General features: G+C 67.3%; 56 protein-coding genes (2 of these 56 cut by a window edge). 26 read left to right on the top strand and 30 right to left on the bottom strand.

What is annotated here, in order from left to right; all coding sequences use genetic code 11:
• A protein-coding gene (gene paaZ / locus R5O87_RS18290; protein WP_410556014.1) for a phenylacetic acid degradation bifunctional protein PaaZ crosses the window boundary here: on the bottom strand, window positions 1-1,777 show its 5' portion. The gene continues 335 nt to the left of window position 1, outside the view; the window shows 1,777 of its 2,112 coding nt (coding positions 1-1,777); its start codon is at window positions 1,775-1,777; its stop codon lies beyond the left edge, outside the window.
• 137 nt (window positions 1,778-1,914) lie between these two features.
• On the opposite strand from paaZ, the gene R5O87_RS18285 reads away from it, so the two are divergent.
• From R5O87_RS18285 to R5O87_RS18270, 4 genes are all read left to right on the top strand, one after another.
• Window positions 1,915-2,340 (top strand): PaaI family thioesterase, encoded by a 426-nt coding sequence (locus R5O87_RS18285; protein ID WP_331572251.1) that lies wholly within the window; start codon window positions 1,915-1,917, stop codon window positions 2,338-2,340.
• A gap of 68 nt (window positions 2,341-2,408) precedes the next feature.
• Complete coding sequence (locus R5O87_RS18280) at window positions 2,409-3,158, top strand: ABC transporter permease (RefSeq protein WP_410556016.1); 750 nt, start codon at window positions 2,409-2,411, stop codon at window positions 3,156-3,158.
• 197 nt (window positions 3,159-3,355) lie between these two features.
• Window positions 3,356-4,684 (top strand): choice-of-anchor Q domain-containing protein, encoded by a 1,329-nt coding sequence (locus R5O87_RS18275; RefSeq protein WP_410556017.1) that lies wholly within the window; start codon window positions 3,356-3,358, stop codon window positions 4,682-4,684.
• 83 nt (window positions 4,685-4,767) lie between these two features.
• Window positions 4,768-5,064 (top strand): antibiotic biosynthesis monooxygenase family protein, encoded by a 297-nt coding sequence (locus R5O87_RS18270; protein WP_410556018.1) that lies wholly within the window; start codon window positions 4,768-4,770, stop codon window positions 5,062-5,064.
• Between the two features lie 19 nt (window positions 5,065-5,083).
• Here the strand turns inward: R5O87_RS18270 and R5O87_RS18265 are convergent, their stop codons facing one another.
• Genes R5O87_RS18265 through R5O87_RS18255 form a run of 3 tightly spaced genes read right to left on the bottom strand, consistent with a single transcriptional unit; the run spans window position 5,084 to window position 7,871 of the window.
• Window positions 5,084-5,743, bottom strand: coding sequence for a hypothetical protein (locus R5O87_RS18265; RefSeq protein WP_462836332.1), 660 nt, complete (start codon window positions 5,741-5,743; stop codon window positions 5,084-5,086).
• Window positions 5,716-7,167, bottom strand: coding sequence for a S1 family peptidase (locus tag R5O87_RS18260; protein WP_462836331.1), 1,452 nt, complete (start codon window positions 7,165-7,167; stop codon window positions 5,716-5,718). The genes R5O87_RS18265 and R5O87_RS18260 overlap by 28 nt, the downstream gene beginning before the upstream one ends.
• Window positions 7,164-7,871, bottom strand: a complete 708-nt coding sequence (locus tag R5O87_RS18255) for a tyrosine-protein phosphatase (RefSeq protein WP_410556020.1) — start codon at window positions 7,869-7,871, stop codon at window positions 7,164-7,166. Before R5O87_RS18255 ends, R5O87_RS18260 begins: the two co-directional genes overlap by 4 nt.
• Before the next feature lie 168 nt (window positions 7,872-8,039).
• On the opposite strand from R5O87_RS18255, the gene R5O87_RS18250 reads away from it, so the two are divergent.
• The 3 genes from R5O87_RS18250 to R5O87_RS18240 all read left to right on the top strand — a co-directional run bounded on the left by R5O87_RS18250 (window position 8,040) and on the right by R5O87_RS18240 (window position 9,713).
• Complete coding sequence (locus R5O87_RS18250; protein WP_410556021.1) at window positions 8,040-8,891, top strand: SGNH/GDSL hydrolase family protein; 852 nt, start codon at window positions 8,040-8,042, stop codon at window positions 8,889-8,891.
• A 125-nt stretch (window positions 8,892-9,016) separates the two neighbouring features.
• Complete coding sequence (locus tag R5O87_RS18245) at window positions 9,017-9,448, top strand: SRPBCC family protein (RefSeq protein ID WP_410556022.1); 432 nt, start codon at window positions 9,017-9,019, stop codon at window positions 9,446-9,448.
• Window positions 9,449-9,482: 34 nt separating this feature from the next.
• Window positions 9,483-9,713, top strand: coding sequence for a DUF6480 family protein (locus R5O87_RS18240; RefSeq protein WP_410556023.1), 231 nt, complete (start codon window positions 9,483-9,485; stop codon window positions 9,711-9,713).
• 65 nt (window positions 9,714-9,778) lie between these two features.
• Here R5O87_RS18240 and R5O87_RS18235 read toward each other — a convergent pair whose 3' ends face one another.
• The 5 genes from R5O87_RS18235 to R5O87_RS18215 form a co-directional block, all read right to left on the bottom strand.
• Window positions 9,779-10,633: a 3-hydroxyacyl-CoA dehydrogenase family protein gene (locus tag R5O87_RS18235; protein WP_410556024.1), complete on the bottom strand. Its 855-nt coding sequence runs from the start codon at window positions 10,631-10,633 to the stop codon at window positions 9,779-9,781.
• A complete protein-coding gene (locus R5O87_RS18230) occupies window positions 10,630-11,418 on the bottom strand; it encodes an enoyl-CoA hydratase/isomerase family protein (protein ID WP_410556069.1) in 789 nt (262 codons plus the stop codon). The genes R5O87_RS18235 and R5O87_RS18230 overlap by 4 nt, the downstream gene beginning before the upstream one ends.
• Window positions 11,419-11,507: 89 nt before the next feature.
• A complete protein-coding gene (locus R5O87_RS18225) occupies window positions 11,508-12,719 on the bottom strand; it encodes a thiolase family protein (protein ID WP_410556025.1) in 1,212 nt (403 codons plus the stop codon).
• Between the two features lie 223 nt (window positions 12,720-12,942).
• Window positions 12,943-13,632: a pentapeptide repeat-containing protein gene (locus tag R5O87_RS18220; RefSeq protein ID WP_410556026.1), complete on the bottom strand. Its 690-nt coding sequence runs from the start codon at window positions 13,630-13,632 to the stop codon at window positions 12,943-12,945.
• On the bottom strand, window positions 13,632-14,090 hold the full coding sequence (locus R5O87_RS18215) for an SRPBCC family protein (RefSeq protein WP_410556027.1): 459 nt from the start codon (window positions 14,088-14,090) through the stop codon (window positions 13,632-13,634). Before R5O87_RS18215 ends, R5O87_RS18220 begins: the two co-directional genes overlap by 1 nt.
• A gap of 119 nt (window positions 14,091-14,209) precedes the next feature.
• Here R5O87_RS18215 and R5O87_RS18210 point away from each other — a divergent pair, with 119 nt between their 5' ends.
• Both R5O87_RS18210 and R5O87_RS18205 read left to right on the top strand, forming a co-directional pair.
• Window positions 14,210-14,386, top strand: coding sequence for a CsbD family protein (locus tag R5O87_RS18210; protein ID WP_003797692.1), 177 nt, complete (start codon window positions 14,210-14,212; stop codon window positions 14,384-14,386).
• Window positions 14,387-14,545: 159 nt separating this feature from the next.
• Window positions 14,546-15,271 (top strand): dienelactone hydrolase family protein, encoded by a 726-nt coding sequence (locus R5O87_RS18205; RefSeq protein ID WP_410556028.1) that lies wholly within the window; start codon window positions 14,546-14,548, stop codon window positions 15,269-15,271.
• 148 nt (window positions 15,272-15,419) lie between these two features.
• Here the strand turns inward: R5O87_RS18205 and R5O87_RS18200 are convergent, their stop codons facing one another.
• On the bottom strand, window positions 15,420-16,883 hold the full coding sequence (locus R5O87_RS18200) for an amino acid permease (RefSeq protein WP_410556030.1): 1,464 nt from the start codon (window positions 16,881-16,883) through the stop codon (window positions 15,420-15,422).
• Window positions 16,884-17,408: 525 nt separating this feature from the next.
• On the opposite strand from R5O87_RS18200, the gene R5O87_RS18195 reads away from it, so the two are divergent.
• A complete protein-coding gene (locus tag R5O87_RS18195; protein WP_410556032.1) occupies window positions 17,409-17,756 on the top strand; it encodes a hypothetical protein in 348 nt (115 codons plus the stop codon).
• On the top strand, window positions 17,753-19,717 hold the full coding sequence (locus R5O87_RS18190; protein ID WP_410556033.1) for a hypothetical protein: 1,965 nt from the start codon (window positions 17,753-17,755) through the stop codon (window positions 19,715-19,717). Before R5O87_RS18195 ends, R5O87_RS18190 begins: the two co-directional genes overlap by 4 nt.
• A 120-nt stretch (window positions 19,718-19,837) precedes the next feature.
• Here R5O87_RS18190 and R5O87_RS18185 read toward each other — a convergent pair whose 3' ends face one another.
• Window positions 19,838-21,637 carry an ABC-F family ATP-binding cassette domain-containing protein gene (locus R5O87_RS18185; RefSeq protein WP_410556034.1) on the bottom strand — a complete coding sequence of 600 codons (1,800 nt, stop codon included), beginning with the start codon at window positions 21,635-21,637 and terminating at the stop codon, window positions 19,838-19,840.
• Between the two features lie 245 nt (window positions 21,638-21,882).
• Here R5O87_RS18185 and R5O87_RS18180 point away from each other — a divergent pair, with 245 nt between their 5' ends.
• From R5O87_RS18180 to R5O87_RS18160, 5 genes are all read left to right on the top strand, one after another.
• Window positions 21,883-22,644, top strand: a complete 762-nt coding sequence (locus R5O87_RS18180) for a CPBP family intramembrane glutamic endopeptidase (RefSeq protein ID WP_410556035.1) — start codon at window positions 21,883-21,885, stop codon at window positions 22,642-22,644.
• Window positions 22,645-22,713: 69 nt separating this feature from the next.
• On the top strand, window positions 22,714-23,154 hold the full coding sequence (locus tag R5O87_RS18175) for a VOC family protein (protein WP_410556036.1): 441 nt from the start codon (window positions 22,714-22,716) through the stop codon (window positions 23,152-23,154).
• 21 nt (window positions 23,155-23,175) lie between these two features.
• Window positions 23,176-24,129: a 1,4-dihydroxy-2-naphthoyl-CoA synthase gene (locus R5O87_RS18170; RefSeq protein WP_410556037.1), complete on the top strand. Its 954-nt coding sequence runs from the start codon at window positions 23,176-23,178 to the stop codon at window positions 24,127-24,129.
• A 76-nt stretch (window positions 24,130-24,205) separates the two neighbouring features.
• On the top strand, window positions 24,206-25,366 hold the full coding sequence (locus R5O87_RS18165; RefSeq protein ID WP_410556038.1) for an AMP-binding protein: 1,161 nt from the start codon (window positions 24,206-24,208) through the stop codon (window positions 25,364-25,366).
• A gap of 90 nt (window positions 25,367-25,456) precedes the next feature.
• Window positions 25,457-26,338 carry a 1,4-dihydroxy-2-naphthoate polyprenyltransferase gene (locus R5O87_RS18160; RefSeq protein WP_410556039.1) on the top strand — a complete coding sequence of 294 codons (882 nt, stop codon included), beginning with the start codon at window positions 25,457-25,459 and terminating at the stop codon, window positions 26,336-26,338.
• Between the two features lie 3 nt (window positions 26,339-26,341).
• Here R5O87_RS18160 and R5O87_RS18155 read toward each other — a convergent pair whose 3' ends face one another.
• Entirely contained in the window at window positions 26,342-26,665 is a 324-nt protein-coding gene (locus R5O87_RS18155; RefSeq protein WP_410556040.1) for a DUF4229 domain-containing protein, read from the bottom strand.
• 230 nt (window positions 26,666-26,895) lie between these two features.
• On the opposite strand from R5O87_RS18155, the gene R5O87_RS18150 reads away from it, so the two are divergent.
• Together R5O87_RS18150 and R5O87_RS18145 are read left to right on the top strand one after the other, a co-directional pair.
• Window positions 26,896-27,390 (top strand): PLD nuclease N-terminal domain-containing protein, encoded by a 495-nt coding sequence (locus R5O87_RS18150; protein WP_410556041.1) that lies wholly within the window; start codon window positions 26,896-26,898, stop codon window positions 27,388-27,390.
• A 465-nt stretch (window positions 27,391-27,855) separates the two neighbouring features.
• Window positions 27,856-28,389 (top strand): hypothetical protein, encoded by a 534-nt coding sequence (locus R5O87_RS18145; protein WP_410556042.1) that lies wholly within the window; start codon window positions 27,856-27,858, stop codon window positions 28,387-28,389.
• A gap of 54 nt (window positions 28,390-28,443) precedes the next feature.
• Here R5O87_RS18145 and ccsB read toward each other — a convergent pair whose 3' ends face one another.
• Genes ccsB through R5O87_RS18120 form a run of 5 tightly spaced genes read right to left on the bottom strand, consistent with a single transcriptional unit; the run spans window position 28,444 to window position 33,370 of the window.
• Window positions 28,444-29,550, bottom strand: coding sequence for a c-type cytochrome biogenesis protein CcsB (gene ccsB, locus R5O87_RS18140; RefSeq protein ID WP_410556043.1), 1,107 nt, complete (start codon window positions 29,548-29,550; stop codon window positions 28,444-28,446).
• On the bottom strand, window positions 29,550-31,328 hold the full coding sequence (gene resB / locus R5O87_RS18135) for a cytochrome c biogenesis protein ResB (RefSeq protein WP_410556044.1): 1,779 nt from the start codon (window positions 31,326-31,328) through the stop codon (window positions 29,550-29,552). The genes ccsB and resB overlap by 1 nt, the downstream gene beginning before the upstream one ends.
• Entirely contained in the window at window positions 31,328-32,083 is a 756-nt protein-coding gene (locus R5O87_RS18130) for a cytochrome c biogenesis CcdA family protein (protein WP_410556045.1), read from the bottom strand. Before R5O87_RS18130 ends, resB begins: the two co-directional genes overlap by 1 nt.
• A gap of 6 nt (window positions 32,084-32,089) precedes the next feature.
• Window positions 32,090-32,701 carry a TlpA family protein disulfide reductase gene (locus R5O87_RS18125; protein WP_410556046.1) on the bottom strand — a complete coding sequence of 204 codons (612 nt, stop codon included), beginning with the start codon at window positions 32,699-32,701 and terminating at the stop codon, window positions 32,090-32,092.
• A gap of 3 nt (window positions 32,702-32,704) precedes the next feature.
• On the bottom strand, window positions 32,705-33,370 hold the full coding sequence (locus tag R5O87_RS18120) for a histidine phosphatase family protein (RefSeq protein ID WP_410556047.1): 666 nt from the start codon (window positions 33,368-33,370) through the stop codon (window positions 32,705-32,707).
• A 198-nt stretch (window positions 33,371-33,568) separates the two neighbouring features.
• Here R5O87_RS18120 and R5O87_RS18115 point away from each other — a divergent pair, with 198 nt between their 5' ends.
• The 3 genes from R5O87_RS18115 (at window position 33,569) to R5O87_RS18105 (ending at window position 35,971) form a co-directional block, all read left to right on the top strand.
• Window positions 33,569-34,117: a YceI family protein gene (locus R5O87_RS18115; protein ID WP_410556049.1), complete on the top strand. Its 549-nt coding sequence runs from the start codon at window positions 33,569-33,571 to the stop codon at window positions 34,115-34,117.
• Window positions 34,118-34,246: 129 nt separating this feature from the next.
• Window positions 34,247-34,879, top strand: a complete 633-nt coding sequence (locus tag R5O87_RS18110) for a hypothetical protein (RefSeq protein WP_410556050.1) — start codon at window positions 34,247-34,249, stop codon at window positions 34,877-34,879.
• Between the two features lie 204 nt (window positions 34,880-35,083).
• Complete coding sequence (locus R5O87_RS18105; RefSeq protein WP_410556051.1) at window positions 35,084-35,971, top strand: hypothetical protein; 888 nt, start codon at window positions 35,084-35,086, stop codon at window positions 35,969-35,971.
• 48 nt (window positions 35,972-36,019) lie between these two features.
• Here the strand turns inward: R5O87_RS18105 and R5O87_RS18100 are convergent, their stop codons facing one another.
• Both R5O87_RS18100 and R5O87_RS18095 read right to left on the bottom strand, forming a co-directional pair.
• Window positions 36,020-36,715, bottom strand: a complete 696-nt coding sequence (locus R5O87_RS18100; protein ID WP_410556052.1) for a redox-sensing transcriptional repressor Rex — start codon at window positions 36,713-36,715, stop codon at window positions 36,020-36,022.
• A gap of 86 nt (window positions 36,716-36,801) precedes the next feature.
• On the bottom strand, window positions 36,802-37,059 hold the full coding sequence (locus tag R5O87_RS18095; RefSeq protein WP_410556053.1) for a glutaredoxin family protein: 258 nt from the start codon (window positions 37,057-37,059) through the stop codon (window positions 36,802-36,804).
• Between the two features lie 82 nt (window positions 37,060-37,141).
• Here R5O87_RS18095 and R5O87_RS18090 point away from each other — a divergent pair, with 82 nt between their 5' ends.
• The gene (locus R5O87_RS18090; RefSeq protein ID WP_410556054.1) at window positions 37,142-37,960 is read left to right on the top strand and encodes an HAD family hydrolase; all 819 of its coding nucleotides are present in this window, start codon (window positions 37,142-37,144) and stop codon (window positions 37,958-37,960) included.
• A 192-nt stretch (window positions 37,961-38,152) separates the two neighbouring features.
• Here the strand turns inward: R5O87_RS18090 and R5O87_RS18085 are convergent, their stop codons facing one another.
• From R5O87_RS18085 to R5O87_RS18050, 8 genes are all read right to left on the bottom strand, one after another.
• Window positions 38,153-38,251, bottom strand: coding sequence for a 30S ribosomal protein bS22 (locus R5O87_RS18085; RefSeq protein WP_003792170.1), 99 nt, complete (start codon window positions 38,249-38,251; stop codon window positions 38,153-38,155).
• A gap of 222 nt (window positions 38,252-38,473) precedes the next feature.
• Window positions 38,474-38,686, bottom strand: coding sequence for a helix-turn-helix domain-containing protein (locus R5O87_RS18080; protein ID WP_003797758.1), 213 nt, complete (start codon window positions 38,684-38,686; stop codon window positions 38,474-38,476).
• A 96-nt stretch (window positions 38,687-38,782) separates the two neighbouring features.
• Window positions 38,783-39,919, bottom strand: coding sequence for a 3-deoxy-7-phosphoheptulonate synthase (locus R5O87_RS18075; RefSeq protein WP_410556055.1), 1,137 nt, complete (start codon window positions 39,917-39,919; stop codon window positions 38,783-38,785).
• A gap of 357 nt (window positions 39,920-40,276) precedes the next feature.
• A complete protein-coding gene (locus R5O87_RS18070) occupies window positions 40,277-41,581 on the bottom strand; it encodes an MFS transporter (RefSeq protein ID WP_410556056.1) in 1,305 nt (434 codons plus the stop codon).
• Window positions 41,582-41,670: 89 nt separating this feature from the next.
• A complete protein-coding gene (locus tag R5O87_RS18065) occupies window positions 41,671-43,179 on the bottom strand; it encodes a rhamnulokinase (RefSeq protein WP_410556057.1) in 1,509 nt (502 codons plus the stop codon).
• The gene (locus R5O87_RS18060) at window positions 43,176-45,227 is read right to left on the bottom strand and encodes a bifunctional aldolase/short-chain dehydrogenase (protein ID WP_410556058.1); all 2,052 of its coding nucleotides are present in this window, start codon (window positions 45,225-45,227) and stop codon (window positions 43,176-43,178) included. Before R5O87_RS18060 ends, R5O87_RS18065 begins: the two co-directional genes overlap by 4 nt.
• Before the next feature lie 3 nt (window positions 45,228-45,230).
• Complete coding sequence (gene rhaI / locus R5O87_RS18055) at window positions 45,231-46,397, bottom strand: L-rhamnose isomerase (protein ID WP_410556059.1); 1,167 nt, start codon at window positions 46,395-46,397, stop codon at window positions 45,231-45,233.
• Between the two features lie 62 nt (window positions 46,398-46,459).
• Entirely contained in the window at window positions 46,460-46,825 is a 366-nt protein-coding gene (locus R5O87_RS18050; protein WP_410556060.1) for an L-rhamnose mutarotase, read from the bottom strand.
• 193 nt (window positions 46,826-47,018) lie between these two features.
• Here R5O87_RS18050 and R5O87_RS18045 point away from each other — a divergent pair, with 193 nt between their 5' ends.
• From R5O87_RS18045 to R5O87_RS18035, 3 genes are all read left to right on the top strand, one after another.
• Entirely contained in the window at window positions 47,019-48,044 is a 1,026-nt protein-coding gene (locus R5O87_RS18045) for a LacI family DNA-binding transcriptional regulator (protein WP_410556061.1), read from the top strand.
• Between the two features lie 188 nt (window positions 48,045-48,232).
• Entirely contained in the window at window positions 48,233-50,320 is a 2,088-nt protein-coding gene (locus tag R5O87_RS18040) for a DUF6807 family protein (RefSeq protein ID WP_462836330.1), read from the top strand.
• Between the two features lie 51 nt (window positions 50,321-50,371).
• The gene (locus R5O87_RS18035) at window positions 50,372-52,387 is read left to right on the top strand and encodes a beta-galactosidase (RefSeq protein WP_410557272.1); all 2,016 of its coding nucleotides are present in this window, start codon (window positions 50,372-50,374) and stop codon (window positions 52,385-52,387) included.
• A 169-nt stretch (window positions 52,388-52,556) separates the two neighbouring features.
• On the opposite strand, the gene R5O87_RS18030 is transcribed toward R5O87_RS18035, so the two are convergent.
• From R5O87_RS18030 to R5O87_RS18020, 3 genes are all read right to left on the bottom strand, one after another.
• Complete coding sequence (locus R5O87_RS18030) at window positions 52,557-53,912, bottom strand: ABC transporter substrate-binding protein (RefSeq protein WP_410557270.1); 1,356 nt, start codon at window positions 53,910-53,912, stop codon at window positions 52,557-52,559.
• Between the two features lie 142 nt (window positions 53,913-54,054).
• Window positions 54,055-55,002: a carbohydrate ABC transporter permease gene (locus tag R5O87_RS18025; RefSeq protein ID WP_410557269.1), complete on the bottom strand. Its 948-nt coding sequence runs from the start codon at window positions 55,000-55,002 to the stop codon at window positions 54,055-54,057.
• Complete coding sequence (locus R5O87_RS18020; RefSeq protein ID WP_410557268.1) at window positions 54,992-55,936, bottom strand: carbohydrate ABC transporter permease; 945 nt, start codon at window positions 55,934-55,936, stop codon at window positions 54,992-54,994. Before R5O87_RS18020 ends, R5O87_RS18025 begins: the two co-directional genes overlap by 11 nt.
• Window positions 55,937-56,312: 376 nt before the next feature.
• On the opposite strand from R5O87_RS18020, the gene R5O87_RS18015 reads away from it, so the two are divergent.
• A protein-coding gene (locus R5O87_RS18015; RefSeq protein WP_410557267.1) for a DUF6807 family protein crosses the window boundary here: on the top strand, window positions 56,313-56,440 show its 5' portion. It continues 1,930 nt past the right edge of the window; only the first 128 of its 2,058 coding nucleotides appear in the window; the start codon lies at window positions 56,313-56,315; its stop codon lies off the right edge, out of view.

Genomic DNA, 56,440 nt, shown 5'->3' with positions numbered 1-56,440 from the left:
CGGTTGAGTTGGCGAAGGCCGTGATGTCCTCAAGCGCTACCTGCCGCAGGTCGGAGCGGACGGCGTCGCCGATCCGCAGGGTCTCCAGCGACTTGCGGAACGGGTGGGTGCCCTCGGTCTCCACGGTGAAGTTGCGGTCGGCTCCGGTGTGCCAGATCCCTGTCACGGCGGTCAGCATGTTGGGCGAGCCCTGGATGGCGGTGCGCTGCATGTGGTGCATCACCGAACGGATGCCGCCCAGTTCCTCGCCGCCGCCGGCACGTCCCGGCCCGCCATGGACCAGGTGCGGCACGGGCGAGCCGTGGCCCGTTGACGAGCGGGCGTCCTCGCGGTTCAGCATCAGGACACGGCCGTGGTGGGCTGCGATGCCCGTGACCAGTTCCTGTGCCACGGAAGGATCGTTGGTGCAGACCGAGGCGACCAGTGAACCGCCGCCGCGGGCGGCGAGCCGGACGGCGTCGGGAATGTCTTTGTATCCGATCACGGACGACACCGGGCCGAACGCCTCCAGCGAGTGGACCGGCTCGGCCCCCGCGTCAGCCCAGCTGAGCACCACGGGAGACATGAAGGCACCGCCTTCGACGACGCCCGTTGCGCCGTCAGCGCTGGTGACCGACGGCGAATCGAGGGTTCCGTACGCAAGCTCACCGCCGGCGTCGAGCATGGACTGCACGGCAGCCCGGACATCGGCGAGCTGTTCCAGGGAGGCGAGCGCACCCATGGTGACGCCCTCCGCCCGGGGATCGCCCAGCACCACGCGCTGCTCCAGCCGGGCGCGGAGGGCGGATACGACGGCGGGCACCAGGTCCTGCGGCACAATGGCGCGGCGGATCGCGGTGCACTTCTGGCCGGCCTTCACAGTCATCTCCGTGACCACGGACTTGATGAAGGCGTCGAATTCCGGGGTGCCCTCTACGGCGTCAGGGCCGAGGATCGCGGCGTTCAGGGAGTCGGTCTCGGACGTGAACCGCACGCCGCCCAGCACCACGTTCGGGTGGGACCTGAGGGACTGCGAGGTGGACGCCGAACCGGTGAAGGCCACGAGGTCGCGGTAGTCCAGCACGTCCAGCAGCCCTCGGACCGAGCCGGAAATCAGCTGCAGCGAGCCCTTGGGCAGGATGTTGGATTCGATGATGGCCTTCACCACCGCCGCTGCGACGTAGCCCGTGGGCGTGGCCGGCTTGACGATGGTGGGGACGCCGGCGAGGAACGCGGGCGCAAGCTTCTCCAGCATGCCCCAGACCGGGAAGTTGAAGGCGTTGATCTGCACGGCGACGCCGGGGATGCGGGTGTAGATGTGCTCGCCGGCAAACGATCCGTCCTTGGACAGCACCTCCATGGGCCCGTCCACCACCACCTGGGCGTTGGGCAGCTCGCGCCGGCCCTTGGACCCGAACGTGAACAGCACGCCGATGCCGCCGTCGATGTCGATCATCGAGTCGATTTTCGTGGCACCGGTCTGCGCGGAGAACGCGTAGAAGTGCTCGCGGCGCGCGTTCAGGTATTGCGCCAGTTCCTTGAGCTTGAGGGCGCGCTGGTGGAAGGTCAGGGTGCCGAGTTCAGTCTGGCCGGTGGTGCGGCCGTAATCCACGACGGCGGCCAGGTCCAGGCCGTCCGTGCTCACCTTGGCCAGGATCTCCCCCGTACTGGCATCCCGGACGGCAACGGCGGAAGCCGCCGAGCCGGCGTCGGGAGTCCACCAGGAATCCTGCACGAAACTGGGGACGGTTTCCACGGTGTCCAGGGTGGCTTCGGGGGCAGCGGCGGTGGTGGTCATCGTTGACGGGTCCTTCCAACGGGGGACAAATCTGATCCGGCCAGAACATTACTGACCGTCCGTTCGGTAATATGTCTACAGTACATGAATGTGCCCCGCTGCACACTAGTGCCACCGCACACTACCCAAGGAGAGCCATGAAGCCCGACGCCCCGGACGCAGAACTGACAGACCTGTGGAAGATCACCCTCGGCGAGCTGGACGAGAAGATGGGCGTGAAAATCGTCGAGGAGTCCGTCGAGCGCGTCGTGGCCACCATGCCGGTGGAGGGGAACCGGCAGTCGTTCGGCCTGCTGCACGGCGGCGCCTCGCTGGCCGTCGGCGAGGCCGTGGGGTCGTGGGCCGCGGTGATCCACGCCAGCACCCTGGGCAAGACCGCCGTCGGCGTCGATGTCTCCGCCACGCACCACCGGTCCGCCCGGAGCGGCCTCATCACCATCACGGCCACGCCCATCCACCTCGGCGGGACGCTGACCACGCACGAGGTTCTGATCACCAATGAGGCGGGTCAGCGGCTGTGCACGCTGCGGATCACCAACATGCTGCTCGCCCCGAGGGCCTGACGCCCCCGCGCCGCCCGGCGCCATCCGGACAGCCACACTTCCGGGGGCGCCCCGGCTAGGCTGATCCCGTGACCGAGCTTGGCAGCCTGACTCCCACCCTGATCGCGGTGGGCCTCCTGATGGCGCTGACGGCCGCCGTCCTCAGCGGTTTCCGGGTTCCGCATGCCTTCGCGCCGGCACTCGCCATCCTCCGCGGCGCGGCGCAGCTCGCCGCCGTCAGCCTGATCCTCGGCGCCGTGATCGCCAGCGCAGAATGGGTGGCCGTGGCGCTCGGCGTCATGTTCACCGTGGCCGCCGTTACCGCCGCACGCCGCCTCGCCTGGTCCTGGCGCCGCCTTGCCGTTGTGGCCGGCTCGATGGCCGCCGGCATCCTCGCCTCGCTGGTCATCGTCTTCGGCACCGGCGCCATCGAGCTCACGTCCCGCTACGCGCTGGCGATCGGCGGGATCGTCGTCGGCAATTCCATGGCGATTGCCGGGCTCGCGGGCCGCAGGTTCAACGAGGCCGTGATCGACCGCTGGGACCAGGTGGAGGGCTGGCTCGCGCTGGGCGCCACTCCGAGGCAGGCCACCCGCGAAATGGCCCGCGGAGCCGTGTACTCCGCGCTCATTCCCACCGTGGACCAGACCAAGACGACAGGCCTGGTGACGCTGCCGGGAGCCTTCGTGGGGGCGATCTTCGGCGGTCTTTCGCCGCTGGAGGCGGCCCGGTTCCAGATCGTGGTGCTTGCCTCGATCATGGCCGCCGGGTCGGTCACTGCCATCCTGCTCATCAGCCTGCTGGCCCCGGTCCGGGTGCGCCCGGCACCGCTCGCGTAGGCCTCAGAAGCCAGCGCCTAATCGGCTGCGGCCGGCGTACGACGGCGGCACGGCCACGGGTGCCACCGCCAGCCTTTCGAACCCGGCACCCGTTCCGTTGACTTTGCGCCGGGCGCTTTATACTCTGGCCGCTCCGGACCAGAGGCAGCGGCACTGCTGGGCCGGGCCCCATTGTCCGCCTCCCGGCAGGTGCAATCATGAGCACACGTTCCACAAAGGCTGCCGCCGCACTGGCGGCTGTCCTCTTGCTGGTCCTGCTGGTGGGCTGCGTCTCGACGAAGAATCCTGCGACTCCGGCCACCCACTACTACGTGAGCGCAGAGGGAAGCGACACCAACTCCGGGACGTCTCCAGAGTCGCCCTGGCAGTCGCTGATGAAAGTCAACGAAACGGCCTTCAGGCCTGGGGAGACCCTCAGTTTCCGCAAGGGTGACGAGTGGATCGGCAACGTCGTTTTGGACGAAAGCGGAACATCGGCGTCGCCCATCAGACTGAACGGCTACGGGAACGGGAAGCTGCCCACCATAACCAGCGGCGAGGGCGGCAACTGCTTCCGGCTGGAGGGCAGCTACATCGAGGTGGACGGGCTGCGGGCCACCGACTGCGGGTACGCGGGCTTCAACGTCTACGGCGACCACGTGGTGGTGAAGAATTCCGAGGCCTCGGACAACACCGCGGGCATCAAGGTGGGCACTGGCTCGGACTTCGGGAACTATTCCAACAATGTCCTGACGGACAACAACGTCATGAACGTCAATACGCCGGGCGGCCAGTGCGGCACTCCCGAGGCCGCCAACTGCACCGACGATTCAGGTGCGTTCGGTGTGCTGATCAACGGCAACGACAACGAGTTCTCCGGCAACACCGTCACCGGTTCCACGGCGTTCTCCTACGACTTCAGCCGGGACGGAAGCGCCTTTGAGATCTACAACGGCAGCCGCAACAACATCCACCACAACAAGGCCATCGACAACAACGTCTTCTCCGAGGTCGGGCGCTCCAACGGGGCAGCCGACGGGAACGTTTTCCGGTACAACCTAGTCCGTTCCTCGTGCGGCGACGAATGTGCCGAGGCCGCAGGCCTGATCATCCGCGGCCCGGACACGAAGTTCGGACCCACGAACGGCACCATATTCGAGTTCAACACGGTGTGGCTGGACGGCAGCCATTCGCGCGGCGTGGTGTGCCATGCGAAATGCCCCTCCTCGACCGTCATCCGCGCCAACATCCTCGTGGCGGTGCGGGACGCCCTGTGGATGGACGGGTCCGGCTGGACGGAACAGGCCAACGTGGTCAACGGCCCCAGCAACGTCCCGCTGGACAACAGCTCGACGACGGCTCCCGCAGAGTTCGTCGATCCCCCTGACGACCTCCACCTCACCGGCGGCAGCCCGGCGATCGACCGCGCGGGAAGCAGCCCTTCCGGGGTGGACCTGGACCAGGCTTCCGTTCCGCAGAACGGTCAGTGCTCAGGCTCCGGGCAGGCCGACGCCGGCGCTTACGAATACAAGCCGTCCAACTGTTAGCGCGGGGAACCCGGCCCTTCCGCGCGCCGCATGGCAGGAAGATAATCAGGTATCCGCTCTGCACACCAATGGAGGTGGTGGATGTGTCTGTGTACACAATGGGCATCTGGCTCGTGAAGCCGGGCCACGAGGACGAGTTCGTGAAGGCCTGGAAGGACATGGCCGACAAAACCCACAAGGACTATCCGGGCGGACGGGGCCTGCTGATGCGTGACCGCGATGTCCCCAACCGCTTCATCAGTACCGGGCCCTGGGCTTCGCTGGAGCAGGTGGAACAGTGGAGGTCATCGGCCACGTTTACCGAGGGTCTGGCGTCGATCCGCAACATCATCGAGCACTTCGAGCCGCACACGCTGGACGAAGCCGCCACCATCGGCTGAGCTTGCCTTGCCGCCGAGGCTAACGCCTGCCGCGGCGGCGTACGACCACCAGCACCACAGCACCGAGCAGCAGAGCCGCCCCCGCGCCGGCAACCGCGACGGGCAGGCCCGATACGCCCGTGTCGGCCAGCATCGGCGGCACCGCGTCGTTGCCCGCATTCGGGTCCGGAACTGGCGCGCCGCCGGGTCCTCCGTCCGCGGCGGGGCCTGCAGCAGGAAGCACAGCCACCACGGACGGCTCCGGCGCGGGCTTAAGCACCGCGGGCTCGCCGCCCTGCCCCGCCGCCGGCGGGGACGCCTCCGGCGACCCGGCGGGGTCCGGACTTTCGGCGGGGTCCGGGGTGCCGGCGTCGGAAACTCCAGGGGCCTGCGCCGGAGCTGTGCTGAACGTGCTCAGCTCCGAGCGGCTGAACCCGTTCAGCGTCTGCGCGGTGAACCCGGCTGCGGAGCCGGGCGCGCTGAAGGCCCAGTTGCCCGCGGCGTCGACGTCCACGTCGAACGGTTCCCTGCCCGGGAAGGTGACCCGGACCTGGGTTCCGGCCGGAACATCGGCGGCCGGGGCCGCGGCCAGCCGGCCGGTGATCCGCTGGCCCGGAGCGATCGGCCCTGGCGGAAGGGACCCGCCCATCACCGGCTTGTTCAGGAACAGCCTCAGCTGCACGCCCGGGAGGACGGACATCGAATCCTGCAGGGTGGCCGCAACGGCGAAATTCTCGGTGGACTCGGCCGAGTTGCCTGCGGAGTGCGTTCCCACGGCGTAGTTTCCGCTGATCCACGGCCCGCCGGAATCACCGCCGCTGGATTGCACGGATGTGGAGAGGAAGCCGCTGAAGGACCGAAGGTCGGCAGGGTCCCCCGAGCCCCGCCCACAATGTAAATCCCCACCTCGTCCACGGTGCCGCACGACCATCCGGCCGTCCGCCCGGAACGGCAGACGGCCTGCCCCACAAACGGCGACGCCATGCCCACGATCTTCACGGAACCTGTCCCGAGTTTGGCGGCATCCGCCCATGTGGTGGCGGCGGGGAGCGGATCGAGGTCGGGCCGGATGGACTCGATGACCGCGATGTCGTTCCCCGGCGCGCCCGGATTCTCCGGGTCCGCGACCCTCGTGTTCCCGGGGCCGCCGAACTGGCTGAAGCCGAAGGTCCCGAGCTTCCCGGTGACCGCATTGCCGGCGGCGAATCCGCCCGCGGGGTCTCCGGCCGGCAGGGTCACCTCGGCGAGCCGGGCTGCGCCGTCGTCGGCACAGTGGCCGGCCGTGAGGACCAGGGGCTTGCCATCGGGGCCGAACGCGCTGAAGCCGGCGGAACAGACCACCCCGCCGTCGATCCGGTACCCCTGCCCGCCGAAGAAGTCCTCCTCCGGGGCCAGAGGTTGTTGGCCGGATTCGAGGACGACGTTGGCATACTGCTCCACGAATTCCGACGGCGACAGTCGTCCGCCGCTCGCCCGCTCGGCCGACGCCGGAGCCTGGCTGGCCGTGGGATCGGCGCCGTCCGCTTGGGGCTCATTTACGCCGCCCGTGCGGATGATGAACTTGCCGTCCGCCTCCGCCACAGCCTGGAGCCCGGCCGGTCCCACCTCGCGGAGGTACGCCCGGTAGAGCTCCTGGACGCTCGCGGCTCGAACGGCGGTGGTTTTCGGGGTGGCACTTTCCGTGGCAGCCGCCTCCGGCTGCGACGCGAGCACGAACTCCTTGCGGTCCTCGGAGTCGGCCGCGTTGAGAGCGTCCACAGCCTTGGCCAGGGCGGGGCCGGTACCCCCAACCACGATCCTGCCGCCGTGTAGCCTGACCGCTTCAAAGCCCTGGACCCTGCGTAGCGTGTCCAGGGCCGCCGCCGCGCGCCTGCCCTGTTCCCCTGCGGCGTTGAATTCCTCGAGGGTCATGCCCAGGTCGCGCAGAACCGCCTCGGCAAGACCCGGCGGATCCGCAGCCGGGGACGGCACCGCCGGCGAGGCGGCCGTACCGGCGGCATCCGCCGTCGTCGTGCTTTCCAGGGCAGCGTAAGCGGGCACCGACGCGAGCGGTGCACCCAGCGCCACTGCGGCCGACAGGGAGAGTGCGCGCCGGAGTGCCCGGCCGGATACGGGAGAAGTCACAGGGCAACCCTAGCGCCGAGTGCGGCCAGTACTGCGTCCAGCTCCGGCCCGGTGACGCCGTTCCGCAGCAGGAAGTCGCGGGTGTTGAGCTGCCGCACGAAGTCCAAGACCTTGGCGCCGCGGGACTCCAGCAGCGGGGCGAGGGTTTCCTCGTCGAGGTAGCGTTCGTGCGGATGCGGCGGCCACATGGTCCGGTGGCGTTCGTTGATGCTGCGCATGGCCGCCTGGTAGCCGGTCACGATCTCGGAATCACTGGCGCCTGCGAGATCCTGGAGCATCGCCGCGATCATGCCGCTGCGGTCCCTGCCTGCCGAGCAGTGGATCACGACGCCGCCGGGCGCTGCCGCGACGGCTTTGAACACGGCGGCCAGCCTGTCCGGAAAGAGGCGAGCATTGGCGGCGTAGTGCGTGGGGTCGTTCAGGTAGGGGTCGCACAGGGCCTTGAACTCAGGGTTTTCCGGATCCTCGGTGGGTCCCAGGACCAGGTCGAAGGCGGCTAGCGCCCCACCCACCTCCGGATCGGTGGGCCGGCGCTGCCGTTCGCCGGGGTTCCGGAGGTCAATGATCGTGCGGACGCCGTCCCGGTAGGCTTCCTTCCAGCCCGCCTCCGTGAGCCATTCCCGCCGCCCCATCCGGTAGACGGAGCCAGCCACAAGCCAGGCGTTCACCGCCCCGTCCCAGCCGATCTGTCCCCTCGCGTTCACGGAGCCAGCTAACCACACCTCCCCCGGCGGCCGCACGGGTTCGACGCAGGTTGCGGCTGGCCGCTGGCCGAATTGCCGGGCTGCGGTATTGACCCCGGGCGTACCCTTGGACCTACCCTTGGACACCGGGGGCGCCGCTCCGCGGCCTGAGCGAATGTGGGGATTCAAATGACAGCCAAACAGCCTTTGCGACGGCGGATTGCCCGCCTCACCGGTGCCCTGGCGGCGTTGGTGCTCGCTGGCGTGACCGCCGCGCCGGCATCCGCGGACCGGTTCGATTCCTACGTGGCGCTGGGAGATTCGTATGCTGCCGGCCAGGGCGCAGGTTCATACGCGGACGCCTGCTTCCGGAGCGACCACGGTTATCCGGTGCTCCTGGACGCGTCGCGCAAGATCGTCCTGGCCGGGAATGAGGCGTGCAGCGGCGCCACAACCGCTGCCGTCCGGACAGCGCAAATCCCCTCGCTGAACAAGAAGGTGGACCTGGTGACCATCACCGCCGGCGGCAACGACCTCGACTCCATCGGCGCGCTGGTGATCTGTTCGCAGGACTCCGGTGCGGCGTGCAACGCAGCCCTGGCACAGCGGGCCGCCGTCCTGCAAACCGCCCTGACCGCCCCGGCGGCGAGCCCGTTCTTCCAGGATCTTCTGGCCATGTTTAACGACGTCAAGGCGAAGGCACCGCGGGCCGACATCTACGTGACCGGGTACCCGCTGCTGTTCGAGCCGGGCGCCGGACCCGCCGCCGATCCGATCAACGGGCTGACCCAGCAGCTGAACGCGGTCATTGCCAAGGCGGCCCAGGCAGCCGACGGCGGCCGGTCGAAGGTTGAATACGTGGATGTGTCGCGGGCATTCTCCGGGCATGGCGTCGGCTCCACGCAGCCGTGGATCGTGGGGCTGCCGCCGCTCTGCACCGCCTCTGCCACCTGCGGCAGCCAGACCGCCGACATTTTCCACCCGACGGCCGACGGCTACGCCAAGGGCTACGCCGCCTCCCTCCGGGCGGCGATCGGCTAGTTAGCGCATGGCACGGGCAGCCCGGGAGCCAGCAGGCCCAACCCGGCAGCCCGGCGGCGCCCGGCAGCCCGGGACAGCCGGCCGAACCCGGTGTGCCCGGCGGCGCGCGTGGCTAGGCTGGTGTCATGATCACAGTCTCGGGCACTGTCGCTTCTTCCCTGCCGGCGCGGACTGCGTTCGCCTACCTGTCCGCCTTCGAACACACCAGCGAGTGGGACCCGGGCACAGCGGTCATGGACAAGCTGACCGAGGGGCCTGTCGCTGTCGGCCACCGGTACCACGCCGAAGCCGTGTTCCGGGGCAAGCGCCAGCCCATCGAGTACGAGGTCATCGAACTGTTCGACAACCACATCAAGCTCCGGGGTGAACACCGGAACCTCGTGGCTTTCGACTCGATCGACGTGCGCTCGCTCAGCTCCGGTTCCGAGATCGTGTACACGGCGCAGTTCAGCATCAACTGGCCCTACAAGCTGCTGCAGCCGTTCCTCACACCGCAGTTCATGAAGTTGCGCGACCCTGCCCTGACCGGGCTGCGGCAGAAACTCGAATCGCTGTAGCCTGCGGCCCGCAAATCCAGCAAAGGAGGACCCCGTGAGCAGCACGAACCCTGACCCCCTTGAAGACCACCTCACCGGGCTGGAACCGGGCGGCGGCGTGCCGCCCGGGGAAACACCGCCCGCTGAAAGCTCCACCGGAGGACCGCAGGGGCACGACGAGGGAGGACCGCCGCGGGGAACCCAGGTGGCGGTGCTGGTCCTCATCGGAATCGTGGTGCTGCTGTGCCTGTTGTTCTTCGTCGGCTACATCGTTGGCCTGCTGTAAGCGCCCTCCTGTGAGCGCGCCGGACCGCTGAAGGCGCGCCTGCAGTCAGGCGCGCCTTCAGCGGGTCAGTCAGCCCAGTCGAAGAACCCCTTGCCGGTCTTGCGGCCCAGTTCGCCGCGGGCCACCTTGTCCCGGAGGATCTGCGGCGGCGCGAAGCGCTCCCCCAGCGTCGAGTGCAGGTATTCGGCGATGCCCAGGCGGACGTCCAGGCCCACAATGTCGGTGGTCTTCAGCGGCCCGGTGGGGTGCTTGTAGCCCAGCACCATGGCGGCGTCGATGTCCTCCGCGGAGGCCACGCCCTCCTCCACCATGCGCATCGCCTCCAGGGCGATCGCCACGCCCAGCCGCGAGGACGCGAACCCCGGGGCGTCATTGACGACGACGGCGGTCTTGCCCAGCGCTTCCGTCCAGCCTTTCGCTTGGGCCGCCAGCTCTGGTGACGTCTCCCTGGCCACCACCACCTCGATCAGGGTGGAGGCGGGCACGGGATTGAAGAAGTGCAGCCCCACGAAGCTGGCCGGCCGCTGCAGCTGGGCGGCGAGGTCGGTGACCGAGAGCGAGGACGTGTTCGAGGCCAGGAACGCGTCCGCCGCCAGTTGCGCCTCGACTGCTTTCAGGGCGCTGACCTTCAGCTCGAAGTCCTCCGGAACCGCCTCCACCACCAGTCCGCAGCCGGCGAAGGCTGAGTAGTCGGTGGATGTGCTGAACCTGGCCAGGACTTCCTCCGGGGTTCCCTCCAGGGCGCCGCGGGACGCGGACTTGGCCAGGGCGTCGGCGACCCGGGTGCGGGCGCCGGCGGCAGCATCGCCGTCGCGCTCCACCACCACAACGGTGGCACCCTTGATGAGGAAGGCGTGGGCGATGCCTGCGCCCATCCGGCCGCCGCCGAGGACTCCGACGTGCTGGGGAATGGCGGTCATGACTTGGTCCCGTCTGTGGTCTTTGCGGTGTTTTTCTTGTCGTTTTTCTTGTCCAGGAAGGCCTGCATGCGGTCGAACTTGGCCTGCGACTCGAACAGGATTCCCTGCGCCAGCTGGTCGATCAGCGGGTGCGCCTCGGCCGGGGCGTGGAACACGGACTTGGTGATCCGGACGGCCAGCGGGTCCTGCCGGGCGATGCGGTCGGCCAGCCGGTGGGCTGCGTCCATGAGCTCGGCAGGCTCGTGGAGTTCGGTGACCAGGTTGACGGCGAGGGCCTCCTCGGCTTTCAGCACCCGTCCGGCCAGCAGGATTTCCTTGGCCACGGGCTCCCCCACGAGTTCCTTCAGCCGCCAGCTGGCGCCGGCGGCCGCGAGGATGCCGAGGCCGGTTTCCGGGTTGCCGATCCGGACGGCCGGGGTTCCGATCCGGAAGTCGGCGGCGTAGGCCAGTTCGGCGCCGCCGCCCAGGCAGTAGCCGTCCAGCGCGGCGATCACCGGCATGGGCAGCTTGGCGATCCGGACAAAGATGGTGGAGTTGATGCCCTGCAGCGCGTCATCGCGGCGCCGTTCCCGCAGCTGGGCGATGTCCGCGCCCGAGGCAAAAACGCCCTCCGTGCCGGCGATGATGAGGACCTTCGGGTTCTTCTCCAGCTCGGCGCACACGGCATGGAGCTCATCCACCATCTGCTGGTCGATCGCGTTGCGGACGTCCGGGCGGTTGAGGAGCACCACCACCCGGTCCCCGCGCTCTTCGACCAGCAGGGTGCTGAACTCCAGGGTGCTCAAGTGTCCGCTCGCGCTGTCCTGGTTCGCGTTGTCGTGGGTCGGGTTGTCCCGGTTCGCGTTGTCCCGGTTTGCGTTGTAAGGCCCCGGCACTAGACGCGCTCCAGCAGCATGGCGGTGCCCTGGCCCACGCCGATGCACATGGTGGCCAGGCCGATCCGTGCGTCTTCGCGCTCCATCCGGCCCAGCAGGGTGATGGCGATCCGGGAACCGCTGGAACCCAGCGGATGCCCCAAGGCGATCGCGCCGCCGTCGTTGTTCACAATGTCCGGATCCAGCCCAAGGCGCCGCACGCTCGCAAGGGACTGGGTGGCAAACGCTTCATTAAGTTCGACGGCGCCAAGGTCACCAACGCTGAGCCCGCTCCGCTTGAGCACCTTCTGGGTGGCCGGAACCGGGCCGATGCCCATGATTTCCGGCTCGCAGCCGGCGGATGCGCCGTCGATGATGCGGGCTCGGGGCGTCAGGCCCAGCCGCTGGATGGCAGCGTCGGAGGCGACGATGATGGCGGACGCGCCGTCGTTGAGGGAGGACGAGTTGCCGGCGGTGACCAGCGAGCCGCCGGGCACCACGGGGCGGAGGCCGGCGAGAACGTCCATGGACGTGCCGGCGCGCGGACCCTCGTCGGTGTCCACCACGGTCTCGGCTTTGCGGGTCTTGACCGTCACCGGGACGATCTCGTCCTTGAACCGGCCCGCCTCGATGGCTGCGAGCGCACGTTCGTGGGAGCGGACCGCGAAGGCGTCGGCGTCCTCGCGGGAAATGTTGTCCACGCGGCCCACTTCCTCGGCGGTCTCCGGCATGGAGTACGTCATTTTGCCGTCGCGCGACAGCTCACCCTTCGTGAACAGCGGGTTCACGAAGCGCCAGCCGATGGAGGTGTCGAAGATGTCGCCGGGCTTCGCGAAGGCCGTCTTCGGCTTTTCCTGGACCCAGGGCGCGCGGCTCATCGACTCCACGCCGCCGGCCACCACGATGTCCGCTGCACCGGACTTGATCATCTGGCTGGCCATGATGATGGCACTCAGGCCGGAGGAGCAGAGCCGGTTCACGGTGATGCCCGGGATGTGCAGCGGGAGGCCGGCGAGGATGGTGGCCATGCGGGCCACGTTGCGGTTCTCCTCGCCGGCTCCGTTGGCGTTGCCCAGGATGACCTCGTCGATCGCGTCCGGATCCACGCCCGCCCGGGCCACGGCCTCGCGGACCACCAGCGCAGCCAGATCATCGGGCCGGACCGCCGAGAGCGCTCCGCCGTATCGTCCTACCGGGGTGCGGGCACCGCCGACCAGAAAAGCCTCGACCATGAGAACATCCTTTTCGCAGAAGCTGGGCGGTCGGAAGCGAATAAATTACCGACCGTTCGTTCTATAAAGATTACACGGTGCTGGCAACGGGTCAACGGGACGGGAGTTTTTGTCCATTTGTCGCGAGTTAAGGTCCCTCGAAGTCGCGACAAATGGACAAAAACTCCAAGCCTCCGGTCAAGGGTGGGGCGCGTCCGCTAATGCGAGCCGGGGAGCCGGCCCGTCAGGCGACGGTGACGCCCAGGTGGGCCGCCAGGAGTGGCGCCAGGAGCCCCAGCTGGTACTCGTCGATCACGACGCCTGCCAGGCTGCCCAGGCCGCTGATGCTCCGGAAATCCGTGCCGCGAAGGTCAAAGTCCTTCAGTTTGGCGCCGGCGAGGTCCAGGCTTCCGATAGTGCAGTTTTTCAGTGCCACCCGGGCGGCAGTGGCGGAGCCGAGGTCCAGTTCGCTGATGATGCAGTCGCTGATCTGCACGTCCGCCAGCCGCGATCCCCGCAGGTTCAGGTAGTCGATCTTGCCGCCGTCGATCCGCACGGACTGCCAGCCGCCCTCGTACAGCTCCGCCGATCCCCACCGGGGATTGCTGAAGACGACGTCATGCATGGTGGACCGGGCGGCGTTCAGGACAGGGGCGAAGGCCTCCTCGACCACACAGTCCCGGAACGTTGCGCCGCGCAGCTGGGCGTCATTGAAGGAGACGCCGGCAAATTCACACTCGGCGAAGGTGATGCCGCTGAGCTCCAGCCCGTCGGCGTCCGCGCGACTGTACCGCATGCCGTCATACCGGTCGGCACGCCTGAAGTCCGGCGCATCCTCATCCCGGAGGCCCTCCAGGTTGACCGGCACCAGCCTCGGCGGCGTCACCTTCGATGCCGCACCCTGCCGGGCCTTGCCCGCAGACCGCCCCGCCACTAGGGCTGCTCCGCTTTCGCCGCGATCTCGGCAAGGTCCTTCGCCAGGGCCTTCCGCGTCATGTTCATGCCCAGCCGCCCGAACAGGGCGAGCATCAGCCGGCTAAGCACAGTGGGCCTGAGGACCTCCGCGCCGAAGGTCATGGTCAGGTCGGTCCCGCCGCCCCGCTCCTCCAGCGTGAACCGGGAAGTGTAGTCCGCGCCGCCCTGGAGCGCCTTCACCGTGGTGCTGTGCGGCGGATCCGCCTGGGACACCCACATTTCCACGGTTTCGCGCCGGCCCATCATGGAGCGCGTCTCCTTCCAGCGGGTCCCCTCGCCGTACGGCCCCTCGCTGACCATCTGGATGGACTCGACCCCGGACAGGGTGGCCGCGGACCCTGGAACATCCGAGATCACCTGCCAGACCTTCTCCGGACTGGCGTTGACGTGCTGACTCAGGCTGATGCTGTGATCCATGCTTCGAGCCTATCCGCGGCACCGACATTTTTGGGGCCCCGCTTGAAATAGTAAGTATGCTTCGTGTTAGGCTGAAATGGCTTTGTCAGATCAACCGGCAACGGAAGGTGGTGCCCCTCATGGGTATCGGAGACAAGATCCAGAACGCTGCAGAGGACTTCGGCGGTAAGGCGAAGGAAGCCGCAGGCAACGCGACGGACAATGACCGCCTGAAGGCAGAGGGCCAGAAGGACCAGGTGGTCGCCGACGCCAAGAAAGTCGGCGAAGACGTCAAGGACGAATTTAAGCGGGATTAATACACCACCGCCAAACGGCGACGCCGGACTCCCTTGGGGGGAGCCCGGCGTCGCCGTTTTTGTGGCAAGGGCGGCACTGCCGCCCTTGCCGAGACTGCCGCCCGCCAAGACTGCGGCCCAGGCAAAGACCGCAAGACTGGCCCGTGCGAGACTGGGCCCATGACGCACGTAGACCTGGGCGGGACAGGCGCTGCCGCCGGCGGATCCAAGGTCCTTCGCGGCTACCTCGCCACACCGGCCGGAACGGGCCCGTTTCCCGGCGTCGTGATGATCCACGAGGCATTCGGCCTCAACGACCAGATCCGCCGCCACGCCGACCGGCTGGCCGCGGCGGGCTACCTCACCCTCGCCGTCGATCTCTACAGCGACGGCGGCCCGCGCCGCTGCCTGGCGGGCACCATGAAATCCATGATCACCGGCGAAGGGCGCGTCTTCGCCGACATCGCCGCGGCGCGGAGCTGGCTGAAGGCATCGTCCCTCTGCACCGGCCGGACGGGCGTCATCGGCTTTTGCATGGGCGGCGGGTTCGCCCTGCTGGCAGCCAACGACGGCTTCGACGCCGCCTCCGTGAACTACGGCCGGCTCCCCCGGGACCTCGAGCCGGCGCTCCGCGGCGCCTGCCCGCTGGTGGCGAACTACGGCGCACGGGACCGCACCCTGCGGGGCGCCGCGGCCAGGCTGGAATCCGCGCTGGATGCGGCGGGCGTCGAACACGACGTCAAGGAATTCCCGACGGCGGGCCACTCCTTCCTGAACGACCGGGAGGAAGGGCCCCGGGCACTGCGCCCGCTGACGCGGGTGATGGGCATCGGCCCGGATCCGGCCGCCGCCCCGGAGGCGTGGCGCCGGATCGAGGACCACTTCGCGAAGCACCTGAAAGCCTGATCCTCCAGCGCGAGCGGACAATTCCGGCCCTCGGGAAACGCTTCCCAGGGGCCACGAGTGTCCGTTCGCGCTCCCACCCTGGAACGACGGCGGCGGGCCGCCCTTTTCGCAAAAGGTGACCCGCCGCCGTCGTGGTTAATTCGGGAAATCAGCTGAAGAGTTCGCTCTTCGGTTCGTTGTTCTTGACCTTCTGCCAGCCCAGCCACAGCACCACGGCGAAGAACGGGATGCTGGCCAGGGTCCAAAGGCCGAGCAGGAAGACGTCCCCCGTGGCCTTGTCCGTCATGGTGTCGAAACCGATCAGCACGGTGATGGCCAGCAGCGCCACGAGTCCGGCCCAGCTGGTCCACGGCGAACCGGGCATCGGCAGGCTGGAGATGTTGCCCTTCTTCTTCCGCAGCGCGATCTGGCTGGCGAAGATGGAGCCCCAGGTGAAGATCACGCCGATCGAGGCGGTGTTCAGGGCGAGGTCGAAGGCGTGCGAGCCGCCCAGCCAGATGTTCAGCAGGATGCCCACGAGGTACACGGAGGCGATGGCCAGGATGGCGGCGTACGGCACGTGGCGGCTGGACATCCTGGTCAGCCACTGCGGGGCGTGGCCGTTGTTGGCCATGGTGCGGAAGATCCGGCCGATCGAGTACAGGCCCGAGTTGCAGGAGGACAGCGCGGCGGTGATGACGATCATGTTCATGACGTCGCCCATCCACGGCAGCCCCATCTGGCCGAAGACGGTGACGAAGGGCGAGGTGCCGGCCTTGTACTGGTCGGACGGCAGCAGCATGGCCAGCAGGGTCACGGAACCGACGTAGAAGACGACAATGCGGATCACGACGGCGCGGATCGCCTTGGGCACTTCGCGTTCCGGGTTTTCCATCTCGCCGGCGGTGATGCCCACGAGTTCGATGGCGTTGTAGGCGAAGATGACGGCGTTAAGCACCAGGATCATCACCAGTCCGCCCTTGGGGAACATGCCGCCGTCGCCGGCGAAGAGGTTGACCGGCGACGCGTGGCCGGCGCCCACCTTGGCGTTGGTGACCACCATGAACGTGCCCACGGCCAGGAAGATCACGATGGCGCCGACCTTGAGGCAGGACGCCCAGAATTCGAATTCGCCGAACGCCTTGACGCTGAGCAGGTTCACGGCCACCAGCAGCACCAGCGCAGCGATGGCGGAGAGCTCCACCGGGACGTTGGAGAAGAAGAACTGGAAGTAGAGGCCGATCGCGATCAGTTCCGCGATGCCGGTCATGGCCCAGTTGATGAAGTACATCCAGCCGGACAGGTAGGCGCCCTTCTTGCCGAACAGCTCGCCGGCGTAGCTCACAAACGAGCCCGACGTCTGGCGGTACATGATGAGCTCGCCGAGAGCCCGCATCAGCAGGTAAGCGATGACGCCGGCGATGGCGTAGGAGAAGATCAGCGCGGGACCGGTGGAGGCCAGCCGGCCGCCGGCTCCCATGAACAGGCCGACGCCGATGGCGCCGCCCATCGCGATCATGGTGACGTGGCGCCGGCTCAGGGTCTTCTTGTAGCCCTCGGCGCTGAGGGTTGGGTCGACGGCGGCGGATGGAGCCGTCGGGCTCATAAGTTCTGTGGGGGTACTTTGAGGCACAACTGTTCCTTGTAGGTCGGGGGTTGCCTGGGGTAGGGCACTGCCGGTTCCGGAACCTGGAGTTTTTGTACAGATAATTCGACTTCGGGCCCCTCCTGAGGCCCCTATGTGCACAAAAACTCGTGGAGCATCGAAGGTTCGCACGGCCCATCCATCGTACAAGATTTCCGGGCCGCCCCGTGACGCGGGCAACATTCCGCAGGCCAGAACGGGTTTTTGGGTAACCGCTCACCCGCTCCCATGCCGCGTTGCGAAACAGTAACTCGAATGGAGAAAAGGCTCCTCTGGCGCCCTGATTGCGGCTACTCTGAGCACCATGGCCGGGGATTCGTTCCCGGCCATGACGTCCGCACCGTCTCATGCGGACGCCGGCACTCGCGCCATTTTTCAGGGGGGACTATGAGAAAGAGAGCACTACTGCTGCCAGCGGCCTTGCTGCTGGCGGCCTCGGGATGTTCCGGCGGGGGCCCAGGCCCGTCCGGATCGGGCCCCAGCGCTTCACCATCGGCAACCAGTACGACGGCGGTGTCCCAGCCGCCGTCGGAATCCCCACCACCCACGACGGCACCTTCCCTGCCCACCGATGTGTCCACGTCACTGAACGCGATCGACGCCCTGCAGGAGCACACCTGCGCGGCCGGCGCGGACGGCCAGTGGACGTTCAAGGGCACCCTGGTCAACTCCTCGGACAAAGCCAAGAAGTACACGGTGGCCATTGCGGTTACCGTCGGCGCGGCGGTCCAGGGCCACACCCTGATCACGGAAACGGTCCCGGCAGGGAAATCGGCTGAGGTTTCTGCAAAGAACTTCGCCAAAACCACGGGCCAGGCCGGCACGTGCGAACCGGTTGTGTCGGTGGAGGATGCTTCGTGAAAAAACCAATATTTGCGGCTGCCCTGCTCCTGAGCCTGGCGGCCGGCCCACTCGCGTCCTCTCCGGCCCTCGCGGTCGATTCCGCGACGCCGCCCAGCCAGGCGGCCGACGCATCCTCCCCCGCTGCCGAAACCGCGGGCACCGCCCCGGAGGCCACTACCCCCGCAACTGACCCCGGCACCGACCCGGCAACTGACCCGGCCACCGATCCGGTGACGGACCCCGCGGCCTCGGTGCCGCCGTCGTCCCCGCCGGTAACGGGCCCGGCTGTAACCGGCCCCGCTGTCACAGATCCGGCCGCGGATCCTGCCATCGCGGAACCGGCCGTTACTGATCCGGTGCCGGCCCCCGACCCCGAACTTGTCACTGGCGGCGGCATCGGCGCCAAGTGGCGCAGCCTTGGCGGAGCGGCCGGCGTGCTCGGCGAACCCACGTCGAACGAGCAGTGCTCGGCCGGGCTCTGCGCGCAGAACTTCACCGGCGGCCCGATCTACTGGACGTCCAAGTCCGGAGCCCATCCGGTCCTGCTGTCCTCCGGACGCACCGGTCCGCAGTGGACAGCAGGCGGCGGCCTCGCGGCCTTCGGCTACCCCATTGGGGACGAGATCGTCCTGGGGCCGCGGTCCCTGCAGAAGTTCTCCAGCAATAAGGTGATCATCTGGACCGGCACCCGGTTCCTCGACTTCTCCACCGGGTCAGGCATCGGGAGACGGTGGGCAGCGTCGGGTGCCGAGACGGTGCTGGGCCTGCCGTCGGCCGCTGAAACCTGCGGCCTGAAAAACGGGGGCTGCTCCCAGGACTTCGACAACGGCACCATCTACTGGTCACCGCAGACGGGCGGCCAGGTCATCCGCGGCGGCATCGGCACCCGCTGGCGTGCCGCCGGCGCACTGAACGGCGTCCTGGGCTACCCCACCACCACGGAAGCCTGCGCCCAGGTGGCGGGCGGCTGCCTCCAGCAGTTCCAGGGAGGCAACATCTACTGGTCACCCGCCACGGGCGCCTGGATCACGCGCGGCGGCATCGGCACCCGGTACATCCTGACCGGCGGCAACCGGAGTTCCCTGGGCTACCCGCTGGCCAACGAAACCTGCGGGCAGCCCGCCGGCGGCTGCATCCAGCGGTTCCAGGGCGGCACCATTTACTGGTCCCCGCTGACCCCGGCCTGGACCGTCCGGGGAGGCATCGCCCAGCGGTATGCCACCAACGGCGGAGCGGGCGGCTGGCTGGGCTATCCGACGGCGAATGAAAAATGCGCCGGCGACCAGTGCATCCAGTCGTTCCAGCGCGGCTTCATCGGCTACACCAAGTCCGCCGGTACCCGGGCCTACGGAATCACAGAGTGCCAGAAGCTGAACAACGGACGGTCCCGGTACTCCACTTACGGCGCCAACCGGGTGCTGCTCACGTTCACGCAGGGCTATGGCCAGTCGTATGCCACCAACGTGTACTGCGTCCGGATGGCGGGAACGTACGTCCAGGACTGGCGGACGGACGGTTATGTGGGCGCCTCGGGCTTCAAGGCGCCCGGTGTTCCGTCGGGCCCCACCCGTTACCTGTACTCGCCCACGGGTTCGTATTCGGTGACGGAGGCGTTCGGCCTGGGCAACCCGGGAACGGCACTCCCCTACCGCACGCTGAACCCGCGCTCCCGCTGGGGAGGCAACCCCTGGACCGCGACGTACAACAAGTACTTCGAGTCCTCATCGTGGGTGGGCTGGGACGAGAACATGTGGTACTTCGCCACCCGCGCCACGCATGACTACCGCCAGGGTGTGGTGGTCAACTACAACCGGCCCAACATCATTCAGGACGCCGGCTTCGCCATCTTCCTGCACATGAACAAGGTCCCGACGGCCGGCTGCATCTCGCTGGACGACTGGGCCGTGGTGGACTACATCAGGAAGTCCCGGCCCGGCGACCGGATCATCATGGGAACATACAGCGCCCTGTTCCGGTAGGTCGCACGCGAAAAACCAACGCGGCGCTAAAACCCAGGCAGTGAGAAAACCCAGGCCCGGCAATCCGCCGGGCCTGGGTTTTCCTTGCTAGTGCGGCCTTCGGGCCGGGTGTTGCCCGGCTCAGGCGGGCAGCGCCGCCTTCTCCAGCGCGCCGTCCGCCATCGTGTACCTGAGCCATCTCCCGGAAGCGCCCTCGCCGGCCCGGCCCCGGGACCGGTCCGCGCATCCGTCGAACCACTCACCCAGGGCCCGGTCGTGGCTGACCATCACGACTGTTCCGTCGAACTCCGCGAGCGCCGATTCCAGTTCCTCCACGAGCGCGGGGGCCAGATGGTTGCTGGGTTCGTCGAGGAGCATGATGTCCTTGTGGCCGAGCAGCAGCCGCGCGAGTGCCAGCCTGCGCTGCTGGCCTGCGGAGAGGGCACCCACCGGCACATGGAATTCGCTGGCGCGGAAGAGGCCCAGCCGCAGCAGCGCCTCGGCGTGGTCGTCGATGTTCCCGCCGAGCCCGGCGGCAAAGGCCGGCAGCAGCCGGAGCGTTGGGTGCTGGGGCAGCTCCAGTTCCTGCTGCAGATAGCCGATCCGGCCGTTACGCACCACGTGTCCCGCGGCCGGCTCGAGGGTGCCGGCCAGGACGGAGAGCAGCGTGGACTTCCCGGCGCCGTTGGGACCCGTGATGAGGATTTTCTGCCCGCGGTCCACACGGAACTCCGGGACGTCCAACCGGCCAGGCACCTGGGTGTTGCGGGCATGCAGGACCCCGTCGACGCCTGCCTGGTTTCCGTTCCCGGAGTCCCCGCCGGCGCTGCCGGCGGCGCCAGCGGCGGTGGCAGCGGTCCCCTCGGGCCCGCCGTCGGAAGTCCCGCCGTCGGGCCTGCCGTTCAACGCCACGTCGAGTCCGGCGTCGAGCTTCAGGCGTTCCGGCGGGCGCTCCACGGGGTTGTCCTCCAGCCGGCGCAGCCGCTCCTGGGCGTTGCGGATCTTGCTGGCGGCGGCGCGCTCCCAGGTTCCGGTCTTGAAGTCGAAGGCCGCCTTGTCATTGTCCCGCCGGCGGGCATAGCCCATCCGGTCCGACACAGTGTCCGCCTGCCGCCGTTCAGCTGCCATGGCATCGAGCCAGCCGTGGTACTGCTGGACCCAGCGCTGGCGTTCTGCCCGTTTCTCCTTCAGGTAGCCGTCGTAGCCGTTGCCGTAGCGGTTCACCGTGCGGCGCTCGGCGTCCACCTCGATGACGGCGGCGGCGACCTTCCGCAGCAGCACGCGGTCGTGCGAGACCACCACCACGGCTCCGCGGTGCGTTGCCAGACGGCCCTCGAGCCAGGCCGTGCCGCTGGCGTCCAGGTGGTTGGTGGGCTCGTCCAGCAGCAGGATGTCCGCGGGATCGGCCAGCAGGCAAGCCAGCGCGACGCGCTCCTGTTCCCCGCCGGACAGCGACCCCAGCATCCGGCCGCGGTCCACGCCGCCCAGGCCCAGCCGGTCCAGCGCCGCCTCGACGCGGGATTCCGCGGCGTAGCCCTCGCGCAGCTGGTACTGGGTCTGCAGGTTCCCGTAGGCCTCCAGCTCTGCAGGCCCGGCCGATGCCAGGCCTTCCTCCAGCCGCTCGAGCTCGGCTTCCATCCCGCGCAGTGCGCGGAGCGCATCGTCGATGGCGTCGGCCACCGTCAGCCGGGCGGAGAGCCCGGATGTCTGTGCCAGGTAGCCCACGCGACCATGCCGCCGGGCCGCGCCTTCCGCGGGCGCCTCGATACCGGCCAGGATCCGCAGCAGGGTGGACTTGCCGGCACCGTTTTCACCGACGACGGCGGCGTGTTCCCCCGCGCCGATCACCAGTTCGACGCCGGTGAAAAGTTCGCGGTCCCCGTAGCCGTGGGAGACGCCGGACAGGTGCAGCTGTTCGGTGCGGAAATGTGGTTCAGTCATGGGAAGTCCTCGCAGTCCAAAGGGCGGCCCGGAGCCCGATACATACGTCTCGGTGCATACGCTCAACAGGGCCTGGGTCGACAGATCCAGGTGACTGGATACAGGCCGGAACATGGCCGACGCCGGACGATGTCGGCGTCGTGGTTAGGACTTCATGGGTCAAGCCTGCCCGGCGGCGGGCGGCCCCGTCAAGGTGAGCACCGCCGTCGGGCTCGCGCTGGGGCATGGCGCACTACGCTGGAGGCATGGTGAATACCAGACGCATGCTCCCTGCTCCGCGGCCGGATCTCTACCGGTTTTCGCCGCTGGACCTCACCGCCGTCGGGCTGTATGTGGCCGTCGCCGCCTTCTTCGCGCTGGCCGGGGAACTGATCCTGCCGCTGCTCCGGGCGCTGGCCCCGACGCCGGCCGTCGCTTCCTACAGCGTGAACCTCCTGTTTTACGGGTGCGTCGGAGCGCTGGCGCTGTATGCCGCCCGCGGTGTGGTGTCCCGCGACCTCAAAGTGCTTGCCACGCGCCCCTGGTTCACGCTCGCCATGGTGCCGCTGGCCGTCGTCGCGATGATGATTGCCACCGCCGTCCTGGTGACCGTGGGCGGAACCACCGAGACGTCCGCCAACCAGGCCGGGCTGCAGGCGCTCATGCGGCAGGTGCCGGCCTGGCTGATGGTGCCGCTGCTTGTCGTGGTGGGCCCGTTCGTCGAGGAGTACGTGTTCCGGCACCTGCTGATCGGGAAGCTCAGCCGGCGGGTCAACATCTGGATCTGCTGTGGACTGTCCGTGGTTCTCTTCGCCGCCCTGCACATCGTCGGCCAGGAAGCCCTCACGCTCCCCGCACTCATGCCCTACCTGGCCATGGGCGGCACCCTGGTGTTCGTCTACGTATGGACGGGGCGGAACCTGATGTTCTCCTACTTTGTCCATGCCACCAAGAACCTGCTGGCCGCGATCTTCCTGTACACCATCCCGCCGGAACTGCTGGACCAGTTGCAACGGGTCCAGAGCTAGGGTCACTGACCCGCTCCTTATCGGCCGGCACCCTATCCGGAGGCGGCGCCGCCGTCGTAGCTTGGTGCCATGGGACTCAACATTCAGATCGCCATCGACTGCCACCACCCGCACGACCTCGCCGACTGGTGGGCCGAAACGCTGGACTGGTCCGTGGAGCCGCAGGACGAGGGCTTCATCCGCTCCATGATCAGCCAGGGCTTCGCCACCGAAGACCAGACCACGACGCATAACGGCAAGCTCGTCTGGAAGGACGGCGCGGCGATCCGGCCCACCGAGGAACTCGATGCCAAGGCACCTGAACGGCGTCTGCTGTTCCAGACAGTGCCGGAGCAGAAGACCATCAAGAACCGCGTGCACTGGGACGTGCGGCTCGACGGCCGGGACAAGGATGACGTCCGCGCCGAACTGGAAGCCCGCGGCGCCACCTTCCTCTGGACGGCCAGCCAGGGGCCTCACGAATGGCACACCATGGCGGACCCCGAGGGCAACGAGTTCTGCATCAGCTGAGCCGATTACTAGACTTGGACGGTGAGCAACGATTTCCCCGCCAAGGTATCCGACGTCTTTGACCCGTCCCGCTGGCGCACCGTGTCCGGCTTCGACGACTTCCAGGACCTGACGTACCACCGGCAGGTGGAGCGGTCCGGCGACGGCACCGTGGTCCGGGACCTGCCCACCGTCCGCATCGCGTTCAACCGGCCGGAGGTCCGCAACGCCTTCCGCCCGGGGACCGTGGACGAGCTCTACCGCGCCATGGACCACGCCCGGATGACCCCGGACGTGGCCACCGTCCTGCTCACCGGCAACGGCCCCTCCCCCAAGGACGGCGGCCACTCGTTCTGCTCCGGCGGGGACCAGCGGATCCGCGGACGCGACGGGTACCGCTATGCCGACGGCGAGACGCAGGAAACCATTGACCCCGCCCGGGCCGGCCGGCTCCACATCCTGGAAGTCCAGCGGCTCATGCGGACCATGCCCAAGGTGGTCATCGCCGTCGTCAACGGCTGGGCGGCCGGCGGCGGGCACTCCCTGCACGTCGTCTCCGACCTGACCATCGCCTCGCGCCAGTTCGGAAAGTTCAAGCAGACGGACGCCACGGTGGGCAGTTTCGACGCCGGCTACGGCTCGGCGCTGCTGGCCCGGCAGATTGGCCAGAAGGCCGCCCGGGAGATCTTCTTCCTGGCGCGCGAATATTCCGCAGAGGACATGGTTCGGATGGGGGCCGTGAACGAGGCCGTCGACCACGAGCGCCTGGAGGAGGTGGCCCTGGAGTACGCCGCGGACATCGCGCGGCAGTCCCCGCAGGCCATCCGGATGCTCAAGTTCGCCTTCAACCTCGCCGACGACGGCCTGGCCGGGCAGCAGGTGTTCGCCGGCGAGGCTACCCGGTTGGCATATATGACGGACGAGGCCGTGGAGGGCAAGGAAGCCTTCCTGCAAAAACGCGACCCCGACTGGTCGAAGTTCCCGTATTACTTCTAAGCCCGCACTCGTCGGAAGGCACCCCCATGCTCCCCAGGTCCGCGCACCTTATGCCCGCACAACGCAGGCGCACGCAGTGAACATCGAGCCGGCCCTCACGGCGCTGGCGGCCGCCCTCCACGGTGAGGGTCCCGCCGTCGAACTTTCCGCCGGCCCCGACGGCGAGCCGGTGGTGACGCCCGTCCCGACCCCCGGGTTCGAGGACGCCGTCGCGGTGGTCCGCACATCCGGTTCCACCGGGACGCCCAAGGCGACGGTCCTGACGGTGGACGCGCTGGCGGCGTCGTCGATGGCCACCGCCTTCGCGCTCAAGGGCGAGGGCCAGTGGCTGCTGGCGCTGCCGCTGCAGTACGTGGCCGGTGTCCAGGTGCTGGTCCGGTCGCTGTTCGCCGGCACCCGGCCGTGGGCCATGGACCTCTCCGGGGGCTTCACCGCCGAGGCCTTCACTGCCGCTGCGCTGGAGCTGACGGACAAGATCCGCTTCACGTCGCTGGTGCCCGCGCAGCTGCAGCGCCTGCTCGCTGACCCGTCGGCGGACACGCTCGCCGTGCTGCGCCGGTTCAATGGCATCCTGCTCGGCGGCGCCCCGGCCTCTGCCGAGCTCCTCCAATCCGCGCGCGAGGCCGGCCTCCGGGTGGTCACCACCTACGGCGCTGCGGAAACCTGCGGCGGCTGCGTGTACGACGGCTACCCGCTCGAAGGCGTGGCCCTGCGGCTCGCAGAAGACGGCCGGATCCACCTGGGCGGTTCGACGCTCGCGGCGGGCTACCTGGGCGCACCGCGGCAGACCGCCGAGGCCTTCGTCGAAGAGGACGGCAGCCGCTGGTACCGCACCAACGACCTCGGCACGCTCGACGCCGACGGCCGGCTCACCGTGCTGGGCCGTGCCGACGACGTCATCATCACCGGCGGCGTCAAGGTCTCCGCCGCGCACGTGCAGGCTGAGCTGGAAAAGTCCGACGGCGTGACGGCGGCTTTTGTGGCCGGCGTCGAGTCCGCGAAATGGGGCCAGGCCGTGGCAGCCTATGTGGCAGTGGCCGGGACCGCATCCGGACCCGCTGGAGCCGGTGGTGCTGCACGGGACGGGGCGGCGTGGGCCGAGGAGTGGCACCGTACGCTGGGGCTGCTGGCCCCCAAGACCGTCCTTCCCGCCGGCGAGCTGATCATGCTGCCCAACGGCAAGCCGGACCGGCTGGCCATGATTGAACGGCTCAACGCGCTGCATCAGGGAAAATAGAGTAGTCCTGCTGCGCCGCTGCGGCTTCCGCGTGCCCAGCGCACGCCATCCTTTTTGAACGAATCACCGACCCAACACGAGGTACTCACCGTGGCCACAGCCGCACAATGGATCCAAGGCGCCAGGCTCCGCACCCTGCCGGCCGCGATCGCCCCTGTCCTGATCGGCTCGGCAGCGGCCTATGAGATGGGCTCCTTCCTCCCGCTCAATGCAGTCCTGGCGGCCCTTGTGGCGCTGCTGCTGCAGGTCGGCGTCAACTACGCCAACGACTACTCGGACGGGATCCGCGGGACGGACGAAAACCGCGTCGGCCCGTTGCGGCTGGTCGGTTCCGGTGCAGCCCGCCCCGAACACGTGAAGTATGCCGCGTTCGGTGCCTTCGGCCTGGCGATGCTCGTGGGGCTGGTCCTGGTCCTCCTCACCCAGACGTGGTGGCTGCTGCTGGTGGGCGTGGGCTGCGTGATGGCGGCCTGGGGCTACACCGGCGGAAAGAACCCCTACGGCTACATGGGCCTGGGCGACGTGTTCGTGTTCGTGTTCTTCGGGCTGGTGGCCACGCTCGGCACCACGTACACGCAGGCGGGGCAGATCGGCCTGCCTGCCGTGATCGGCGCCATCGGCACGGGACTGATTGCCTGCGCCCTGCTGATGGCCAACAATGTCCGTGACATCCCTTCGGACATCCAGGCCGGGAAGAAGACACTGGCCGTTCGGCTGGGCGACAAGCACGCCCGCGAGAGCTACGTGCTGATGCTGGCCGTGGCCATTCTGCTCGTGGTGATTTTGGCTCCCACGCGGCCGTGGATGCTGATCGTGCTGCTGCTGATCCCGGCCTGCCTGATGCCGGCCTGGCTCATGATCAACGGACGGAAGCGCAAGAGCCTCATCCCGGTCCTGAAGCAGACGGGCCTCATCAACCTCGGCTACGCCGTGCTGTTCTCGCTGGGACTCGTTCTGAGCACCGGGATGTAATGCCTAAGCGTCGCCGACCCGGGGTTCGCGCTTCTTGACGTCGTTGCGGATGGTGACGTCCGGGTGCGTGTCGACGAGGTGGTCCTCGGCCTGGGCATCATCGATCTCCCCGGCGGTGCGGATGGGCTTGGCGCGTCCGGAGAAGCGGGCGTGCAGGGACGCCGTCGCGGCATCGCGCTGCTTCTGGAAGAAGAGGTAGCTGATGGCGAAGGAAATCAGCCCCGCAAAGACGACGGCCAGAAACCACCCCAGCTGCAGGAAGACAAACAGCACAAACAGGGGCAGGAAGATCGCGAACCGGATCAGGGTGTATTTCAGAAAAGCCACTATCCAAGTTTAGCCGTCCTGCCTGAACGTATCCTGCCGGTGCCGCTGGCCCACTGGTGGATTGCCTCCCGGGGGTTTCCTGCCGTTCCGGGGTGCTTGCCTGGCGCATGGGTTAGCGTTGCCCGGGGCAGCGCCGGCGTCATCTGCGGCTCCCGTTCGGCGTTTTGCTGGCGCATGACTGTGGGCATACTGTAATCTCCGCCGGGGCGCGCGACGGCTAGACTGATTGCATGCCTCGTGTTGCACTCGCAGTCGCCATTCTCGCCATCTACGTCTACGGACTCGTGGACGTTATCCGGACCGACAAGCGTTTCACCCGCGGCTTTTCCAAGACAACCTGGCTCATCATGGTGATCCTCCTGCCGCTCATCGGCGCCGCCCTGTGGTTCCTGATCGGCCGCCCTCGGGCCACGACTGTGGCCCGGCCCGTGTACCCGCAACACCCCACCGCCCCCGACGACGACCCCGATTTCCTGCGGAACCTCGAGCAGCGCCGCCGCCAGGCCGAGGCGGAGCGCCTCCGGAAGCTTCGGGACGACGCGGCACGGAAGAACCAGGCCGACGGCGGCAGTCACCGCACGGGCACAACGGGCACAGGCAGCACGGGCGCAACTCCGGGCACCAGCAGCGGCAGTGCCAGCGGCCCGTCCGCAGGTGAGCCTGGTCCGCGCAAGCCCGGCGCCGCCGGCGAGGCCAACGCCGAGGGCAACCCCGAGGCGAAGTAGGCGTCTCACCCCTCCTTCACGTCGCCGATTTACCCGAAAGGGCCGCCCAGCCATCAGGCCGGGCGGCCCTTTTTGGTGAATCGACGGCGTAGCACGCTGTCTGTATGGCGCAGCCGCAGCAAGCCCACTATTCCTCCACACGAGTCCTAAATTGTGGACAACGGCATACAGGCCCGTCCGGGGCAGCAGAATGCTCCTATGCCCCGTCCACGCCCTCTTCCTCCCGCCCTGCAGACAGAGCCGTTCACCATTCGCCAGGCGACTGCCGCCGGTCTGACCCGCAGGCGTGTCCGGGCCCTCGAGTTGGCGAGCCCCTGCCACGGCGTTCGCTCGCCAGCGGCCGTGGAGATCACGCTCCTTGTCAGGGCGCGGGGCCTTGCACTTGCCACCGGGGCTGTCGTCAGCCACCTTTCGGCTGCTGCGCTCTGGGGATTTCCGCTTCCACTATGTTTGGAGGATCAAGGCGTGGTCCATCTGACCAGCCGGGACGGTGCCAGGGCCGTGCGCCGGAAGAACGTGTGCGGCCACCGGCTTCCGCTTCCAGAAGAGGAGATCTTCGAGGGCCGCTTTGTGGCCTGCACGTCACCGCTGCGGACGTGGTTCGACCTGGCCGGCATCCTATCCCTGCAGGACCTGGTGATTGCCGGCGACTTCCTGCTGCGCCGAAGAGATCCCCTTTCAAAGACGGAGGCAATGGACGCTTTCCTCGCTGAGAAGCAGGGCAGAGCCGGCTACCCGAAGGCAATGAAGGCCATGGCTCTCATCCGCGCGAACACCGACTCGCCAAAGGAGACCGAGCTGCGGCTTTTGCTGGTTGCCGCGGGTCTCCCCGAGCCGGCCATCAACGTACCCATGTTGGATCACCAAGGTACGCAAGGCGCTAACGAGCCGTGGCTGGAAGTCTGCCCGCTAGCCTTCGAAGATTCGCCCCTCAAGACGCCTTCGTTGATTTACCAAAAAAGGCCGCTCGGCAGGCAACCAAGCGACCCTTTTCGGTAAATCGACGGGCCCATGCGGCCCTTTTGGGTAAAACGGCCCCGAAGGGAATACCCCCTACAGCCCCGAGTAGGAGTGCAGGCCGTTGAAGAACTGGTTCACGATGGTGAAGTTGAAGACCACGCACAGGTAGCCAACAATCGACAGCCAGGCCGCGCGCGTTCCCGTCCAGCCGCGGGTGGCGCGGGCATGCAGGTAACCGGCGTAGACCACCCAGATCACGAAGGTCCACACTTCCTTGGTGTCCCAGCCCCAGAACCGGCCCCAGGCCTTCTCGGCCCAGATCGCGCCGAACATGAGGGTGAAGGTCCAGCCGATGAAGGCGATCGCGTTGATGCGGTAGGACAGGTTCTCCAGGCTCAGCGCGGAGGGTACCAGGCGCATGAACCCCAGCTTGTCCGCACCGCCGGCGGAGATGGTCTTCTGCCGGTGCGACTGCACCAGCTGCAGCGCGGACATGGCAAACGTCAGGGTGAACAGCGCCGAGGACAGCACGGCGATGGAGACGTGGATGATCAGCCAGTAGCTCTGCAGCGCGGGCACCAGGTGGCCGACGGGCGTCCAGAACGCCACGGACGCGGCCACCAGCATGATGATCACCAGGCCCACCACGAAGGTGCCGAGGAAGCGCAGGTCGCGGCGGACCAGCGCCACGAGGAACACGGCCGCCACCAGGAACGCGCCGGTGGTGAGGAACTCGTACATGTTGCCCCACGGCACACGGCCGGCGCCCACCGCGCGGGTCAGCACGGCGGCGGCGTGGATCGCGGCGCCCAAAACGGTCAGTGCCACGGCAACGCGGGCGGGCGCCCGGCGTTCGCCGTAGCGCATGCTGTCGTCGGCGGTCTGCCCGGCGGCGCCGTTCACTGCGCCGGAGGCGTACGACGACGGCCGCTCGGCACGGTCCGCCGGTCCGGACAGGCGGTCCTCACCGCTGCCCGCGCTCCGGGAGGCGCTTGATCCAACGCCGGCGCCCACCGGAACCTTGGCGGACATGCCCGCGGATGTGCTGGCTGCTGCGGCCTTGAGGTCGATCGACTTCAGGGCCTTGCTGCTCTTGGCCAGGTCCCACGCAAACGCGATGAAGGCGACGGTGTAGGTGCCGGCCGCAAGCAGCATGAAGAGCTCGCTGTACTGGCCCATGGTCTCGTTGATGGGAAACATTACTGGTCCTTCTTCGGCTCAGGGGAGCCTGCTGGTGAGGAGTTGGAAGGTGCTGTTTCGGGGTGGTCGTCGTCGAGGTTCCACTTGCGCAGCAGGTGGCTACGCAGCGTGGCAGCCTCGCCGGCCAGGCGGTGGTCCTCGCCGCGGGCCAGGAGGCCGTACTCCACCATGGTCCGGCCGTCCTCGTGGGTGCCGGTGCGGACCCAGACGCGGCGCCGGTTCACGTAGAGCGAGACGATGAGCCCGGCCACCGCAAGCAGCGCGAAGATCAGCGCGGAAAGCTGCCCGGGGTTGTGGTGGATGTCCACGCCCACGTACTTCTTCACGCCGTCGAACGTGATGGAGCCCTTGCCCTCGGGCAGCGTGTAGGTGTTGCCCGGGGCCAGCGTGATGCCGCCAGCCTTGGCATTCCGGCTGTTGAGTTCCTTGAGGTTCTTGACGTCGAGCTCGAAGACGTTCTGCGGGGCGCCCTTGTCCAGGCCAAGGTCGCCGTAGAAGGAGTTCAGGCTCAGCTGGGGGTTGATGAGGTCGGGGTCGCCGCTGAAGGAGATGCCCTGCTCGGTGACCAGCGCCGTGGGCAGGAAGAAGCCCACAAACCCGAGCTGGTCAGGCTTCGCGTCGGGCACCTTGATCACCACGGACGAGTAGTAGTTCTCGCCCTGCAGCTTGGCCACCACAGGACCCTGCATGGCCACGTTGCCGTTCCCGTCGCGGACCGTGACCACCGGGGCGTAGCCGTTGCCCGTCAGGTAGATGCTGGTGCCGCCGAGCGTGACGGGGTCGTTGACCTTGAGGACTTCCTTCTTGGCCGGCGCCCCGGGGTTTTCCTTGGTGGTGACGTCCGCGGTGAAATCGATGGGCTGGCCGAACTTGCCCTGGGATTCACGGTCGAACGTGGCCTGGAACTTGTCCAGCTGGATCGAATACGGCTGGAGCTGGCTGCTCTGGAAGTTGGTGCCGGGGTTGAACTGGTCGTAGCCCACCAGGGTGTTCACGAACGTGTCACCCTCCACCAGGATGCGCTGGCCGCTGTACCCGAACAGGCCACCGATGGCCACAGACACCAGCACGCCGATCAGCGACGTGTGGAAGACAAGGTTTCCCACTTCCTTCAGGAAGCCGCGCTCGGCCCCCAAAGACGGCCGCGCACCGTCGTCGTGCCTTACCTCAACGCGATAACCGCGTTTCTTCAGCAGCGCCGCTGCATCCTCGATGGCGTCCGACGCCGGGATGCCGGCGTCCGCCGGCACCACCAGGGTGCCGTACTCGGGCAGGCGGGACAGCCGCTTCGGCGTTCGCGGCGGCTGCGACCGCATGGCCTTGTAGTGGGCAATGGCGCGGGGCACCACGCAGCCGATCAGCGAGATGAACAGCAGGATGTAGATGGCCGAGAACCACGCCGAGGAGTAGACGTCATACAGCTGCAGCGAGTCCAGCAGCTTGCCGTAGTCCGGGTGGTCCTTGATGTACTGGGTGACCACCGAGGGGTTGGCCGGGCGCTGCGGGAACAGCGATCCGGGCACCGCGGCCACCGCCAGCAGGAGCAGGAGGAACAGCGCGGTGCGCATGCTGGTCAGCTGGGTCCATGCCCAGCGGAGCATGCCGACGAAGCCCAGGGACGGGAGGGCGGCCCCGGCCTTGGCTTCCTTCACGGCGTCCTTGGCATTCCGGCCCTTGGGCGCGGCTTCCTCGGACCCGGCGGCGTCATTCTGGGCAGGCCCGGGCTGCGGGGCGTCCCCGGCCGGGGAATTCTCGGTGGACTTCACACGCTCGCTCATCAGATCGGCAACTTCACATCGGTTTGGAACCAGTACTGCAATTCGGTGACCCAGGTTCCCCACAGACCCGTGGCCATCAGGATGCCCAGGGCAATCAGGACTCCCCCGCCGGTGCGCTGGATGGCCAGACGGTGCTTGCGGAAGAAGGACATCACGCCCGCGCCGCGGCGGACCGCCAGGGCGATCAGCAGGAACGGGATGCCCAGGCCCAGGCTGTAGACGAAGGCCAGGAACGCGCCCTTCGCGGCGAACGAGCCGCCGGAGAGGCTCAGGAGCTGGACGGCGGAGTAGGTGGGGCCGATGCAGGGCGCCCAGCCGAGGCCGAACGTGATGCCGAGCAACGGCGCGCCCCACAGGCCGGCCGGCGGTTTCGCATGGATCTTGGCGTCGCGCTGGAACCAGGAGAATCCGCCCATGAACACCACGCCCATGAGAATCACCAGGACACCCAGGATCTGCGTGATCCAGGCGTTCTGGCCGCCCGAGATCAGCGACCCCAATTGCCCGAACGCCCCGCCGAGCAGCACGAAGATCACCGAGAAGCCGAGCACGAACAGGCCGATTCCCGCCAGCATACGGCCGCGCTTCTGCTTCTGCAGGTCCACGCCCGTGAGCCCTGTGACGTAGCCCAGGTATCCGGGCACCAGCGGGAGCACGCACGGCGAGAGGAAGGACACGAGTCCGGCCAGCAGCGCCACAGGGATGGCGAGCAGCAGCGAACCGTTCAGGATGGCTTCGGCGAAGGGGCTGTTCACGGGAGGTTACTCTGCCACGGCAGACTGGATGAGAGCTTTGAGCGTGCCCTTCTCGATCTCCCCCAGCACACGCGATGCAACCCGGCCCTGCTTGTCCATGACGAGCGTCGTGGGGACGGCACCCGGGGGCACCAGACCGGAAACAGCCAGCAGCACGCTGCCGTCCTTGTCGTCGAAGCTCGGGTATGTGAGGCCAAAGGTCTTGTCGAAGGCGTCGGCCGTGGCCTTCTCGTCGCGCAGGTTCACGCCCATGAACTGCACGCCCTTGCCCTTGAACTCCTGGTGCAGGGCCTCCAGCGAGGGCGCCTCCACCCGGCACGGCGCACAGGCGGCGAACCAGAAGTTCAGCACGGTGACCTTGCCCAGGAAGTCCTTGGGGGTTACGGCGGTCCCGTCAAACAGGGTGCCCTGGATCTGGATGCCAGACTTGCGCTCGGCTGCGGCAAACTCGGTCACCGAGCCGTCGCCGGCCACGTAGTTCTTGTTGTCCCCGGCCTTGGCCTGCTTGGCCAGGGCATCCTCCTGGGCGCAGGCGGACAGGCCCAGCGTGAGCGCAGTGAGGGCCAGGCCACCGGCGGCGAGGACGCTGCGGCGGGAACTCTTGGGTGTTTCAGTCATAGCTTAGGCTCCGGGGGTGCTCGAGGCACCGGGAAGAAGGGCGGCGGCGGGCTCGCTGTACTCCACGCGCAGCAGGGTGCCGTCGTCGCCGAAAACCAGGGAGGTGAGGGAGGTCAGGGTGCATTCGCGTTTCCGCGGATCGTGCCACAGCGGCTTGCCCTCTGCGCTGAGCCGGGTGGCCCAGATGGGCAGCTGGTGGCAGACCAGGATGGCCTCGGCGCCGTCGCCGCCCAGTTCGATGGCCTTGGCGCGGGCCTCCTGGACGGCCTCGGTCACGCGGGCTGCCTGCTGCTTGTAGGACTCGCCCCAGGAGGGACGGAACGGGTTGATCAGGTGCGGCCAGTGCTTGGGCTTGCGCAGCTCGGCCTTGGTGACCTTCAGCCCTTCGAAGTGGTTTTCCGCCTCGATGATGCGGCTGTCGGTGTGGATGTCCAGCCCCAGCGCTTCCGCGGTGGGCTGGGCAGTTTCCTGGGCACGGGTGAGCGGCGACGCCACCAGGTACACGATGTTGGCGCCCTGGGCTGCGCGGTCGCGGAAGTGCTCGGCGAGCGTCTGCGCCATCTGCCGGCCAAGTTCGGAGAGGTGGAATTCGGGCAGCCTGCCGTACAGGACACCTTCGGGGTTGTGGACCTCGCCGTGGCGGAGCAAATGGACAGTGGCTTGGGGCATGTCTACCAGTTTCTCAAAGGGCAGGGGTAATGACGAAATCTTCTACACCAAGTAGAACTCAAAAATTTTTCAAAAAGTTCCCGGCCGGTGGAATAAAAGATGCAAATGCATGTTTATACTGGATGCAGCAGTTAGTTGAGACTTCAACAAAAGCTTCAACGATCACCCGAACGACCGACTGATACAAGGAGAACCACCATGGCACTTTCCACCGAACTCACCCGCGGCACCTGGACCCTCGACAACTCCCACAGCGAGATCGCGTTCACCGTCCGCCACGCCGGCATCAGCAAGGTCCGCGGCCAGTTCAAGGACGCCACCGCCACCCTGGACCTGGCCGACGACGTCACGGCCAGCAAGGTCGAGGCCACCATCCAGACCGCCAGCTTCGATTCCGGCGACGCCAACCGCGACGGCCACGTCCGCGGCGAAGACTTCTTCGACGTCGAGAAGTTCCCGGAGATCTCCTTTGTCTCCAACGGCCTCGTGGCCAACGGCGACAGCTACGAACTCCAGGGCGACCTGACCATCAAGGGTGTCACCCGCCCCGTCTCCCTCGAGACCGAGTTCAACGGCGTCGCAGTGGACCCCTTCGGCAATACCCGCGCGGGTGTTTCCGCCGAGACCACCATCAGCCGCAAGGACTTCGGCCTGACCTGGAACGCCGTGCTGGAAGCCGGCGGCGTCCTGGTCAGCGACAAGGTTGCCATCAACCTTGAACTGGCCTTCATCGCACCTTCAGCCTAGGTTTCACGGCTGGTTTCCCAGCCACGGTTGCTGACCCCGAAACGCCCCGTCCGCGGACTCACCGCAGACGGGGCGTTCGGCGTTCCGGCCTTCTGGAATTGGCAAAATCGCGGGTTTAAAGTGAGTGCCATGAGCACCCCCAGCGAAGAACCGGAACCCCGTGATCCCGGCGACGTGCCGCCATCGGGCAACGAACGTCCGACGCCGGGACAGCCCTTCCCGGGGCAGCAACCGGACCAGCCGTTCCCCGGTCAGCAGCCGCCCTCCGGCAGCGGCCGGTTCGGCTTCGAGATGCCGGCTGACCGTCCCCGGAACTTCAGCGAGATTCTCCCCCGTGGCGGCTTCACCGGCCTGTTCGACGTGACGGGCCTGCCCACGGAGCTCAAGGTGTCCTACTGGGTCTGGGTGATCGGCGGCCTACTGGGGCTGCTGGGCGGTGTGATCGGCCTCTTTGGGGTGCTGGTCCTCTTTGCGATCATTCCCGGCCTGGCCATGCTCGTGTTCCTGCTCGTGCTGGTGGCCCTGGCCGTGGCGGCGGCGGAAATTGTGCTGGCCATGAAGCTGAAGGAAGGCAAGGAGTGGGCGCGGCTGGCACTGACCATCGTGACCGGGGTGTCACTGCTGCTGGCCATCATCAGCTCGAGTTTTCCCGCAGGCCAGGACGGGAACTGGCTGGGATTCCTGGTCAGCCTGGTGGCCACCGTGCTGATGTGGGTGCCCAACTCCCAGAGCTGGTTCGCGGCAGCACGCGGCCGCAGCTGACCGGCGCCCGGCTGGACCGCTGATTTCCTGCCCGTACGGTTCCCTGCAGGCAGCGTTTCCGCAGGTTGGCACCGCTTTGGAATCCCTCTCCGGAATGATCCACCGCGCACCTGCTGAGGGGTACGGTGGGAAGTGAACCATGCTGGGGAGGGCAGGCGTCTGAACCGGTAGCCGATTCAGACGTCACTACGCAAAGGACCGCTCATGAGCAATCCTCCAGTCCCGCACTCCAATGACCCAGGCTCCAACGAACCGGGCAACGGTTCCCAGACAGGCAACGGGCAGCCCCGCTACGGTCAGAACGCGCCGCAGTACGGGCAGAACGCGCCGCAGTACGGGCAGAACGCGCCCCAGTACGGACAGGGCGAACAGGGCGAACAGGGCACTCCGCAGTACGGCCAGAACCCGCAGTACGGACAGTCCGGACAGGGCGGCGCACCCCAGTACGGCCAGAACCCGCAGTACGGACAGTCCGGGCAAGGCGGCGCACCGCAGTACGGCCAGAACCCGCCGCAGTATGGGCAACCGCAGTACGGCCAATCCCCCTACGGACAGTCGCAGTACGGGCAGAGCCCCTATGGCCAGTCGCCCTACGGTCAGTACCCGTCGGAACAGGCCCAGGCGGCAACCGGCGCAGGCGTTCCGAAGCTCGTGAACTATTCCTTCTGGCTGATCATCGCCGCAGGCGTGCTGTCGATCCTGAACCTTTTGGTCGCGATTCCCAGCCTGGATGACCCGGCCATGCGGAGCACGTTCGAGGAGCAGCTGCGCGGCAGCGGCCAGAACATCGCGTTCGAGGACGTCAAGGGCTTCATCATCGGAACCATGGTGGTCTTTGCCCTGATCGGCGCCGGCCTCTACGCGCTGGTGGCCTTCAACGTCCGGAAGGGCAAGAACTGGGCGCGCATCCTGGGCACCGTGTTCGCAGCGCTTTCCGTGTTCAGCCTCTTCCCGCTGGGCCTGAACACCCTGGTGGGCCTCCTCGGCATCGCCGCGATTGTGATGCTGTACCTGCCGGGGGCGGCGCCTTACTTCCAGAAGCCGCAGCCGTTCGCCAACCCGTCCTCGCAGCCTGGCCCGTACGGCCGCTAACAAGAAGTCTTAAACCGCCAACGGGCGCGGATTCCTGGAACGCCGGAGCTACTCCGGCTGACCGGGGGTCTGCGCCCGTTGTGCGTGGTACGCCAGGATCTGCAGCTCAGTGGCCATGTCCACCTTCCTCAGCGTCACGCCGTCGGGCACCTGGAGCATCACCGGAGCAAAGCTGAGGATGCTGCGCACCCCGGCACCCACCACCCGGTCACACACGCTTTGGGCCACGGACGCCGGCAGGGCGAGCACCACCATGTTGGTGCCAGTCCGCTCCAGCACCGTCTCGAGGTCCGCAACGTCGCTGACCCGCAGCCATCCCACCTCGTTGCCCACCACCATCTGGTCGGCGTCGAAGATGGCCACCACGTCAAAGCCCCTGGATTCGAAGCCGCCGTAGCGCGCCAGTGCCTTGCCCAGGTTACCGGCACCGACAATTGCGACTTTCCAGTCGTGCGTCAGCCCCAGCGCGGCGGCGATGTGGCGGCTCAGGTACTGCACCTCGTAGCCCACGCCGCGGGTGCCGTACGAACCCACGTGGGACAGGTCCTTGCGGAGCGTTGAGGAGCTGACCCCGGAAAGCTCAGCCAGTGATTCGGAGGAGACCCGCTCGGTGCCTTCGGACAGCAGGGAGTTCAGGGCGCGCAGGTAGATCGTCAGCCGGGCCACGGCCGCGGGCGGGATCTGCTTGCCGGCAGCCCCGGTGGGCCCGGGCAGGGCCTGGGGTGGTGAATCGAGCGAAGTCACTATCTGCTCCGTTGCGTCGCGTTGTGAGTCCACTCTAGATCCCCATCAGTTATGCCAACAAAGCCAATGCCATTGTTCGAAATCGGCTAGTCCCCCGCCATGGCACGGCGCAGGACACGCTCCAGGCGCGCCTCGTCGATCTTCCAGAAGTCGCGCTGAATGCCGTCCACCAGCACCACCGGGATCTCCTCGGCGTAACGGTCGCGCAGCTCATCGTCGGCGTCCAGCTGCCGTTCCGACCACGAAAGTCCCAGTTCCGCCGTGACCCGCCTGACGGCGTCGCGCGCCGCGGCGCAGAGGTGACAGTCAGCTTTGGTGAGGAGAACGACGTCGGGGTTTGCCATGCTTCAACCGTATCGCCGTTCCCGGCCCCGGGCGACGCGGCGGCCGTCAGGTGTGAGGCACGGCATTGACTAGACTCGTGGCATGCCCGAGGAGAAGTACGTCGCTGTGGCCCACCGTCCGGTTGCGAAGCAGCAACACGGCGAGGCAGCCTTCTTCGACGTCGACAACACCCTCATGCGCGGCGCGAGCCTGTTCCACGTGGCCAGGAAAATGCACCAGCGCGGCGCCTTCACGATTGCCCAGGCGGCGGGCATGGCGTGGAAGCAGCTGAAGTTCGTGCTCCGCGGCGAGAACCTCAACGACGTCCACGCCGTCAGGGATTCGGCACTGAGGCTCGCCGCCGGCATCACGGAGGAGGACATCAAGGCGCTGGGCGAAGAAGTCTACGATGAGATGATCGCCTCCCGGATCTGGCCCGGCGCGAAGGCCCTGGCCGAGCAGCACCTGCGGGTGGGCCGGAAGGTCTGGCTGGTCACGGCGACGCCGATCGAGGTGGCCACGGTGATTTCCACGCGGCTGGGGCTCACCGGAGCTTTGGGAACCGTGGGCGAGACCAAGGACGGCTTGTATACGGGCAGGCTGGTCGGGGACATTCTGCACGGCGCCGCCAAGGCCGTGGCGGTCCAGGGCATCGCGGACCAGCACGGGCTGGATCTGAAGCGCTGCTGGGCCTACAGCGACTCATACAACGACATCCCGCTGCTGACGATGGTGGGCCATCCCGTGGCGATCAACCCGGACGCCCGCCTGCGCAAGCACGCCCGCGAACACAACTGGCCGGTCTACGACTTCCGCTCCGGCCGCCGGGCCGCCACCCTGGGCCTGAAGGCAGCCACAGCAGGCGGCGCAGTCTACGGCCTGTGGCGGGGCTACACCCGCTTCCGCGGCCCCCGCGCCTGACGCACTTCTTTCCCAGCGACACGCAAATTACCCCTCGCGGCGGGAATTCCCCGTGCGCCAGGCACTTTGCGCGTCGCGTGGCGGTTCGCGCGACGCCAGGCACTTTGCGCGTCTCGTGGCGGTTTGAGGGGCGGGAACGCAAAAATGCCCGCACCCTCGAAAGGGAACGGGCATTGAAGCGTAGAGCGGACTCTACTTCTTATTGCGGCGCTGGTGGCGGGTCTTACGAAGCAACTTGCGGTGCTTCTTCTTGGCCATACGCTTGCGACGCTTCTTAATAACTGAACCCACGAAAGTTCCTTACAAACTAGATGCAGTACCTGTCTGATGGAGAAGGTCCGTGGACTGAGCAACAGACTGAACAACTGACAGATTCTTACAATGACGTAAAACGTTCCTTAACAGGGTACCGCTTATCCGGACCATCCCCTGACCAGCACAGTTCCCGTGGCGTGCAGCGGCCCCCAAGGCGGCTGCAGCAACCACGGGATCGGTGCGGTCAGTTTGGTCCCGTCAGGCGGTGCCCGTGTGACCGTCCACGACAGCACCCTTGAGGTACTGTTCGACGGCGGTCTCCGGGACGCGGTAGGAGCGGCCGAACCTGACGGCGGGCATCTCCCCCGAATGGACAAGGCGGTACACGGTCATTTTGGAGACACGCATTACCTCAGCCACCTCGGCCACGGTCAAGAACTTGGCGTTCGAGAAGTTCGACTCTGCGGACATTACCCATATTCCTTTGCTCTCAGCAACGACGCCGGTCTATCTGCGGTGCGCCGATGCTGAGCCATCGAACAACCGTGTTCTAGTTACTCTAGATGCTCACGTGGCCATTGTGAAAGCCCGCCGTTTCCGCGACGATGCGGCCAGCTGGTCGAGGACGGACGCCGTCACATCCCATTCCATGCAGGCATCCGTGACGCTCTGGCCGTAGACCAGGTCCGAGCGGCCTGCGGCGTGTTCGGCCACGTCGAGGTTCTGTGCGCCGCCTACGAGGAAGCTCTCCAGCATGACGCCGGCGATCGCTCCGGCGGCGGTTCCCGCGTCCTCGAGCTGGGCGCCGATTTCGAGCGCCACCTCGGCCTGGCGGTGGTGGCTCTTGCCGCTGTTGGCGTGGCTGGCGTCCACGATCAGCCGCGGGTTGAGGTTCTTGGCGGTGAGTTTGGCGGAGGCGGCCTCGACGTCGGCGGCGGAGTAGTTGGGCCCCTTCCTTCCGCCACGGAGGATCACGTGGGTGTCGGGGTTGCCGGCGGTGGACACCAGCGCGGCCCGGCCGTCGCCGTCGATCCCGAGGAAAGCCTGGGCTGCCGCGGCGGCACCGCAGGCATCGACGGCCACCTGGAGGTCGCCGTCGGTCCCGTTCTTGAAGCCGATGGGCATGGAGAGGCCGGAGGCGAGCTGGCGGTGGATCTGGCTTTCCGTGGTCCGCGCGCCGATGGCGCCCCAGGAAATGAGGTCGGCCATGTACTGCGGGCTAATGGGCTCGAGGAATTCGGTGGCGGTGGGGAGCCCCAGGGCGGTGACCTGCTGCAGGAAGCTGCGGGCGGCGCGGAGTCCGCCGGCGATGTCGTGGCTGCCGTCCAGGTGCGGATCGTTAATGAGGCCCTTCCAGCCCACGGTGGTCCGTGGCTTTTCGAAGTAGGCCCGCAGCACGATGAGCAGGTCTTCCTTGTGCTTCTCGGCCTGGCTGACCAGCCGGCGGGCGTATTCCAGGCCGGCCTTGGGGTCGTGGATGGAGCACGGTCCCACGATTACCAGCAGGCGGTCGTCCACGCCGTCCATGATGGCCCGGACCTCGTCACGGCCGCGCTCGACGACGGCGGCCGCCTTTGCGTCCAGCGGCAGTTCCGCCATCATTTCCTGAGGGGTGGGCAGGGCAGTGATCTCGCTGACCCTCAGGTTCGACGTGGACTGGCGTTTCGACGTCGGCTGCTGGGTTTCGGTGGCTGGTGCGCTCATTTTCGGGGTCCTGTTCCGGGTGGGAGAGCGGGCCCCTGATCAGAACCCGCCGTGGAAATGGCGAAGGGCAGAGAATGATCTCTGCCCTGTTGGCTCTGAAGGAAAGTTGGATGCGTGTCAGTTAGACGCGGGCCCCTCCAGAGCCAACGAAAAATACGCATACCAACGGTTAGTCATGGAAATGACCATAAACCCGCCCCGGTGGATCGCCAAATCGGCCGCGTCACATTCGGCCCGCGCGGCACCCCGGTCCGGCGGGAGCGCGAACGTACACTTGTTGCCCCCAGGAAGCGCTTCCCAAGGGCCGCAAGTGTACGTTCGCGCTGGTCCGGGGCGGTTTTGCAGTACCCCGCCGGGCTAGGCTGTGGTTTGCTCCGCCGGCTGCCTGGCCGGCTCGCCGTAGCGTTCCTGCTCGATCTGCTCCAGGCTCTTGCCCCGGGTGTCCGGCGCCCAGACGATGCCGATGACCATGGCGGCTACCAACGCCCCGATCATGATGGCGCCGACGAAGGGCACGCCGTGATCGGCCAGCAGCGTCGGGAACCAGTAGCTCAGCAGGCCGACGACGATGCGGGCCACGAAGAACAACACGCCCTGCGCGCTGGCCCGGTACCGGGTGGCGAACATTTCGGCTGCCCACAGGGCGTAGAAGGCCTGGGCGCCGATGCCGGCCGAGATGCCCCAGAGGGCGGCGAAGAGAATCAGCACCGGCATGGTCACGTGGACAAAGACCAGCAGGACCCAGGCGGCAAGGCCCAGCACCGCGCCGATCCCGTAGAGCAGGCGGCGGTCAACGCGGTCGCCGTACTTCATGAAGCCGAAGTACGTGGCAACGACGGTGAGCGTCCACAGCAGCACCTGCAGGAGGTTCTGCTCAGCGGACGACTCAACCCCGGATGATTCGTACACCCGCGGCATGAAGATGCCCATCTGGCCTGCCACGAGGTTCCAGAGCGCGTAGACGCCCACGAGGAAGAGGATTGCCTTGAGGTTGGTGGCGTTGGTCAGCAGCTCGCGGTAGTTGCGCCGTTTGACGCCGGATGCCTCCTCCAGCAGACGGGCTTCATTCGACTTCTTCCAGGTGTGGGACTCGGACAGCCGGCGGCGGATCCACCAGGTGATGAAGGCGATGACGAACAGGTGCGCGAAGACCAGCCGGCTGCCCAGCAGCCCCAGCGGAACCACGACGGTGGCGAGGAGGAAGACCAGGGCCGGAGCGAGCGACCACGCAAACTGCGCGGTGCCCACGTGCCTGGCCCGCTGTTCGGAGGGCGCCTCTTCGGCGATGTAGGTCCAGGCGACGGGCACGCCGGCTCCGACGGCGATCCCGGTGAGGATCACGCCGACGACCAGCATCCACGGGGCCACAGCAAAGATCACCAGGGCCGTGCCGATCATGTACAGGATGAGGTCGTAGGTGTAGATGAACTTGCGGCCGTAGCGGTCGCCCAGCGGCCCGCCGATCATCGCACCGACCGCGGCGCCGAACGCGTTGGCGCTGAGGGCGGCGATGAGGCCAACAATGAGGTTGCTGAAGCCGAAGTACTCCTGCCACAGCGTCAGGCTCGTCGCCAGCGCAATGATGGATCCGGCTTCGATGTAGTTGGACATGGACACAGCGACGGTGGCCTTCCAGCCGCCGATCTGCGGGGTGTTTGTCATAGTGAATCTTTCTCTGGCGACGCCTTCGGCGCCGGGCAGCCGTTTAGGGCTACCCTGATTTGACACGTTTCAAGAACCGCCTGTCACCATCAAGTCGCCGGAACGCTTGAGGTGAGGGGTTCGTAGCGGCGCAGGCTCGTTCCGGCACCAACAATCCTGCGGAGATCCGCCAGGCCGCCTGTGGCTACGCCGGCTGCCCGCGCCTGGACCAGCACGTTGCCGAGGGCTGTCGCCTCGACCGGACCGGCGATGACCCGTTTGCCGGTGGCCTGCGCGGTGAGCTGGCACAGCAGCGCGTTCTGCGATCCGCCGCCGACGATGTGCACCACGTCGGCGGCTACACCGGCGAGGCGTTCGGCGTCGCCGATGGTGCGTGCATAGCCGGCGGCGAGGCTGTCCAGGATGCAGCGGACGATCGCTGCCGGATGGTCGGGAAGGACGGTTCCGGTGTTCCGCACTGCTGCGCGGATCCGGTCCGGCATGTTGTCCGGGGCGATGAAGGCGGGATCGTCCGGGTTGATCCGGGGTCCTCCGGGCGGCAGCGCCGCGGCCGCGTCGAGGAGTTCGCCGATCTCCGGCCGGTAGCCGTCTTCGGCCCAGGTGCGCTGGCACTCGCTGAGGAGCCAGAGGCCGCCGACATTGCGCAGGTACCGGGTGGTGCCGTCCACGCCGCGCTCGTTGGTGAAGTTCGCCGCGCGGCTGGCTTCGGTGAGCACCGGATGCTGCAGTTCCAGCCCCACGAGGGACCAGGTGCCGGAGGAAATGTAGGCGAAACTCTCTTGCTCCGCAGGGACCGCGGCCACGGCCGACGCGGTGTCGTGCGAGCCGACGGCCACCACCTTCGTTGCCCCGGGCAGCCCGGTCCGTTCTGCGATTCCGGGCAGCAGGGTGCCCACGGTTTCGCCGGGCTGGATCAGCGGCGGGAACAGATCCCTGGGCAGGTCAAGGGGTCCGAACAGCTCGCTGGCCCACTCCCCCGCGACCGCGCCGAACAGTCCCGTGGTGGAGGCGTTGGTGGCCTCGGTGCGGCGCTGCCCGGTGAGCAGGAACGCGATCAGGTCGGGGATCAGCAGGGCCTGAAGCCCGTCCAGATCCGGTTCGGTGGCGAGCTGGTAGAGCGTGTTGAACTGCAGGAACTGCAGTCCCGTGGTGGCATAGAGCCGTGCCGGGTCCAGTTTCCCGTGCACCCGGGCGACGGCGGCACGGCTGCGTTCGTCCCGGTAGCTGTAGGGCTGCGCGGTGAGTTCGCCGGCCTTGGTGACCAGACCGTAGTCCACCGCCCAGGTGTCGATGCCGATGCTGGTAACCGCCTCGCCCCGCTCCGCCGCCGCCTTGCCGGCGGCAGCGAGACCGGTGAGCACCTCGGCGAAGAGGGCGTCGAAGTCCCAGCGGAGGCCGCCGTCGGACTGCACGACGGCGTTGGGGAACCGGTGCACGACATCGAGCATGGCCCGCGCCGGACCGCCGTCGGCGGCGTTTGCCCCGGCAGACCGGGTTCCGGCGCTGATCCGGCCCAGGATGACGCGTCCGGAGGAGGCGCCGATGTCGACGGCGGCGAACAGGCCGCCGTCGACATCATGGGTTGGTGCGGTGCTCACCGGAGGAAGGCTGCCGCTACGCCGGCGTCGACGGGAATGTGGAGGCCGGTGGTGTGGGAGAGTTCGTTGCTGGTGAGCACGGCCGCGGCGTTGGCGACGTGTTCGGGCAGGACCTCCCGCTTGAGGAGGGTGCGCTGGGCGTAATACTCGCCCAGTTTTTCCTCGTCCACGCCGTAGACCGCGGCGCGTTTGGCGCCCCAGCCGCCGGCGAAGATCCCGGAGCCGCGGACCACGCCGTCGGGGTTGATGCCGTTGACTCGGATGCCGTGCTCGCCCAGTTCCGCCGCGAGGAGCCGGACCTGGTGGGCCTGGTCGGCTTTGGTGGCGGAGTAGGCGATGTTGTTCGGGCCGGCGAACACGGAGTTCTTGGAGGAGATGTAGATGATGTCCCCGCCCAGGCCCTGGCCGATCATGACCTTCGCGGCGGCCTTCGCGACCAGGAAGGAGCCCTTGGCCATGACGTTGTGCTGCAGGTCCCAGTCCTTCTCGGTGGTTTCCAGCAGCGGCTTGGAGATGGACAGGCCGGCGTTGTTGACCACCAGGTCCACCCCGCCGAAGGCCAGCACCGCCTGATCGATCGCGGCGGCGATCTGGGCCTCGTTGGTCACGTCGGACTGCACTCCGACGGCGACATCCGGGCCGCCGAGCTCTTCCGCGACCTTTTGGGCGTCTTCGAGGTTCAGGTCGGCGATGACCACGCAGGCGCCTTCCGCGGCGAGGCGGGTGGCGATGGCCTTGCCGATGCCGGAGGCGGCGCCGGTGACCAGGGCGATGCGGGTAGCGTGGGACTTGGGCTTGGGCATCCGGGCAAGTTTGGCCTCCTCCAGGGCCCAGTACTCGATCCGGAACTTCTCGGCCTCATCGATCGGGGCGTAGGCGGAGATCGCCTCGGCGCCGCGCATCACGTTGATCGCGTTCAGGTAGAACTCCCCGGCGACCCGGGCGGTCTGCTTGTCCTTGCCGTAGGAGAACATCCCCACCCCCGGGACCAGCACGATCGCCGGGTCCGCACCGCGCAGGGCCGGTGAGTCGGGGGTGGCGTGGCGGTCGTAGTAGGCCTGGTAGTCCTCCCGGTACGCGGCGTGCAGCTCCTTGAGGCGGGCCACGGAGTCCTCGATGGAGGCGTCCGCGGGGAGGTCCAAGATGAGCGGCTTGACCTTGGTGCGCAGGAAGTGGTCCGGGCAGGAGGTGCCCAGCCCGCCGAGGCGCGGGTGTTGCGCGGCCTCCAGGAATTCCAGCACGGCAGGATCGTCGCTGAAGTGGCCCACCTGGGGCTTGTCGGCCGAGGCCAGGCCGCGGATCACCGGGGCCAGCGCGGCGGCCTTCGCGCGGCGTTCGGCCTCGGGCAGCGGGGCATAGCCGGGCAGCGCCGGGCCGAAGGGTTCGGCCTTGCCGTTCGCGGCGATGTACTGCTCGGCCTGGTCGATGATCCACAGCGAGTTCGCTTCCGCTTCCTCGCTGGTCTCACCCCAGGCGGTGATGCCGTGCCCGCCCAGGATGGTGCCGATCGCCTGCGGGTTGGCGTCCTTGATCTCGGCGATGTCCAGGCCCAGCTGGAACCCCGGCCGGCGCCACGGCACCCACACCACCTTGTCACCGAAAATCTTCGCGGTCAGCGCCTCACCATCCACCGCCGTCGCAACGGCGATGCCCGAATCCGGGTGGAGGTGGTCCACATGCGCGGCGTCCACGAGCCCGTGCATGGCCGTATCGATCGACGGGGCCGCGCCGCCCTTGCCATGCAGGCAGTAATCAAACGCCGCGACCATCTCGTCCTCGCGCTCCACCCCCGGATACACGTTCTTCAGCGCCTGCAGCCGGTCCAGGCGCAACACCGCCAGGTTCTGCGCCTTCAAAGTTCCAAGGTCCCCGCCGGAACCCTTCACCCACAGCAGCTCGACGTCCTCGCCCGTGACCGGGTCCTTCTCCAACCCCTTCGCCGAGGTGTTGCCGCCCGCGAAATTCGTGTTCCGCTTGTCCGCACCGAGCCGGTTCGAACGCGCGACCAGGTCTTCAACAGTCTTGTTGGCTGTGTTCTGCATGTTCATGCTTTATGCGCCCCATCCGGATTGCTGGCCGCCCACGCGGTCCTCGTTGATTTGCTTTTGGTAGCCGCTGGCCTTGTAGGCGGCCAGCGGGTCCGCGGGCAGTCCGCGGGATTCACGCCACTCGGCCAGGACCGGACGGACGTCGGTGTAGAAGGCGTCGTTGAACACGGCATTCGCGGCCAGGACGTCCCCGGAGCGCTGCGCCTCATCCAGCGCGGTGGTGTCCACCAGCAGCGCCCGTGCGGTCATCTCCTGGACATTCAGCACAGAGCGGATCTGGCCGGGGATCTTCTCCTCCAGGTTGTGGCACTGGTCCAGCATCAGCGCCACGCCGGACTCTTTGCCGAAGCCGCCGCCGCGGATCACCTCGTGCATGATGCGGAACAGCTGGAACGGGTCGGCGGCGCCCACGATGAGGTCGTCGTCGGCGTAGAAGCGCGAGTTGAAGTCGAACGAACCCAGCTTGCCCAGGCGCAGCAGCTGCATGACGATGAACTCGATATTGGTGCCCGGGGCGTGGTGGCCGGTGTCCAGGCAGACAAAGGCCTTCTCGCCCAGGGCAAGGGTCTGCGCGTACGACGTGCCCCAGTCCGGAACGTCCGTGTGGTAAAAAGCCGGCTCGAAGAACTTGTACTCCAGCACCAGGCGCTGGTCCTCGCCCAGCCGGGCGTAGATCTCCTGCAGGGACTCGGCCAAACGGTCCTGGCGGCCGCGCATGTCGTCCTGGCCCGGGTAGTTGGTGCCGTCCGCGAGCCAGATCTTCAGGTCCCGGGACCCGGTGGCATGCATGATGTCGATGCACTCGAAGTGGTGGTCGATCGCGCGGCGACGGACGGCGTCGTCCGAGGACGTCAGCGAGCCGAACTTGTACTCGTCGTCCTGGAACGTGTTTGAGTTGATCGTGCCCAGCCCCACGCCGAGGCCGGCAGCGAACTCCTTCAGCGCCGCGTAATCGTCCACCTTGTCCCACGGGATGTGCAGCGCCACCGTGGGCGCCAGGCCGGTGAGTTCGTGGACCTTGGCGGCGTCCGCCAGTTTCTCCTGGACGGTGCGGGGGGTACCGGGCGTGCCGAACACCTTGAACCTGGTGCCCGAGTTGCCGTAGGCCCACGACGGGACCTCAATGGCAAGCTCCGAAAGCCGGCCCAGAGCCGATGCTGTGTTGTTCATAATCTTTCTTTCGTCAGTGTTTGGCAGTGAAAGTTTGCAGGGAGGATCAGTGCCCGGAAGATCTAGTGCCCGACGGCGGCGGCAGCGTTGCTGCCGGTGGCTGCGGCCAGCTGCTCCTCGAGGTTGAACACCTCATCGAGGACGCGGAAGCCCTCGTCGGGCGGAACATCGCTGTCCCGGAAGAGGGTGGCCATTTCCGCCTGCCAGCGGGCATTGACGTCCGTGAGTGCCATCCGTGCGCGCACCGCGTCAAAGTCGTCGCATTCGAGGTACCCGATCAGCAGCCCGTCGGCATCCAGAAACAGCGAGTAGTTGTTCCAGCCGGCATCCTTGAGCGCGGCCAGCATCTCGGGCCAGACAGCGGCATGGCGCCGGCGGTACTCCCCCAGCAGCTTCGGCTGGACGGAGGATCGGAAGCAAACCCTCATGTTGTACTCCTGTGGACGTTTAGGGGCGGCGCAAGAAGCCGAAACCAATTCATTCGGCGCTGAATATTCGCCGTCTTTGAACTTCAACATCTTTGAATCGTTTCATTGGTACGATTCAAATTACTCTGGGAGCAGGAAGGGTGTCAAGCTTTTTCACACGGACGGGCAAATCGATCTTCGGAGGATCAGCAGAGTGTCGCGGGCAGCCAGCATCAAGGACGTCGCCAACCATGCGCAGGTCGCGGTGGGAACGGTCTCTAACGTCCTCAACAACCCGGACCGCGTCTCCAAGCGCACCAAGGACAGGGTGCTGCAGGCCATCGATGAGCTCGGCTTTGTCCGCAACGACGCCGCGCGGCAGCTGCGGGCGGGGCACAGCCGCACCATCGGCGTCGTGGTCCTGGACGTCGGCAACCCCTTCTTCACATCCCTGGTCCGGGCGGCGGAAGACGCCGCGGCAGTGAACGGCAGTGCGGTACTGCTGGGCGACAGCGGCCACGATGCGAACCGGGAATCGCACTACATCGACCTGTTCCAGGAACAGCGGGTCCAGGGCCTGCTCATTTCCCCGGTGGGGGACGTGGCCGACCGGCTGGATGCGCTGCGGCAGCGCGGCGTCCCCACGGTCCTGGTGGACCGGCTGGCCGACGAGAACCGCTTCAGTTCCGTCTCGGTGGATGACGACGCCGGCGGGTACCTTGCCGCCCGGCACCTCCTCGATCTCGGGCGCAGGAAGCTGGCCTTCGTGGGCGGGCCACTGTCGATCCGCCAGGTATCCGACCGCCTGCTCGGTGCCCGCCGCGCCGTGGACGAGGCGGCCGGCGCCACGCTGGAGGTGCTCGACTCGGACGGCCAGACGGTGCTGGCCGGACGCGGCGTGGGCAACAGCCTCGTCGACCGTGGCGCCGCGGACATGCCCGACGGCGTCTTCTGCGCCAACGACCTGCTGGCGCTGGGCGTGATGCAGTCGCTGACCATGATGAACGGCGTACGCATTCCGGAGGATGTGGCCCTGATCGGCTACGACGACATCGACTTCGCCGTGTCCGCCGTCGTGCCACTCTCCTCCATCCGCCAGCCCACAGACGCCATCGGCAGGACCGCCATTGAGCTCCTGACGGAGGAACTCGACGCACGGCACCCGCGGCACCGCGCCGTCGTGTTCACACCCGAGCTCGTGGTCCGGCAAAGCACGGCGGGCACCGACGCACCCCACTAGGGAAGCGCGCCGCACTGGCACTCCGGCCGCTTGGTCCCAGGCCGGATTGAAACGTTACGCAGGGCGGATCGAGGGAGTACACTAGGCAGCAAACGGACTCGGGAAAGCGCTTGCCAGCCCATGGCACACGCTCCCGGCAACGGTTGACGATGGCGTCGCGCAGCACCGCAGCGCCGGACAGGAGCACCATGGATACCCCGCCCACCCAGCCCGCGGCAGGCGCCGTGGACCTCGCAACCGCGCACGGCCGCGAAGCACCGGCCCGGATCGCCCTGATCGGCGTACACGGCTTCGGCGCCCACCACCTGGCGAACCTCGAACGGCTGGCCAAGGCCGGCGTGGTGGAACTCGTGGCCGTGGCCGACCCGAATCCGCCGTCCCCCGGCGCGCTGCCGGAGACCACCGCGGTCCACGCCGACCTGCAGTCCCTCCTGGCCGGCAACCACAGCCCCGACGTGGTCATCGTGGCCACCCCCATCCAGACCCACGCACCCCTGGCCCTGGCCACCCTGGCCGCCGGCGCGGACCTCTATCTGGAGAAACCGCCGGTGGCGTCGCTGGCCGACTTCCGGCAGCTGCAGGAGGCCGCAGCGGCATCCGGGCGCAGCGTGCAGATCGGGTTCCAGAGCCTCGGGTCACAGGCCCTGGCGGCCATCGAGCAGCTCCTTCGGGACGGCACCATCGGCACCCTGCAGGGCATCGGTGCCACCGGACGCTGGGTGCGGGACCGCGCCTACTACAAGCGCTCCCGGTGGGCCGGCAAGCGGAGCATTGACGGTGTGGACGTGGTGGACGGTGTGGCCACCAACCCCTTGGCGCATGCCATCGCCACCGCCCTGCGGATCGCGGGCGCCCGTACGGTGGAGGATGTGGCCTCCGTGGAGACCGACCTCTACCGCGCGAACGACATCGAGTCCGATGACACGTCCGTCATCCGGATCCGCACTACCGCCGGACTGCCCATTACCTGCGCCCTGACGCTCTGCGCCGCGGAGTCCGTGGAACCGTACATCACCCTTCAGGGCTCCGCGGGAACAGCAGTCTTCCACTACACGGAGGACCGGCTGCACATCAGCACGGCGGACGGAGAACACTCCCAGGCATTCGGCCGCGACGACCTCACGGAAAACCTGCTGGAGCACCTGGCCACGGGCAAGGAGCTCACCAGCGCCCTCAACGACTCCGGCGCGTTCATGCTCGTCCTCGAGGCTGTCCGTACGGCCGAACCGCCGGCACCTATCGGTCCGGGCCACGTGCTCTGGGAGGGCGACGGCGATGCCGCCCGTGCCGTCATTCCGGGCATTGAGGATGCCCTGGCGCGGGCCATCGGCGCGCACGCCACGTTCAGCGAGCTGGCCCTGCCGTGGGCGCGGCCGGCTGATCCCGCCGGGAGCGCCGGTACCGGCGCAGCCGTTTCCGACGCAGTCCTGTTCGACGCCGGCGGCAGGCCCCTGGCGGTGGAGCGCACCGGTGCCGGACTCAACGCGGGGCTGTCCCCTCGCCCCTACCTGCACCCCGTCAACACCCTCGGCGGCACCGAGGTGACCGACCATCTGCCCGCCGACCACCCGTGGCACCTGGGCGCCGGCTTCGCGCTCCAGGACGTCAACGGCACCAACTTCTGGGGCGGCAGGACGTACACGCGCGACGCCGGCGCATACGTGTCCCGGCCGGACCACGGCCGGATCGAACTGCTCCCTGCCAATGTGGACGCGGCCACTGCGGACGCACCGGGCACCCGGCAGCTCCGCTGGCTCGGCACGGACGGACAGCCCCTGCTGACTGAACAGCGGACCCTCGGCCGCGGGATCCTGGGGGAACGCGTGTGGCGCCTGGACCTGGGCACGGAACTGACCGCCGTCGTCGACGTTTCGCTGGGCAGCCCCGGCTCCAACGGAGCCGCCGGCAGCGGCTACGGCGGCTTCTTCTGGCGCCTTCCGGCCTGCAGCGGCGCCCGCATCTTCACGTCCGACGCCGAGGGGGAACCGGCCGTCCACGGTTCCGTTGCGCCGTGGCTGGCGTGGACCGCCTCCTTCGGCGAGGTTCCCGGCCTCCGCGCCGGGCAGCCCGCCACGCTCGTGTTCGGCGCGCCGGCCGAGGCCGCCGACCCCTGGTTTGTCCGCTGCTCCGGCTACCCCGCCGTCGGGTCGGCCCTGGCATGGGACCGGCCGGTGGCGCTGGCGGCCGGGGAGTCGCTGCGGCGGAGCCTGAGCGTCTGGGTGTGCGACGGCGAACTGTCGCCCGCCGCCGTCGCATCCCTGGTGGCCTCGGCGTAAGGTCGGAACACGATCGCTGAGCCGGATCCTCCGCCCCAACAAAGGAGTCCCATGCCACCGCAAAACCCTGCTTCCCCGACCCCGGCCTGGAACAGCGGCCCCGGCCTGGCATTCGGCGGCGACTACAACCCCGAGCAGTGGCCGGCCGACGTCCGGCTGGAGGACATCGGCCTCATGAAGGAGGCCGGCGTGACCCTCCTCAGCGTGGCCATCTTTTCCTGGGCGCTCCTGCAGCCGAGCGAAGGCGAGTACGACTTCGGCTGGCTGGACGAGGTGCTGGACAACCTGCACGGTGCGGGCATCAAGGTGGCCCTCGCCACGGCCACGGCCGCTCCCCCGGCCTGGCTGGTGCGGAAGCATCCGGAAGTCCTGCCGGTAACGGCGGAGGGCACCGTCCTGGAACGCGGCTCCCGGCGGCACTACTCGCCGTCGTCCGCTGTTTACCGCCGATATGCCGCAGGCATCACCCGCAAGCTGGCGGAACGGTACCGGGACCATCCGGCGCTGGCGCTGTGGCACGTGGACAACGAGCTCGGCTGCCACGTTTCAGAGTTCTACGGTGAGGAGGACGCCGCGGCGTTCCGGCGCTGGCTGGAGCGGCGCTACGGCAGCATCGAGGCGCTGAACGAGGCCTGGGGCACGGCGTTCTGGTCGCAGCACTATGCCTCGTTCGAGGAGATCATTCCGCCGCGGAACGCCCCCACCACACTCAACCCGACGCAGCGGCTGGACTTCCAGCGGTTCAGCTCCTGGGCGCTGATGGACTACTACCGGGGCCTGCTGGCGGTGATCCGCGAGGTAACCCCCGACGTTCCGGCCACCACCAACCTCATGGTGTCCAGCGCCACCAAGCCCCTGGATTACTTCCACTGGGCGGAGGACCTGGACGTCGTGGCCAACGACCACTACCTCGTGGCCGCCGACCCGGAGCGGCAGATCGAACTGGCGTTCAGCGCTGACCTCACCCGCGGCGTTGCGGGCAACCAGCCGTGGATCCTGATGGAACACTCGACATCGGCCGTGAACTGGCAGCCGCGGAACCAGCCCAAGATGCCGGGCGAAATGCTCCGCAACTCGCTGGCGCACGTGGCCCGCGGCGCCGATGCCGTCATGTTCTTCCAGTGGCGGCAAAGCGTGGCCGGGGCCGAAAAGTTCCATTCGGCGATGGTGCCGCACGGCGGCCGCGACACCCGGGTGTGGCGCGAGGTGGTGGCCCTCGGCGAAGCCCTGAAGCGGCTCGGCCCGGTCAAGGGTTCCACGGTGGAATCCCGGGTGGCCATCGTGTTCGACTACGAGGCCTGGTGGGCCAGCGAGCTGGACTCGCACCCGAGCGAGGACGTGAAGTACCTGGAGCTGATCCGCGCGTTCCACCGCTCGCTGTTCCTGCGCGGCGTGGGCGTGGACTTCGTGCATCCAACGGCGGACCTTGCAGGCTACGGCCTGGTCCTGGTGTGCACGCTCTACTGCGTCACCGATTCCGCCGCGGCCAACATCGCGGGCGCGGCCGAGGCCGGCGCCACGGTGCTGGTCAGCTACTTCAGCGGCATCGTGGACGAACGCGACCACATCCGGCTGGGCGGCTACCCGGGCGCCTTCAGGGAACTCCTGGGCGTCCGGACCGAGGAGTTCCATCCCCTGCTCGAGGGCGGACAGGTGACCCTGAGCGACGGCACCGTTGGCCGGGTCTGGAGCGAGCACGTCCACCTCGCCGGGGCCGAGGCCGTGGCGACCTTCACCGGCTACCCGCTGGAAGGGGTCCCCGCCCTGACCCGGAGGACCGCCGGCAGCGGCGCCGCGTGGTACCTGGCCACGCTCCCGGACCGCGACGGCATCGAACGCCTGCTGGACAGTCTCCTGGCCGAAGCGGGAGTGGCAGCGTCCGCGGAAGCGGCTGCCGGCGTCGAACTTACCCGCCGGGTGACGGCAGACGGGCGTCGCTTCCTCTTCGCCATCAACCACGGCACGGAGGATGCGGCGGTGAAGGCCGACGGCGAGGAGCTGCTGGGCGGCGGACGCTTCGGCGGGACTGTTCCCGGCGGAGCAGTGGCCGTGATCGCCGAGGACTAAGTTTTTGGTCGGGAGTTTGGAGTTTTTGTCCAGATAATGGCCGCTCAAGGCCTCCGAAGTCGCGATACGTGGACAAAAACTCCACCCCCTCCCGCGCATAAACCCGCGCGGAAAACCCCGGGCTATCTCCCTTGGGAGACGGCCCGGGGTTTTTCATGTCCGCATGAAGCTAACTGCTGATGGCCGATGCCATCTCGTCCACGGCTTTCTTGCCGGCGTCATCTGCCGAGAGCCTGTTGAACAGCACCTCCGAGGTGTAGCGCTTGATGATTTCCTGGATGGCGCCTGCCCCCTTCGGCGGCGGGGCAGGAGCCTCGCCGAGTTCGTTCTTGATCTGGTCGATGAACTTCACGACCTTGACGTCCGCAGGGGTCAGCTTGGCGGAGATCGCCTTGCGCACATCGGTGTTCGGGTAGACACCCCGGTCAGCCAGGAGTGCTTGGCCGGCCTTGGCGTCATTGGCCAGGAAGTTGATGAACTTGGCGACCTCCTCAGGGTGCTTGGTCCTGGAGGAAGCCGACCAGAACTGCGAGGCCTTGTACCAGAGCTGGGCATCAGCAGCGGAGCCGGTCTTTGTGGGGAACCTGAGAATCTTCAGTTCTGCGCCCGCAGCCTTTTCCAGCGCGGGAAGCTGGTTGGACCACCAGAAGGCGAGTCCGTTCTTGCCCGTTGCGAGACCGCTCTGGTCCAGGGGCGCGGCATCAGCTTCAACAACCTCCGACGCCGAGGGTACTGCCTTGTGCTCACTCATCTGCTTGAGGAACGCCCACCAGGCCGCGATGTCCGACGGCTCAAAGCCGAGCTTGCCGTCCTGGGTGTAGAGGGACTTTCCGTTCTGCCTCAGCCATACTCCGAGGGATGCCTCATCGGTCCCGTACGCGGCCGCCCCGTAGGTGCCCTTCGGAGACTTCGCCGTCACCTCGGCGGAGATCCGTTCGAAGTCATCCCAGGTCCAGGTCGCGTCATCGGGCAGCGCCACACCCGCAGCCTTGAACACGGCCGGGTTTGCAAGGATGGTGGCTGCATTGATGCCGGCCGGGATACCCGTCAGGCCGTCCTCACTCTGCCCCGCCTTCAGGGTGGCCTCGTCGAGCTTGGAGGTGTCGATGCCGTACTTCGAGAGGTCAAGCAGGGCTCCGCGGCTGGAGTACTCGGTGATGTACTTTTCGTCCATCTGGATGATGTCGGGAGCGTCGTTGGCAGCGACCTGCGTGGCCAGCTTGTCCCAGTAACCGCTCCAGTCGCCGTACTCGGGCTTGATTTTGATGTTCGGGTTCTCGGCTTCGAAGGCCTTAATGGCTTCCTGGGTCACCTGTGCCCTCTTGTCACTGCCCCACCAGGAGAACCGGAGCTCAACCTTTCCGTCGGGGCTCTGGGCGGCAGATCCTCCGCCGCAGGCACTGAGTGCAAGGACGACGGCGGCTGCCGCAGCGACCGCTGCCCCCTTTCGCAGCCTTCGCGGGGTCTTGGATACCGTGGGCCGGGCGGTCCCGGCACCAGGGGCAGGTTTGGAGAACAGTTGCACAGTTCACTCCGATCTTCTTTGATCTTGAAGGATGAGGAAAACGCTTTCCAGCTAATATTATAAGTAGCTATCTTGTATTACAAGCATGCGTTTGGAGCGGGAGTCCTTTGCGCCGGGACTGAGGCCCGGCGTTCGCTTCCGACTACTTGATGCCGGTCGTGGCGATTCCCTTGATGAGGAATCTCTGCCCGAAGAGGAAAACCAGGAACACGGGCAGCAGGGAAACGATGGACATGGCGAAGAGCGAACCCCAACTGGTGGCGGACTGGGAATCCACGAACGCCCGCAGCGCCACGGGAACGGTGAACATGTCGGGATCCGTCAGGTAGATGAGTGCCCCGAAGAAGTCGTTCCAGGTCCAGATGAAGGTGAAGATGGTGGTGGTGGCCAGCGCGGGGACCATCAGCGGCAGAATCACACGCAGGAAGATCCGCGGATGGCCGGCGCCGTCGATCCTTGCTGCCTCGTCCAGCTCCTTGGGGATGCCCCGGATGAACTGGACCATGAGGAACACGAAGAACGCATCCGTTGCCAGGAGCTTCGGAACGATGAGCGGCCAGAAGGTGTTCACCCAGCCAATCTGCGAGAACAGGATGTACTGCGGGACGATCACCACGTGGAACGGCAGCATGATGGTGAGCAGCATGATGCCGAAGAAGATCTTCTGCCCTGTGAACTGGAGCCTGGCGAAGGCGTAGGCGGCCATCGAGCACGAGATCAGGTTGCCAAGGATTGAGCCCAGCACAACCACCGCGGAATTGATCATGTAGTGGCCGAACGGGTGGGTCAGGGCCGACCATCCGTCCGTGTAGTTGCCCATTTCCAGGGTGCTGAGCCACAGGCCGGGGTCGCGGAAGATGAGTTCATTGGCGCGCAGCGAGGAAACAACCATCCACAGCAGCGGATAGATCATGACACCGCCGGTGACGATCAGGATCGCGTGCTTGATCAGTGCCTTGGTCCGTGCGCTACGGCTAAAGGCAAGGCTGCCGCGTGATTCGCGGGTTTTGCGTGGCCCTCGGGAGTTTGTTGGCTTGCCGGCCGGAGCTTTCTTACTCGGGGCGGGCAGCGCTTCCAGCTTAGTCGTCATAGAAAACCCAATACTTTGCAGCGATGAAGTTGATGGCGGTGAATGCGCCGATAATGACCAGCAGGAACCAGGCCATGGCGGAGGCGTATCCCATATCGAACTGGCCGAAGCCCTTCTGGTACAGGTAGAGCGTGAAGAACATCGTCGAATCCGAAGGGCCGCCGTTGCCGCCGGAGACGATAAACGCCTGGGTGAATGACTGGAATGATCCGATGATCTGCAGCACCAGGTTGAAGAAGATGATGGGGCTCAGGAGCGGCAGGGTGATGCGCCAGAACTGCTGGAACCTGGTGGCCCCGTCCACCTCGGCGGCTTCGTAGTACATGTTGGGTATCTGGCGCAGGCCGGCGAGGAAGATGATCATCGGAGCGCCGAAGGTCCAGACGTGGAGCAGGATGATCGATCCCAGCGCCGTACTGGGGTCAGAGATCCACCCCGGACCCTCGATGCCGGCAAGGGCAAGCACCTGGTTGACCAGGCCGGTGGTGCCGAAGATCTGCTTCCACAGGATCGCGATGGCCACCGAGCCGCCGAGCAGCGACGGCAAGTAGAAGACAGAACGGTAGAACGGCAGGCCCCGCAGGCCCTTGTCCAGCACCAGTGCGATGAGCAGCGCAACCGCCAGCTGCAGTGGAACGCCGACGAGTACGTAGGTGAACGTCACCCCGAGCGAATTATGCAGCCTCGCGTCGGTGAACATCCGCTGAAAGTTTTCCAGGCCCACCCATTCCGGGGCCTGAATCAGGTTGTAGTCGGTGAACGAGAGGTACAGCGACATGAGCATGGGTCCGACGGTGATGGCTACCAGCCCCACCAGCCACGGCAGCAGGAAGATGTAGGCGGCCTTGTTGTCCCGGCCGCTGGCCTTCTTCTCCTCGGCAGTCTTCGGCCCCTTGCGGCGTGAGAGGGACGTGAGCTCGGTGATGGCACTCACTGCGGGCACCCCGGTCGCTGCGGCTTAGGTATGTGTTGAGCGGCCATGCGGTCTCCTTTGGTCATCGTGGCCATTCCCGCGCGGGCGGTCCGCCCCAGGTAGTCCTAGGGCCGCCCCGTGCCGCGGATTAATGCTTCGTTCAGCGGAAGGGCTTTGTGCCCTCCATCACTTTCGTGAAGCGGTCGGTACAACGGTAAACGCTTTCCAAGGTGATGTACAGATTATTTCGGAAATTCAGGAAAACGCTTTCCATGTCAGGCCAAACTATCGAAAGTCCACACTTTGACAGGTGCCAGAAAACGTTTTCTCCGGTACGGTGTTAGTGCCTGCGTTTTCCTCCCTGTCCAGCCGTACGTCCCAGCAAGGATCAGCCCGCATGTCGCAATCTTCCGCCTACGCCCCCTCCCCTGCCGCCTCTGCCGAGAGGGCAGAGAACCCGGTGCCCCGGATAGCCCTCGTCGGCGTACACGGTTTCGGTGCGCGGCACGCGGCCAACCTGGCCCG

Source organism: Arthrobacter globiformis (assembly GCF_046536215.2).
In the GTDB taxonomy this organism is placed as follows: Bacteria; Actinomycetota; Actinomycetes; order Actinomycetales; family Micrococcaceae; genus Arthrobacter; species Arthrobacter globiformis_E.
The sequence above is the reverse complement of the archived record's forward strand: the minus strand, read 5'-3'. Positions and strand labels throughout refer to the sequence as shown.

Bases quoted from the DNA above. Each gene is read 5' to 3' on its own strand.
- R5O87_RS18180 (WP_410556035.1), top strand. From the start codon at position 21,883: ATGGTGAATACCAGACGCATGCTCCCTGCTCCGCGGCCGGATCTCTAC.
- R5O87_RS18025 (WP_410557269.1), bottom strand. From the start codon at position 55,002: ATGACGACTAAGCTGGAAGCGCTGCCCGCCCCGAGTAAGAAAGCTCCG.
- R5O87_RS18175 (WP_410556036.1), top strand. From the start codon at position 22,714: ATGGGACTCAACATTCAGATCGCCATCGACTGCCACCACCCGCACGAC.
- R5O87_RS18275 (WP_410556017.1), top strand. From the start codon at position 3,356: ATGAGCACACGTTCCACAAAGGCTGCCGCCGCACTGGCGGCTGTCCTC.
- R5O87_RS18035 (WP_410557272.1), top strand. From the start codon at position 50,372: ATGCCACCGCAAAACCCTGCTTCCCCGACCCCGGCCTGGAACAGCGGC.
- R5O87_RS18090 (WP_410556054.1), top strand. From the start codon at position 37,142: ATGCCCGAGGAGAAGTACGTCGCTGTGGCCCACCGTCCGGTTGCGAAG.
- R5O87_RS18205 (WP_410556028.1), top strand. From the start codon at position 14,546: ATGACGCACGTAGACCTGGGCGGGACAGGCGCTGCCGCCGGCGGATCC.
- R5O87_RS18120 (WP_410556047.1), bottom strand. From the start codon at position 33,370: ATGCCCCAAGCCACTGTCCATTTGCTCCGCCACGGCGAGGTCCACAAC.
- R5O87_RS18225 (WP_410556025.1), bottom strand. From the start codon at position 12,719: ATGGTCGAGGCTTTTCTGGTCGGCGGTGCCCGCACCCCGGTAGGACGA.
- R5O87_RS18115 (WP_410556049.1), top strand. From the start codon at position 33,569: ATGGCACTTTCCACCGAACTCACCCGCGGCACCTGGACCCTCGACAAC.
- R5O87_RS18040 (WP_462836330.1), top strand. From the start codon at position 48,233: ATGGATACCCCGCCCACCCAGCCCGCGGCAGGCGCCGTGGACCTCGCA.
- R5O87_RS18075 (WP_410556055.1), bottom strand. From the start codon at position 39,919: ATGAGCGCACCAGCCACCGAAACCCAGCAGCCGACGTCGAAACGCCAG.
- R5O87_RS18110 (WP_410556050.1), top strand. From the start codon at position 34,247: ATGAGCACCCCCAGCGAAGAACCGGAACCCCGTGATCCCGGCGACGTG.
- R5O87_RS18095 (WP_410556053.1), bottom strand. From the start codon at position 37,059: ATGGCAAACCCCGACGTCGTTCTCCTCACCAAAGCTGACTGTCACCTC.
- R5O87_RS18285 (WP_331572251.1), top strand. From the start codon at position 1,915: ATGAAGCCCGACGCCCCGGACGCAGAACTGACAGACCTGTGGAAGATC.
- rhaI (WP_410556059.1), bottom strand. From the start codon at position 46,397: ATGAACAACACAGCATCGGCTCTGGGCCGGCTTTCGGAGCTTGCCATT.
- R5O87_RS18070 (WP_410556056.1), bottom strand. From the start codon at position 41,581: ATGACAAACACCCCGCAGATCGGCGGCTGGAAGGCCACCGTCGCTGTG.
- R5O87_RS18105 (WP_410556051.1), top strand. From the start codon at position 35,084: ATGAGCAATCCTCCAGTCCCGCACTCCAATGACCCAGGCTCCAACGAA.
- R5O87_RS18150 (WP_410556041.1), top strand. From the start codon at position 26,896: ATGCCTCGTGTTGCACTCGCAGTCGCCATTCTCGCCATCTACGTCTAC.
- R5O87_RS18125 (WP_410556046.1), bottom strand. From the start codon at position 32,701: ATGACTGAAACACCCAAGAGTTCCCGCCGCAGCGTCCTCGCCGCCGGT.
- R5O87_RS18185 (WP_410556034.1), bottom strand. From the start codon at position 21,637: ATGACTGAACCACATTTCCGCACCGAACAGCTGCACCTGTCCGGCGTC.
- R5O87_RS18210 (WP_003797692.1), top strand. From the start codon at position 14,210: ATGGGTATCGGAGACAAGATCCAGAACGCTGCAGAGGACTTCGGCGGT.
- R5O87_RS18060 (WP_410556058.1), bottom strand. From the start codon at position 45,227: ATGAACATGCAGAACACAGCCAACAAGACTGTTGAAGACCTGGTCGCG.
- R5O87_RS18215 (WP_410556027.1), bottom strand. From the start codon at position 14,090: ATGGATCACAGCATCAGCCTGAGTCAGCACGTCAACGCCAGTCCGGAG.
- R5O87_RS18235 (WP_410556024.1), bottom strand. From the start codon at position 10,633: ATGACCGCCATTCCCCAGCACGTCGGAGTCCTCGGCGGCGGCCGGATG.
- R5O87_RS18080 (WP_003797758.1), bottom strand. From the start codon at position 38,686: ATGTCCGCAGAGTCGAACTTCTCGAACGCCAAGTTCTTGACCGTGGCC.
- R5O87_RS18245 (WP_410556022.1), top strand. From the start codon at position 9,017: ATGATCACAGTCTCGGGCACTGTCGCTTCTTCCCTGCCGGCGCGGACT.
- ccsB (WP_410556043.1), bottom strand. From the start codon at position 29,550: ATGTTTCCCATCAACGAGACCATGGGCCAGTACAGCGAGCTCTTCATG.
- R5O87_RS18250 (WP_410556021.1), top strand. From the start codon at position 8,040: ATGACAGCCAAACAGCCTTTGCGACGGCGGATTGCCCGCCTCACCGGT.
- R5O87_RS18265 (WP_462836332.1), bottom strand. From the start codon at position 5,743: ATGTCCGTCCTCCCGGGCGTGCAGCTGAGGCTGTTCCTGAACAAGCCG.
- resB (WP_410556044.1), bottom strand. From the start codon at position 31,328: ATGAGCGAGCGTGTGAAGTCCACCGAGAATTCCCCGGCCGGGGACGCC.
- R5O87_RS18050 (WP_410556060.1), bottom strand. From the start codon at position 46,825: ATGAGGGTTTGCTTCCGATCCTCCGTCCAGCCGAAGCTGCTGGGGGAG.